Annotated in this window: 47 protein-coding genes and 1 pseudogene (2 of these 48 cut by a window edge); 23 read left to right on the top strand and 25 right to left on the bottom strand. The window is 61.3% G+C overall.

Annotated features, from left to right (window positions below):
* The 5 genes from CAG25_RS11000 to CAG25_RS10980 all read left to right on the top strand — a co-directional run.
* On the top strand, positions 1-980 hold the 3' portion of the coding sequence (locus tag CAG25_RS11000; protein WP_085611403.1) for a mannuronate-specific alginate lyase. The gene continues 145 nt to the left of window position 1, outside the view; the window shows 980 of its 1,125 coding nt (coding positions 146-1,125); the start codon falls outside the window, past its left edge; it ends in the stop codon at positions 978-980.
* 193 nt (positions 981-1,173) lie between these two features.
* Positions 1,174-2,739 carry an MBOAT family protein gene (locus tag CAG25_RS10995; RefSeq protein WP_085611402.1) on the top strand — a complete coding sequence of 522 codons (1,566 nt, stop codon included), beginning with the start codon at positions 1,174-1,176 and terminating at the stop codon, positions 2,737-2,739.
* 10 nt (positions 2,740-2,749) lie between these two features.
* Positions 2,750-3,922: an alginate O-acetyltransferase gene (locus CAG25_RS10990; protein WP_085611401.1), complete on the top strand. Its 1,173-nt coding sequence runs from the start codon at positions 2,750-2,752 to the stop codon at positions 3,920-3,922.
* A 14-nt stretch (positions 3,923-3,936) separates the two neighbouring features.
* Complete coding sequence (locus CAG25_RS10985) at positions 3,937-4,593, top strand: alginate O-acetyltransferase AlgF (RefSeq protein WP_064593524.1); 657 nt, start codon at positions 3,937-3,939, stop codon at positions 4,591-4,593.
* 216 nt (positions 4,594-4,809) lie between these two features.
* Positions 4,810-6,261 (top strand): mannose-1-phosphate guanylyltransferase/mannose-6-phosphate isomerase, encoded by a 1,452-nt coding sequence (locus tag CAG25_RS10980; protein WP_064382465.1) that lies wholly within the window; start codon positions 4,810-4,812, stop codon positions 6,259-6,261.
* 77 nt (positions 6,262-6,338) lie between these two features.
* On the opposite strand, the gene CAG25_RS10975 is transcribed toward CAG25_RS10980, so the two are convergent.
* A complete protein-coding gene (locus CAG25_RS10975; protein WP_085611400.1) occupies positions 6,339-9,167 on the bottom strand; it encodes an RHS repeat domain-containing protein in 2,829 nt (942 codons plus the stop codon).
* Positions 9,168-9,348: 181 nt separating this feature from the next.
* Here CAG25_RS10975 and CAG25_RS10970 point away from each other — a divergent pair, with 181 nt between their 5' ends.
* Both CAG25_RS10970 and CAG25_RS10965 read left to right on the top strand, forming a co-directional pair.
* A complete protein-coding gene (locus CAG25_RS10970) occupies positions 9,349-9,813 on the top strand; it encodes a multidrug transporter (protein ID WP_085611399.1) in 465 nt (154 codons plus the stop codon).
* Positions 9,814-9,848: 35 nt separating this feature from the next.
* Entirely contained in the window at positions 9,849-10,673 is an 825-nt protein-coding gene (locus tag CAG25_RS10965; RefSeq protein WP_085611398.1) for an SDR family oxidoreductase, read from the top strand.
* A 100-nt stretch (positions 10,674-10,773) separates the two neighbouring features.
* Here the strand turns inward: CAG25_RS10965 and CAG25_RS10960 are convergent, their stop codons facing one another.
* Complete coding sequence (locus CAG25_RS10960; protein ID WP_085611397.1) at positions 10,774-11,655, bottom strand: LysR family transcriptional regulator; 882 nt, start codon at positions 11,653-11,655, stop codon at positions 10,774-10,776.
* Between the two features lie 109 nt (positions 11,656-11,764).
* On the opposite strand from CAG25_RS10960, the gene CAG25_RS10955 reads away from it, so the two are divergent.
* Both CAG25_RS10955 and CAG25_RS10950 read left to right on the top strand, forming a co-directional pair.
* Positions 11,765-13,135, top strand: a complete 1,371-nt coding sequence (locus CAG25_RS10955; RefSeq protein ID WP_085611396.1) for an MFS transporter — start codon at positions 11,765-11,767, stop codon at positions 13,133-13,135.
* Positions 13,132-13,530 (top strand): DUF4440 domain-containing protein, encoded by a 399-nt coding sequence (locus CAG25_RS10950; protein ID WP_085611395.1) that lies wholly within the window; start codon positions 13,132-13,134, stop codon positions 13,528-13,530. The genes CAG25_RS10955 and CAG25_RS10950 overlap by 4 nt, the downstream gene beginning before the upstream one ends.
* 143 nt (positions 13,531-13,673) lie before the next feature.
* On the opposite strand, the gene CAG25_RS10945 is transcribed toward CAG25_RS10950, so the two are convergent.
* From CAG25_RS10945 to CAG25_RS10930, 4 genes are all read right to left on the bottom strand, one after another.
* Complete coding sequence (locus CAG25_RS10945) at positions 13,674-14,540, bottom strand: HlyD family secretion protein (protein WP_085611394.1); 867 nt, start codon at positions 14,538-14,540, stop codon at positions 13,674-13,676.
* A 10-nt stretch (positions 14,541-14,550) separates the two neighbouring features.
* Complete coding sequence (locus tag CAG25_RS10940; protein WP_003221811.1) at positions 14,551-14,751, bottom strand: DUF1656 domain-containing protein; 201 nt, start codon at positions 14,749-14,751, stop codon at positions 14,551-14,553.
* Positions 14,741-16,933, bottom strand: coding sequence for an FUSC family protein (locus CAG25_RS10935; protein WP_085611393.1), 2,193 nt, complete (start codon positions 16,931-16,933; stop codon positions 14,741-14,743). The genes CAG25_RS10940 and CAG25_RS10935 overlap by 11 nt, the downstream gene beginning before the upstream one ends.
* Positions 16,934-17,071: 138 nt before the next feature.
* Positions 17,072-18,571 carry an efflux transporter outer membrane subunit gene (locus CAG25_RS10930; RefSeq protein WP_085611392.1) on the bottom strand — a complete coding sequence of 500 codons (1,500 nt, stop codon included), beginning with the start codon at positions 18,569-18,571 and terminating at the stop codon, positions 17,072-17,074.
* A 182-nt stretch (positions 18,572-18,753) separates the two neighbouring features.
* Here CAG25_RS10930 and CAG25_RS10925 point away from each other — a divergent pair, with 182 nt between their 5' ends.
* The 4 genes from CAG25_RS10925 (at position 18,754) to CAG25_RS10910 (ending at position 22,628) form a co-directional block, all read left to right on the top strand.
* Positions 18,754-19,722, top strand: coding sequence for a LysR family transcriptional regulator (locus CAG25_RS10925; RefSeq protein ID WP_039769420.1), 969 nt, complete (start codon positions 18,754-18,756; stop codon positions 19,720-19,722).
* A 329-nt stretch (positions 19,723-20,051) separates the two neighbouring features.
* Positions 20,052-20,426 carry a DUF6124 family protein gene (locus CAG25_RS10920; protein ID WP_085611391.1) on the top strand — a complete coding sequence of 125 codons (375 nt, stop codon included), beginning with the start codon at positions 20,052-20,054 and terminating at the stop codon, positions 20,424-20,426.
* A gap of 565 nt (positions 20,427-20,991) precedes the next feature.
* Positions 20,992-21,966, top strand: a complete 975-nt coding sequence (locus CAG25_RS10915; RefSeq protein WP_085611390.1) for a D-glycerate dehydrogenase — start codon at positions 20,992-20,994, stop codon at positions 21,964-21,966.
* Between the two features lie 152 nt (positions 21,967-22,118).
* Positions 22,119-22,628, top strand: a complete 510-nt coding sequence (locus CAG25_RS10910) for a DUF2165 family protein (RefSeq protein ID WP_082934356.1) — start codon at positions 22,119-22,121, stop codon at positions 22,626-22,628.
* A gap of 28 nt (positions 22,629-22,656) precedes the next feature.
* On the opposite strand, the gene CAG25_RS10905 is transcribed toward CAG25_RS10910, so the two are convergent.
* Positions 22,657-23,559, bottom strand: a complete 903-nt coding sequence (locus CAG25_RS10905; protein ID WP_064593500.1) for a DMT family transporter — start codon at positions 23,557-23,559, stop codon at positions 22,657-22,659.
* Between the two features lie 139 nt (positions 23,560-23,698).
* Between CAG25_RS10905 and CAG25_RS10900 the strand changes: the two genes are divergently transcribed.
* Positions 23,699-24,574 (top strand): helix-turn-helix domain-containing protein, encoded by an 876-nt coding sequence (locus CAG25_RS10900; protein WP_064593498.1) that lies wholly within the window; start codon positions 23,699-23,701, stop codon positions 24,572-24,574.
* Here CAG25_RS10900 and CAG25_RS10895 read toward each other — a convergent pair whose 3' ends face one another.
* From CAG25_RS10895 to CAG25_RS10870, 6 genes are all read right to left on the bottom strand, one after another.
* The gene (locus CAG25_RS10895; protein ID WP_085611389.1) at positions 24,575-27,004 is read right to left on the bottom strand and encodes a TonB-dependent receptor; all 2,430 of its coding nucleotides are present in this window, start codon (positions 27,002-27,004) and stop codon (positions 24,575-24,577) included.
* Between the two features lie 104 nt (positions 27,005-27,108).
* Complete coding sequence (locus CAG25_RS10890) at positions 27,109-28,098, bottom strand: FecR family protein (protein ID WP_085611388.1); 990 nt, start codon at positions 28,096-28,098, stop codon at positions 27,109-27,111.
* Positions 28,095-28,661 (bottom strand): RNA polymerase sigma factor, encoded by a 567-nt coding sequence (locus CAG25_RS10885; protein WP_085611387.1) that lies wholly within the window; start codon positions 28,659-28,661, stop codon positions 28,095-28,097. Before CAG25_RS10885 ends, CAG25_RS10890 begins: the two co-directional genes overlap by 4 nt.
* A 1-nt stretch (position 28,662) precedes the next feature.
* A complete protein-coding gene (locus CAG25_RS10880; RefSeq protein ID WP_085611386.1) occupies positions 28,663-28,989 on the bottom strand; it encodes a DUF3325 domain-containing protein in 327 nt (108 codons plus the stop codon).
* Entirely contained in the window at positions 28,990-30,579 is a 1,590-nt protein-coding gene (locus CAG25_RS10875; protein WP_085611385.1) for a PepSY domain-containing protein, read from the bottom strand.
* Entirely contained in the window at positions 30,576-30,881 is a 306-nt protein-coding gene (locus CAG25_RS10870; RefSeq protein ID WP_039769401.1) for a DUF3649 domain-containing protein, read from the bottom strand. Before CAG25_RS10870 ends, CAG25_RS10875 begins: the two co-directional genes overlap by 4 nt.
* A gap of 175 nt (positions 30,882-31,056) precedes the next feature.
* On the opposite strand from CAG25_RS10870, the gene CAG25_RS10865 reads away from it, so the two are divergent.
* The 3 genes from CAG25_RS10865 to fecA all read left to right on the top strand — a co-directional run bounded on the left by CAG25_RS10865 (position 31,057) and on the right by fecA (position 34,956).
* Positions 31,057-31,545 (top strand): sigma-70 family RNA polymerase sigma factor, encoded by a 489-nt coding sequence (locus CAG25_RS10865; RefSeq protein WP_085611464.1) that lies wholly within the window; start codon positions 31,057-31,059, stop codon positions 31,543-31,545.
* A complete protein-coding gene (locus CAG25_RS10860) occupies positions 31,542-32,471 on the top strand; it encodes a DUF4880 domain-containing protein (RefSeq protein ID WP_085611384.1) in 930 nt (309 codons plus the stop codon). Before CAG25_RS10865 ends, CAG25_RS10860 begins: the two co-directional genes overlap by 4 nt.
* Positions 32,472-32,622: 151 nt before the next feature.
* Positions 32,623-34,956, top strand: a complete 2,334-nt coding sequence (gene fecA, locus CAG25_RS10855; RefSeq protein ID WP_085611383.1) for a TonB-dependent Fe(3+) dicitrate receptor FecA — start codon at positions 32,623-32,625, stop codon at positions 34,954-34,956.
* Between the two features lie 71 nt (positions 34,957-35,027).
* On the opposite strand, the gene CAG25_RS10850 is transcribed toward fecA, so the two are convergent.
* Both CAG25_RS10850 and CAG25_RS10845 read right to left on the bottom strand, forming a co-directional pair.
* Positions 35,028-35,435, bottom strand: coding sequence for an HPF/RaiA family ribosome-associated protein (locus CAG25_RS10850; protein ID WP_011332524.1), 408 nt, complete (start codon positions 35,433-35,435; stop codon positions 35,028-35,030).
* 200 nt (positions 35,436-35,635) lie between these two features.
* Positions 35,636-36,583 carry a LysR substrate-binding domain-containing protein gene (locus CAG25_RS10845; protein ID WP_011332523.1) on the bottom strand — a complete coding sequence of 316 codons (948 nt, stop codon included), beginning with the start codon at positions 36,581-36,583 and terminating at the stop codon, positions 35,636-35,638.
* Positions 36,584-36,718: 135 nt separating this feature from the next.
* On the opposite strand from CAG25_RS10845, the gene CAG25_RS10840 reads away from it, so the two are divergent.
* From CAG25_RS10840 to CAG25_RS10830, 3 genes are all read left to right on the top strand, one after another.
* Positions 36,719-38,095: an L-serine ammonia-lyase gene (locus CAG25_RS10840; RefSeq protein WP_085611382.1), complete on the top strand. Its 1,377-nt coding sequence runs from the start codon at positions 36,719-36,721 to the stop codon at positions 38,093-38,095.
* 63 nt (positions 38,096-38,158) lie between these two features.
* Positions 38,159-39,460: an HAAAP family serine/threonine permease gene (locus CAG25_RS10835; protein ID WP_085611381.1), complete on the top strand. Its 1,302-nt coding sequence runs from the start codon at positions 38,159-38,161 to the stop codon at positions 39,458-39,460.
* A 199-nt stretch (positions 39,461-39,659) separates the two neighbouring features.
* Positions 39,660-39,977, top strand: coding sequence for a DUF3509 domain-containing protein (locus CAG25_RS10830; protein WP_085611380.1), 318 nt, complete (start codon positions 39,660-39,662; stop codon positions 39,975-39,977).
* Here CAG25_RS10830 and CAG25_RS10825 read toward each other — a convergent pair.
* A complete protein-coding gene (locus CAG25_RS10825) occupies positions 39,974-40,474 on the bottom strand; it encodes a phosphate-starvation-inducible protein PsiE (protein ID WP_007957255.1) in 501 nt (166 codons plus the stop codon). The two genes, CAG25_RS10830 and CAG25_RS10825, sit on opposite strands and share 4 nt — an antisense overlap.
* A gap of 293 nt (positions 40,475-40,767) precedes the next feature.
* Here CAG25_RS10825 and CAG25_RS10820 point away from each other — a divergent pair.
* Positions 40,768-41,025 (top strand): annotated as a pseudogene (locus CAG25_RS10820) (YebG family protein); the annotation flags it as partial.
* A gap of 167 nt (positions 41,026-41,192) precedes the next feature.
* On the opposite strand, the gene CAG25_RS10815 reads toward CAG25_RS10820, so the two are convergent.
* Positions 41,193-42,212 (bottom strand): Glu/Leu/Phe/Val dehydrogenase dimerization domain-containing protein, encoded by a 1,020-nt coding sequence (locus CAG25_RS10815; protein WP_085611379.1) that lies wholly within the window; start codon positions 42,210-42,212, stop codon positions 41,193-41,195.
* 184 nt (positions 42,213-42,396) lie between these two features.
* Between CAG25_RS10815 and CAG25_RS10810 the strand changes: the two genes are divergently transcribed.
* A complete protein-coding gene (locus tag CAG25_RS10810) occupies positions 42,397-43,200 on the top strand; it encodes a SirB1 family protein (RefSeq protein WP_085611378.1) in 804 nt (267 codons plus the stop codon).
* A gap of 50 nt (positions 43,201-43,250) precedes the next feature.
* Here the strand turns inward: CAG25_RS10810 and CAG25_RS10805 are convergent, their stop codons facing one another.
* The 4 genes from CAG25_RS10805 to hmgA form a co-directional block, all read right to left on the bottom strand.
* Entirely contained in the window at positions 43,251-44,621 is a 1,371-nt protein-coding gene (locus CAG25_RS10805; protein ID WP_085611377.1) for an aromatic acid/H+ symport family MFS transporter, read from the bottom strand.
* Positions 44,622-44,702: 81 nt separating this feature from the next.
* A complete protein-coding gene (gene maiA / locus CAG25_RS10800) occupies positions 44,703-45,341 on the bottom strand; it encodes a maleylacetoacetate isomerase (RefSeq protein ID WP_064593466.1) in 639 nt (212 codons plus the stop codon).
* 12 nt (positions 45,342-45,353) lie between these two features.
* The gene (fahA, locus tag CAG25_RS10795) at positions 45,354-46,658 is read right to left on the bottom strand and encodes a fumarylacetoacetase (protein ID WP_085611376.1); all 1,305 of its coding nucleotides are present in this window, start codon (positions 46,656-46,658) and stop codon (positions 45,354-45,356) included.
* 3 nt (positions 46,659-46,661) lie between these two features.
* The gene (gene hmgA / locus CAG25_RS10790) at positions 46,662-47,957 is read right to left on the bottom strand and encodes a homogentisate 1,2-dioxygenase (RefSeq protein ID WP_085611375.1); all 1,296 of its coding nucleotides are present in this window, start codon (positions 47,955-47,957) and stop codon (positions 46,662-46,664) included.
* Between the two features lie 163 nt (positions 47,958-48,120).
* On the opposite strand from hmgA, the gene CAG25_RS10785 reads away from it, so the two are divergent.
* The gene (locus CAG25_RS10785) at positions 48,121-48,906 is read left to right on the top strand and encodes an IclR family transcriptional regulator (RefSeq protein ID WP_085611374.1); all 786 of its coding nucleotides are present in this window, start codon (positions 48,121-48,123) and stop codon (positions 48,904-48,906) included.
* A gap of 24 nt (positions 48,907-48,930) precedes the next feature.
* Here the strand turns inward: CAG25_RS10785 and CAG25_RS10780 are convergent, their stop codons facing one another.
* The 4 genes from CAG25_RS10780 to CAG25_RS10765 form a co-directional block, all read right to left on the bottom strand.
* A complete protein-coding gene (locus CAG25_RS10780) occupies positions 48,931-52,362 on the bottom strand; it encodes a dermonecrotic toxin domain-containing protein (protein ID WP_143492895.1) in 3,432 nt (1,143 codons plus the stop codon).
* A 143-nt stretch (positions 52,363-52,505) separates the two neighbouring features.
* The gene (locus CAG25_RS10775) at positions 52,506-55,058 is read right to left on the bottom strand and encodes a LuxR C-terminal-related transcriptional regulator (protein WP_085611372.1); all 2,553 of its coding nucleotides are present in this window, start codon (positions 55,056-55,058) and stop codon (positions 52,506-52,508) included.
* 139 nt (positions 55,059-55,197) lie between these two features.
* A complete protein-coding gene (locus CAG25_RS10770; RefSeq protein WP_085611371.1) occupies positions 55,198-56,565 on the bottom strand; it encodes a DUF1329 domain-containing protein in 1,368 nt (455 codons plus the stop codon).
* 23 nt (positions 56,566-56,588) lie between these two features.
* Positions 56,589-57,671, bottom strand: partial view of a DUF1302 domain-containing protein gene (locus CAG25_RS10765; protein WP_085611370.1) — the 3' portion only. Its footprint extends 711 nt past the window's final position; only the last 1,083 of its 1,794 coding nucleotides appear in the window; the start codon falls outside the window, past its right edge; its stop codon occupies positions 56,589-56,591.

Genomic DNA, 57,671 nt, shown 5'->3' with positions numbered 1-57,671 from the left:
GCGAAGGCTGCGATGCGATGCCGACGCCCTACACCGGCCCGCTGCAATTTCGCAGCAAGTACGAAGGCTCGGACAAGGCTCGCGCGACGCTGAACGTGCAGTCGGAAAAGGCCTTCCGCGACACCACCAAAGACATCACCACACTTGAGCGCGGCACTGCTAAGCGGGTGATGCAGTTCATGCGCGACGGCCGTCCGGAACAACTGGATTGCACGCTGAATTGGTTGACAGCTTGGGCCAAGGCCGATGCGTTGATGTCCAAGGACTTCAACCACACCGGCAAGTCGATGCGCAAATGGGCGCTGGGCAGCATGGCGTCTTCGTACATTCGCCTGAAGTTCTCCGACTCCCATCCGCTGGCCCAGCATCAGCAGGAAGCCCAGGTGATCGAAGCCTGGTTCAGCAAAATGGCTGATCAGGTGGTCAGCGATTGGGACAACCTGCCGCTGGAAAAAACCAATAACCACTCGTACTGGGCCGCGTGGTCGGTGATGGCGACATCGGTCGCGACCAACCGCCGCGACCTGTTCGATTGGGCAGTCAAGGAATACAAGGTCGGCGTCAATCAAGTCGATGCCGACGGTTTCCTGCCGAACGAACTCAAGCGTCAGCAACGCGCCCTCGCCTATCACAACTACGCCCTGCCGCCACTGGCGATGATCGCCAGTTTCGCCCAGGTCAACGGTGTGGATCTGCGTCAGGAAAACAACGGCGCGCTGAAACGTCTGGGTGATCGGGTACTGGCCGGGGTGAAAGACCCGGATCAGTTCGAGAAGAAGAACGGCAAAGAGCAGGACATGACCGACCTGAAAGAGGACATGAAATTCGCCTGGCTCGAACCGTTCTGCACCCTATACACCTGTTCGCCGGATGTGATCGAGAAAAAACACGGCATGCAGCCGTTCAAGACCTTCCGCCTCGGCGGCGACCTGACCAAGGTCTACGACCCGTCCCACGAAAAGGGCAACAAAGGTTCTTGAGTACACCGATAAACCCTGTGGGAGCGGGCTTGCTCGCGAATGCGGTCTGACATTCAAAAAATATGTCGACTGACACTCCGCTTTCGCGAGCAAGCCCGCTCCCACAGTGAAGTGATGTCGCCCTCTGAATTTTTGTGGGGGGTTTGGGGGGGCTTTGGCCCTTGACTGTTGGTTCAAACATGGAGAGATCGGGATGGTATTTTCATCCAACGTGTTCCTGTTTCTGTTCTTGCCGATCTTTCTCGGCTTGTACTACCTGAGCGGGCAACGCTATCGCAACCTGCTGCTGCTGATCGCCAGCTACGTGTTCTACGCGTGGTGGCGGGTGGACTTCCTGGCGCTGTTCGCCGGCGTCACCCTGTGGAACTACTGGATCGGCCTGAAAGTCGGCGCCGCCGGCGTGCGCACCAAACCGGCCCAGCGCTGGCTGCTGCTCGGCGTGGCGGTGGACCTGTGCATCCTCGGCTACTTCAAGTACGCCAACTTCGGGGTCGACAGCATCAACGCGATCATGACCTCGATGGGACTTGAGCCGTTCATCCTGACCCACGTGCTGCTGCCGATCGGTATCTCGTTCTACATCTTCGAGTCGATCAGCTACATCATCGACGTCTACCGCGGCGACACCCCGGCCACCCGCAACCTGATCGACTTCGCGGCGTTCGTGGCGATCTTCCCGCACCTGATTGCCGGTCCCGTGCTGCGTTTCCGTGACCTGGCCGACCAGTTCAACAACCGCACCCACACCCTCGACAAGTTCTCCGAGGGCTGCACGCGGTTCATGCAGGGTTTCATCAAGAAGGTGTTCATCGCCGACACCCTCGCCGTGGTAGCCGACCATTGCTTCGCCCTGCAAAACCCGACTACTGGCGATGCATGGCTCGGCGCACTGGCCTACACCGCGCAGCTGTATTTCGACTTCTCCGGCTACAGCGACATGGCCATCGGCCTGGGCTTGATGATGGGCTTCCGCTTCATGGAAAACTTCAAGCAGCCGTACATCAGCCAGTCGATCACCGAGTTCTGGCGCCGCTGGCACATCAGCCTGTCGACTTGGCTGCGTGACTACCTGTACATCACCCTCGGCGGTAACCGCAAAGGGACGCTGATGACCTATCGCAACCTGTTCCTGACCATGCTGCTCGGTGGTCTGTGGCACGGCGCGAACATCACCTACATCGTCTGGGGTGCGTGGCACGGCATGTGGCTGGCGATCGAAAAAATGCTCGGCCTCAACACCGCGCCGCGCAGCCTCAACCCGATCCGCTGGGCGCTGACGTTCCTGCTGGTGGTCATGGGCTGGGTGATCTTCCGTGCCGAAAACCTGCACGTTGCCGGCCGTATGTACGGCGCGATGTTCAGCTTCGGCGACTGGTCGCTGTCGGAACTCAACCAGGCCAGCCTCACCGGCCTGCAAGTGGCGACCCTGGTGGTGGCTTACGTGACCCTGGCGTTCTTCGGCCTGCGCGATCTGTACACCAACCAGCCGCCGGCCAAGAGCAAGCCTGAAGTCAACGTCGAGGCCAATGGCCCGGCCACGGCGACTCCGGGAATGATCAAGGCAGCCCCGGGCGAAAACCCGGCGAGCATCCACGAGCCTGGCTACACCGTCGGCGTCGAAGCCCAGGTGCAACCGGCCTACTGGACCGCGGACTGGTCGCGCTACGTGATGCGCGGGCTGATCCTGCTGCTGTTCATCGCCTCGATTCTCAAACTCTCGGCGCAAAGCTTCTCGCCGTTCCTTTACTTCCAGTTCTGAGGGATCTGACATGACCCGCTCATTACGCATCTTCTACATCGCGCTGTTTCTGGTGACCCTGCTGGTGCTCGGTCTGTGTTCGGTGCGCAGCTTCTTCGGCTTCAGCACCAACGCCGATGCGACGGTGCTCAACGGTCGCTGGACCAAAGCCGTGGAAACCCACTACGACGACGAATTCCCGATCAAGCGCCTGGGCACCAACCTCTGGGCCGCGCTGGATTTCAAACTGTTCAACGAAGGTCGTCCGGGCGTGGTGCTCGGTCGCGATCAGTGGTTGTACAGCGATGAGGAATTCAACCCGATCGTCAACGAAGAGCTGAACCTGCAAGGCAACTACGCGCTGGTCGAAGGCGTGCGCCAGACCCTGAAAGAGAAAGGCGTGAAACTGGTGATGGCGATCGTGCCGGCCAAGGCTCGCCTGTACCCGGAACACCTGGGTGAAGTGAAACCGGCAAGCATCCACGCCAACCTCTATCAGGACTTCCACGCCCGTGTCGCGGCGGACAAGATCCTCGCCCCCGACCTGCTCGGCCCGCTGCAAGCGGCCAAGCAGAACGGTCAGCAAGTGTTCCTGCGCACCGACACCCACTGGACCCCTGAAGGCGCGGAAATCGCCGCCAACACCCTGGCCAGGACCATCGCCGACAAGTTCCCGCTCAGCGGCGAGCCACAGCGCTTCGTCACCACCCCGGCGGAGAAGGTCACGCACAAGGGCGACCTGCGTCTGTTCCTGCCGCTGGATCCGCTGTTCGAAAACCTGATGCCGGCCAAGGAACCGCTGCAAAAGCGCAACACCGTGGCCGTCGAGCAACCTGCCGGGGACGACGCCCTGTTCGCCAACAGCGAAGTGCCGGTGGCCCTGATCGGCACCAGCTACAGCGCCAACCCGAACTGGAACTTTGTCGGTGCGCTCAAGCAAGCGCTGCACAGCGACGTGGTCAATTACGCCGAAGACGGTCACGGCCCGATCCTGCCGATGCTCAGCTACCTGAAAAGCGATGACTTCAAGAACAGCCCGCCACAGGTGCTGATCTGGGAGTTTCCTGAACGATATCTGCCTGTGAACAACGAAATCGGCGACGCCGACCCACAGTGGGTCGCAGAGCTCAAACAAGCCGGTGCTCGCCAACAAAACGTAGCCATCAACACTAAATCCGAGACGCCCGATCGGGCGCAAAACTGAAAGAGAGGTACACCATGACTTTCACTACAACTCCTCGTCGTCTCGCCAAACGCTTCGCTCTGGTTGCGGGTCTGAGCGTGCTGTCGGTCCAGGCCTTCGCCGGTGGCGACGCTGCGCTGTACGGCCCGACTGCACCGAAAGGCTCGACCTTCGTACGCGTCTACAACGCCAGCAACGCTGAAGTCAGCGCCACCGTCGGCAGCACCAATCTGAGCGACGTCGCGCCGCTGGCCAGCAGCGATTTCAGCTTCATGCCGGGCGGCGACTACAGTGCCAAGGTCGGCAGCCAGACCCTGCCGGTCAAACTCGCCGGTGACCACTACTACACCCTGGTCAACAACGCTTCCGGCGCGCCGCAACTGATCGAAGAACCGCCGTTCAAGAACAAGCAGAAATCCCTGGTTCGCGTGCAGAACCTCAGCGACAAGTCGCTGACCCTGAAGACCGCCGACGGCAAGACCGACGTGGTGCCGAACGTGGCCGCCAAGGGCCGTGGCGAGCGTGAAATCAACCCGGTGAAAGTCAGCCTGGCGCTGTACGAAGGTGACAAGAAAGTCGGCGACGTCAAACCAGTCGCCCTGGAGCGCGGTGAAGCAGCCGTGCTGTACGTCACCGGCAACGGCAGCAACCTGTCGCCAGTCTGGGTGAAACGCCCGGTGTCGACCCGCTAATCCTTTTCTGAACTGACGCCGTTCCCCCCCTGTGGGAGCGGGCTTGCTCGCGAAAGCGGTCCGACATTCAACAGATATGTCGACTGATGCACCGCCTTCGGGAGCAAGCCCCCTCCCACCCTTGACCGGGTTGTCAGTTCGGCTACGAGACAACAACAAGAGTGAAACGACACAGGTTCGTGGCTCTAACCCAATCGAATTAATGGAGTAAACAATATGATTCCGGTGATCTTGTCAGGTGGTAGCGGCTCACGTCTTTGGCCGCTTTCGCGCAAGCAGTTTCCCAAGCAGTTCCTCGCCCTGACCGGCGAACACACACTGTTCCAGCAAACCCTCGAGCGTCTGGTGTTCGAAGGCATGGACACCCCGATCGTGGTCTGCAACAAGGATCACCGCTTCATCGTCAACGAGCAGTTGGCCAGCCGCAATCTGGAATGCCAGCGCATCCTGATGGAACCCTTCGGTCGCAACACCGCGCCGGCCGTGGCCCTGACCGCGATGATGCTGGTCAATGAAGGTCGCGACGAATTGATGCTGGTACTGCCGGCCGACCACGTTCTGGAAGACCAGAAAGCCCTGCAACGCGCCCTCGCTCTGGCCACCGTCGCCGCCGAAAACGGCGAGATGGTGCTGTTCGGCGTGCCGGCCACCAAACCGGAAACCGGTTACGGCTACATCAAGTCCACCGGTGATTCGCTGCTGCCGGAAGGCGTCAGCCGCGTCTCGCACTTCGTGGAAAAACCCGACGTCAAACGCGCCACCGAGTACGTAGAGTCCGGCGGTTACTACTGGAACAGCGGCATGTTCCTGTTCCGCGCCAGCCGCTTCCTCGAAGAACTGAAAAAGCATGATCCGGACATCTACGACACCTGCCTGCTGACCCTCGAGCGCAGCCAGCAGGATGCCGACACCGTCACCCTGGACGAAGCCACCTTCGCCTGCTGCCCGGACAACTCCATCGACTATTCCGTGATGGAAAAAACCCAGCGCGCCTGCGTGGTGCCGCTGACCGCCGGCTGGAGCGATGTCGGCTGCTGGTCGTCGCTGTGGGAAGTCAACGAGAAGGACGCCAACGGCAACGTCAGCAAGGGCGACGTGGTGATCCAGGACAGCAAGAACTGCATGATCCACGGCAACGGCAAACTGGTGTCGGTGATCGGTCTGGAAAACATCGTCGTGGTCGAAACCAAGGACGCCATGATGATCGCCCACAAGGACAAGGTCCAGGGCGTCAAGCAGATGGTCAACACCCTCAACGCCCAGGGCCGCAGCGAAACCCAGAACCACTGCGAGGTGTACCGTCCGTGGGGCTCGTACGACTCGGTGGACATGGGTGGCCGCTTCCAGGTCAAGCACATCTCGGTCAAGCCGGGCGCGTGCCTGTCGCTGCAGATGCACCACCACCGCGCAGAACACTGGATCGTGGTCAGCGGAACCGCCGAAGTGACCTGCGACGAGAACGTGTTTCTGCTCACTGAAAACCAGTCGACCTACATCCCGATCGCCTCGGTGCATCGCCTGCGCAACCCGGGCAAGATCCCGCTGGAAATCATCGAAGTGCAGTCGGGCTCATACCTGGGCGAAGACGATATCGAGCGCTTCGAAGATATCTACGGTCGCTCCACCCCGGTCGAACGCGGCGTGTCGGTGAAAACCATCGCGCAGTAAGCGTTCCGTAACAAGAAGCCCCCGTCCAGCCCGCTGCGTCCCCTATCCGCAGCGGGTTGGGCGGGGGCTTTTTCAATTCAGGCAGACGAATGCTGCCGGGGTGCGTGAGACTTCGCCAGTGCCCCTCGTTTGAGCGACTGCCGCTTGCCGGCATAGGGCGTCGGTGCAACAAGCTCGATGAAGTCCTGATTCCGGTTCAGCGCGTGAACAACGACCGGAGTTTGCGCCGACAACTCGGAAACCTTTTCGAAGACCTCCGCCGTTGCATCATTGGATACCGCCAGTTCGTCCTTGATCGCCTGCATTCTGAATTCCAGCATGTCGATCACCACTGGCGTTTGTTCGTAGGCTTCACTCAGTGTCGCTGCATCCAATCCTTGCGAGGCATGGTAAAACTCAATCCCCGTTCTTATAAGGCCCGGCACCTCCGAACCCAGCTCGCCACCCACCTTGTCAATCGCTTTATCGACCACCACTCTGGTGAGCCGGGCGCGTCCTTCGGGTGTACGTGGATCCGATGCCGCGAGCTCGAATCCCAGCGTTGCCAGGCCCGGTCTCTTTTTCGGCTCGACGCTTTCGATGAAAGCCTTGGGATTCATTTCATTGCCTTTGAAATTGATCGCGCGATCCAGTTGATAGGCGTCCACCACTTTAGACACAAGGCGGTCTGCTGCCATTGACGCAGCCTTTTCCCCGGCAGCGGCACCCAATTTCGCACCACCCGGACCCAACAACCCGCCAATGGCGCCCCCTGCTGCGGAGCCTGCCGCGCTGGCGCCGGCGCTGAATGCGGAACTGCCCAACTGCGTGATGATGCGCCTGCCCAGCGCCTGAAAACGTTGACGGGCATACAGGTGATTCATGATGGAGTTGCGGGTGTTCGCAGCGGCCGATGAGACTGCTGACAACAAGGCCTGCTGTTTGTCCACACTATTGTTCAATTCAGCGGCTTCGGTTTTGCCGCCACCGTCGCTGTCGAAAAATGTGACCGGTGAATTGGCGACCATACAGTACAGATTGAGCCCGTCGATCATGCCTTTGGGGTCCGGATTCAACCAATGCTGTAACCACGGGATGTAGTAGCGCAGACCAAAGTAGTCGAGCCCGGTCGCATCACGCTCCTTGCCCGAGTAACGGATGTATTTGTAACTGAATTCGCCGTCCTGCCAGGCGCTGGTACCGAAAGGGTGAAACGTTTCGCGACTGATCATCGTACCGTCATCGGCGGTTTCCAGACTGACCGAGCCCAGGTGATCGACATGCTGGTATCGATACTGATTGTTGATGCCCGAGGACGGTGAGCTCTCCCAATGCAGTACCCGGACACCGCCGGCGACGATGACCTGTAGCCGTTCGCCGGTGCCGTTGTCGGTGCGCAATTCCAGTCCAGGCAAATAGCGCACATCGGCAACCAGGGTTCGGGCATTGGTTAAAAAGGAGCGGATCTTGCGTACCCGCTGACTGCTGCCATCGTAGAGATAGGTCTCGTTGTCATTGATACCGGAAGCACGCTCGACTGGGCTGACCGATTGCAGTTGATTACGCAGGTTCCAGCTCAACATCCGCCCCGGTTCCAGCTGCAGCAAGTTGCCTCTTCGATCGTATGCAGCTTGGATTTGTGCATCGGTAGGCGGCGTGACTTCGTATGGCAGACTGCGGTTGCTGTAGCTCGCCGGTTGCAGTTTGCGTCCGTGGCTTTGTGGTCCGACATGAATCAGCTTGAGCAGGTTGCCGCTCCAATCATATTTGTAATCCTGCTGAAACTTGCTGACCGCCGCCGGATCGACGCGGCCCATCGATTGCGGGCCCTGACTGGCACGCCCGGCTTCCCACCCGAACGCCATGATCAATTGGTAAAGACTGTCGTAGACCAGGCAACTGACCGGCTCTATGCACTGGTTGGCGAAGTAACGGATCGGCATTGCCTTGTCTTCAATCCGCAGGACATTGCCCATCCTGTCGTATCCATAAATCAGGTGTTGCAGCACGAGACCGCGGGCGTCTTCGGTCCGCAGGCACAACAGACGATCGTCCTCGGGACGATAGGTCCGGGTGGTGTGCACACCGTTGCCGGCAGTTTGCTGCGTGACATTGCCTTGCGCGTTGTAACGAATGTCAGTGACCAGGATCTGCTCACGCTCCCCCTTCAACTGAAGGCGGCGTTCGCGCAAACGGCCATCAACGGTCAGCTCGAATGTATGCCGGTTGTCTCGGGCATCCGTCTGTTCCAGCACATCCCCCAATGCACCATGGCGCCACCGCGACAGCTCACCGGCGCCTGGCTCCAGCAGCCGCGCACGCTCCGCCTCCTGCTCCGGCCAGTCGGGTGTCAGCGGATCCAGCGTGAAGTGCCGGGTGTCCTCGGTGCATGCACCGCTGATTGCAAACGCGTTGAACAGTACGCTGCCGGCCGGATGGTCATGGCGGATCAGCTGACCGAACTGGTTGCGCGACGGGTCCCCGCTGCCGGGATGACCGTAGGTCAGGCGCTCGACACAACGCCGAGGCACGCCTGTTCCTTCTTCGAATATCGCGACGGGGCGCAGCAAATTGTCGTGCTCGATCTCGCGCCGCGTCTGACGGCTGTCCCAACTGAACATCGTTTGCGTGGCGAGTCCCTTGAGCTCGATTTGCGTGCCGGCATCGACGCTGTCCGAGCGAATCACCGTGGCGTCCAGAGCAAACACCTGCATCAGATTGGCCGGCGTCAGCGGGTCGTCGGCTTGCGACAGCCAAAGTCGCGGGTCCCACTGTTTCAGCGCACGCCCCGCAGCGTCATGCAGGGTGCGGTTGATCCGGGACTCGACCGGTCCGTTCTCGATGTCTCGACAATAGTCGACCGAGCGAACCGGCAAGCCGCGCGGGTCGATCACAGACATCCTCGGCGTATTGACGTGCAAGCTCATGGAGCGCGCTTCCCTGCAATCGGCATTCGGTGTGCCTCTGGCATCAGAGCAAGCTCAGCGCTGTTTCGGCTACTGTCGGAAATGACAGTCCCGACCAACGGCACGTGCGCGCAATCCGCGAATGTCCATTCCCGCGCCCCTTCGGTAGGATGGCAGGCACAAGTTCAAGGAGTGTTCGAACATGTTCATCGGCGTCTTGCTGGTCATCACCTGGCTGATCCTGCTGTTGCGCTACCCGGCCAAGGCCCTGCCGGTGTCGATGGCCGCCGCTGTGGGCCTGGGGCTGGTGGCGATGTGGGTGGTGTGGCTGGACAACCGCGAGGTCAAGCAACTGGCGCGCCTTGAACTGCGCATTGTCTATGCCCCCAAACACTGCCCCGCCGACCGTCCGCTGCTGCTCAAGTTGAACAATGGTAACGACGTGCCGCTGACCGAACTGCGCTGGCGCATTGCCGCGTATGCGCCGGGCGACACCGTGAACCTGGCCGACAATCAATACGCCGCCCCGCGCTATCGCGGCCCCGGCGAATTGCAGCCCGGCGGTAACTGGGAAGACTGCTTGCCGATGCCGCCGTTGCGTCCTGGTTATCGCCCGCAAACCCTGGAGTTTCGCGCCGAGCGATTGCAGGGTAGTTTCTCCGACTGATCCCCTCTCCCACTGTTTTGCACAAGGAATGCGCCATGCCCGTTGCGTTGATTACCGGTTGTTCCAGCGGCATCGGCCGCGCCCTCGCCGATGCATTCAAAGGCGCCGGCTACGAGGTCTGGGCCAGTGCCCGCAAGGCTGAAGATGTCGCGGCGCTCAGCGCGGCCGGGTTCACGGCCGTGCAGCTCGACGTCAATGACAACGCAGCGCTGGAACAACTCGCCGAGCGGATCAACCAGCAACACGGCGGCCTCGACGTGCTGATCAACAATGCCGGTTACGGCGCCATGGGGCCGCTGCTCGACGGCGGTGTGGCGGCCATGCAGCGCCAGTTCGAGACCAACGTGTTCTCGATTGTCGGCGTAACCCGTGCACTGTTCCCGGTGCTGCGCCGGGCCAAGGGCCTGGTGGTGAATGTCGGCAGTGTTTCCGGGGTTTTGGTCACGCCATTTGCCGGCGCCTATTGCGCGTCTAAAGCGGCGGTGCACGCACTGAGCGATGCATTGCGCATGGAGCTGGCGCCGTTCGGGATTCGCGTCATGGAAGTGCAGCCGGGGGCGATTCAATCGAGCTTCGCCAAGAATGCCGGGCATGAGGCCGAACAACTGATTAACGAACAATCGCCGTGGTTTCCGTTGCGTGAAGGCATCCGGGCGCGGGCCAAGGCGTCCCAGGACAAACCGACCCCGGCCAGCGAATTTGCCGCCGAATTGTTCAAGGCTGTGCAGCAGAGCAAACCGCCACGCCTGATCCGCATCGGCAATGGCAGCCGGGCGTTGCCGTTGCTCGCGACGTTGCTGCCGAAAGGCTTGCTGGAATCGACGTTGATGAAGCGGTTCGGCTTGCGCGCAAAGCTCTGAGACCGAGTTGACGCTTTCGCGAGCAAGCCCGCTCCCACAGGGGAATGCATTCCAAATGTGGGAGCGGGCTTGCTCGCGAAGAAGCCAGGCCAGCCAACACTCAGCCCCAGCCTTTCATGAAATCAATGAACGCCCGCACCTTCAGTGGCAGGTGCCGGGTGTCCGGGTACAGCGCGTAAACCCCTTGCTGGGCGAAGCGGTAATCCGGCAGCAAACGCTGTAATCGCCCGGCATCCAGGTCTTCCTGAATCAGCCACTGCGGCAGAATCGCCACGCCTTGCCCGGTCAGTGCAAAGGCACGCAGAGTCGCGGAGTTGTCCGCGACGATGGCGGTGGTTCCCGGTTTTGGCTGATAGATATGCTCGGTGCCGGCGGGGTCGCTGACCGTCATTTCCGGCACTCGCCCATGCCCCAGCGTCGGCATCGACTCCAGCACCGCCAGCGTATCGACCGGCACAAATCGCTCGACCAGCCCCGGCGCCGCGACGGCAAACACCTCGAACGTCGACAACTGCACGGCCCGCAGATTGGAGTCGTGCATGCGGCCCAGGCGGATCGCCATGTCAAACCGTTCGGAGATCAGATCGGCGTGGGTTGAGGACGTGGACAGGTGAATATTCAGTTGCGGCTGCTGCTGTCGAAACACCTCCAGCGCCGGCACCACCTGAGCCAGCGCGAACTCCACGGTCGTGGTGATGCGCAGCGTGCCCTTGAGTTGTGAGTGTTCCGAGCGTGCATCCTCGATGGCCAGCCGTGCTTCGTCCAATGTGCGCAAGCAGCGCCGATAAAAACGTTCGCCGGCATCGGTCAGGGCCAGTTGCCGGGTGTTGCGGGTCAGCAAGGTGACGCCCAACTCTTCCTCAAGACGTTTGAGGTTGAAGCTCACCACCGCCCGCGTTTGCCCCAGCGTATCGGCGGCAGCGGTCAGCGAGCCCGCCTCGACCACGGCTTTGAAGGTATCGAATCGATCCAGGCTGACCATGTTCGCTGCACTCCCTGTCAAAATAATTTTGACAAACTAGCAGCCAAACCAGCGTATTTCTATCGCCGCCAGCGCCCTACCCTGCACGCCTCATCACAGGGAAGCTGCCATGGCCTATCGCTCGAAAGTCGCGCTGGTGTATCTGTTGGGGTTCGCCCTCGACCTGCTGAACATGTTCGCCGCCAGCATTGCCTACCCGGACATCGCCGCGCAGTTGCACGCTTCGGTGACGCAACTGGCCTGGATCACCAACGCCTACATGCTCGGGCTGACGCTGATCATTCCGATGAGCGTGTGGCTGGCTGCACGGGTCGGCGAGCGGCGGCTGATTCTCGGTTCGCTGCTGCTGTTCGGGATCGCCTCCGGGCTCATCGCTCAGGCCGGTTCGATTGAAAGCCTGATCGGTTGGCGACTGCTGCAAGGGCTGGGTGGTGGATTGCTGCTGCCGGTGGGCCAGGCGCTGGCCTATCGAGAGTTTCCGGCGACACAGCGCGCGCATTTCACCGGTGTGGTGTTGCTCGTGGCGCTGATGGTGCCGGCGCTGTCGCCGGCGGCGGGTGGTCTGATCGTCGAGGCGTTGTCGTGGCGCTGGATTTTCTACCTGAACCTGCCGGTGGCGCTTTTCGCTTTCGGCCTGGGCCTGCTCTGGTTGAAAGCGGATCAGGCTGCGAGTGAACGCCCGGCACTGGACGCACGCGGCCTGCTGCTGGCGGCGTCCGCGCTGTGTCTGTTGCTGATCGCCGTCAGTCTGGCGAGCGCCCCGGCCACCCGCCATCTCGCGGGTGGTGTCCTGCTGCTCAGCGTCATGACGGTGTGCATCTACCTGCGCGATGGCTGGAACAAACCGGGTGCGGTGCTTGATCTGCAACTGATCAAGAACCCGTCATTGCGTCTGGCGATGCTGATCTACCTGTGCGTGCCCGGCATCTTTACCGGCACCAATATGATTGCCGTGTTGTACCTGCACGATCTCGGTTTCGGCGCAGCACAAACCGGGGCGCTGATGCTGGCCTGGGCGGCGGCCTCGGGTGTGGCGATCATGCTGGGCAAACGCTGTTTCAACCGGACCGGCCCCAAGCCGCTGCTGATCGCCGGCATGCTGCTGCAATCCCTGGGCATTGTCGTGCTGATGCAGATCGACCAGCCCGCCAGCGGCCCGTTGATCCTCGCCTACGCCTTGATGGGGCTGGGCGGCAGCCTGTGCAGCGTGACTGCGCAGACCCTGGCGTTCGTCGGCATCACGCCGGAGAAAATGGGCCACTCCAGCGCCCTGTGGAACATCAATCGGCAGCTCGGGTTCTGCCTCGGCGCGGCGCTGCTCAGCTCTTTGCTGGGCGCCTTGGGTACCCACGGTTTCCAATACTGCTTTCTCGCCGCCGCGCTGCTCACCCTGTTGCCGATGGCCGCCGTGCTGCGTTTCGACTCGACGACAGTGCTCAGCCTTCTGCGCGCACCTCACCTTCAGGAAAAATCCACATGACTGACTACACCGACTATTTTGACGAAGTGATCCAGGCCCATGAGGCCATCGAGCGATGGTTTGCGGTGGAAGAAGACGAGGCAGCGCTGGAGCGATTGCTGACGCGTTTTTCGCCACGGTTCTCCATGGTGACGCCACTGGGACGCGTGCTGGATTCCGAAGCCTTGCGTGCGTTGTTTCAAATGGCGGGCGGGAAGAAGAGCGGGTTCCGCATCGAACTCGGCGAACTTACGGGGATTGCCTTGCATGAAGGGGGTGCGACGGTGAGTTACCGCGAACAGCAGACCGATGCAGGCGGGTTGCACACGGATCGGCGCTCGACCGTGGTGTTTGAAAAAACCGAATCCGGACGGGTGATCTGGCGGCATCTGCACGAGACGTTTTGCAGCGAATAGAAGCTGAGTATTCCCTCGTAAGACCGAGTCGCCTGCATCGCGGGCAAGCCCGCTCCCACAGGTATCGTGGCGTACTCAGGATACCTGGACGCCGTGATATCTGTGGGAGCGAGCCTGCTCGCAAATGGCTACAACGCGGTCTGTCAGTTATCTACTGCGTCCTGCTTCACCACCACGGTGCAAGTGATCCCCGCCGCCAGCAGCACACCCTCCGGCACTTCATCGATGTGAATCCGCACCGGCACCCGTTGCGCCAGGCGCACCCAGTTGAAGGTCGGGTTCACATCGGCGATCAGCTCGCGGCTTTCCGGGTTGTCGCGGTCGTAGATGCCACGGGAAATACTTTCCACGTGGCCCTTGAGGACTTCGCCGCTCATCAGCTGCATGTCGGCTTTGTCGCCAACGCGCACGTGAGGCAGTTTGGTTTCTTCGAAGAAGCCGTAGACCCAGAACGAGTTCATGTCGACCACGGCCATTTTCGCTTCGCCGATGCGCGCGTAGTCGCCGCGATGGACGTTGAGGTTGGTCACGTAGCCGTCCACCGCCGCCCGCACTTCTGTGCGTTTGAGGTTGAGTTCGGCGGCTTCCAGCTGTGCCTGGGCCTGTTGGTAATCGGCCAGCGCCGAGTCGGCGATGTTGCTGGCGTCGTCGCGGTTTTCCTTGGAGATCACCAGGTTGTCGAGGTCGGCGCGGCGATGGGCGTTGACCTTGCGCATCTCCCACGTGGCCTTGCGCGAAGCCACCAGCGACTGCGCCTGTTTCACCGCCAGGCGGTAGTGCTCGGGGTCGATCTGCATCAGCAGATCACCTTTCTTCACCAATTGGTTGTCGCGTACCGGCACGTCGACCACTTCACCGGTGACGTCGGCGGCGACGTTGATGATGTCGGCGCGCACCCGGCCGTCGCGGGTCCACGGGGTGTTCATGTAGTGCTCCCACAACGTGCGGCCGATCCACAGCGCCAGGGCCAGCACCAGTAGGGTCGCGAGCAGGCTGAAAAACTTTTTCATCAGAGCGTTCTCAACGGTAGACAGTCAGCGCCATCGCGCCGAACAGACAGGTAAACAGGCTCAGGCGCAGCAGCGCCGGGTGCCAGAAGAAGCGGTACAGATCGAACCCCGACAGAAACCGGTCCAGCGCCCAGGCCAGTGCCGCAGCGACGAAAAACATCAGGGTCATGGTCGGCATGTACACGCCGTGGAAGGCGATTTCACGAGGCATGGGCAAGTCCTTCGGGCTTGGCGATGGCGTAGGCAGCAAGGGGCGATTGCGGGTCGAGCAACGAGGTGCGGATGAAGTGCAGATAGCTTTTCACCCGCCGCAGCGCCGAGGTATCGAAGTGCGGGGCGAACGGCTCATCGGTGGCGGCGACACGGCTGATCGCGTGATCGACCGCGACCAGTGCGCGCTCCAGATTGCTCGAATTCGGCTGCAGGAACAGCCGCACCAGCGAGCGCCCCATGACCCGGATTGCCTGGCGCCACGGCTGGGATTCGGCATACGCCGGGTGCACCGGCAGGATCGCCTGTTCCTTGCGCAACTCGATGATCGCGTGGCCGACTTCCAGCACCACGAACATCCAGCGCAGCAGGTTTTTCTGCACCTGCGGCTGACCGGCCGCCAGCCCATAGGCCTGATGCATCAGGTCGCGGGTACGGCTTTCGAAACTCGACGCCAGGCCTTTGAGCTTGCCGCTGATCGCGTACACCACTTGCCCGCGCAGATCCTGCTCCAGGCGCTGCCACAACCAGCGGCTGTTCGGCGGCAGAATGATCGCGCCCGCCGCTGCGCAGACCAGCATGCCCATGACCATGGCGATGTAGTCGTTGATGAAGGTGTAGGGGTTGTAGATCGTCAGGTTGTCCGGCACCGAACCGGTGCTGAAAAAGATCAGCAGACCGAGGCCGACGCCGGCGTATTGCGGCCGCGATGTGAGGAACGAGCCGAGCACGATCACCGGCGCGAGCATCACGCACAGCAGCGGAAAACCGTCGATCCACGGGAAGATGAAAAACATCTCGACGAAGCCGATCAACGCCCCGAGGAACGTGCCGCAGGCCATCTGGAACGCCATGCGTTTCGGGTTCGGTGTGGCGGCGGACAGACCCACGGTGGCCGCGGCGATCAGGGTCATGGTCGCGCCGCTCGGCCACGCAGTAGCGACCCAGTAACTGCCGAGCACGATCAGGATGAATGACGCACGAATCCCCGAAGCCGCTGCGGCCCACCAACTGGTTTGCGGGGTGAACGGCTCGTCCCAGCGCTCGCGTTCGTGGCGGTGATCGGCGAGCGAGGCGTGGGTCTGTGCATAACTGTGCAGGTCATCGACGAAGCGATAGAGCAACTCATATGCGGTGTGGAAATCCAGCTGCTCGGCGTCGCTCGGTTCACTCTCCTGGAAGATCGCCCGCAGGCTGCGCACCCGCGCCGGCAAGCCTTCCTTGTACGCCGCCAGCGCCAGCACCAGACGCGCCGCATCCGGGCTGGTCAGGGCGCGGCCGCTGAAGCCGTCGAGCACTTCGGCCAAGTCCTGCAGGCCCGGTTTGATCGCCGCTTCCACGTGATTGGCATCGTTGCGGCGCAGGCGTTCGAGCAACTGGTGCAAGGCGTTGAAACGGGTGGTGATGCCCATGAATTCGCTGTTCAGGCGACTGAGCCGACCATTGCGCCGGCGCATGTGCGGGTCTTCGAACACGGTCACGCTGCGCAGCCCTTCCAGCCCCACCGCTTCGGCGATGAAGCGCACGTTGCTGGCCTCGAACGCCTCCGGTTTGCTGCGCCCGCGCAGGCCGTCGGTGACGAACAGGGCGAACACACCGAAGCGCTGATACAAGGCGTTGCGCATCGCGGCACTGGCGGTCTGCGGCAGGATCGCGGCGCTGACCAGGGTCGAGCAGAGAATCCCAAGGGAGATTTCCAGCACTCGCCACACCGCCGCCATGAACGCGCCGTCAGGATGAGCGAGCGCCGGCAGGCCGACCATCGCCGCCGTGTAGCCGGCCAGCACGAAACCGTAGGCGCGGAAGTTACGGCAACGGGCGGCCCCGGCCGAGCAGATGCCGACCCAGATCGCCAGCGAGCCGAGGAACAGTTCGGTGTTCTGGGCGAACAGCGAAATCAGCGTGACCATCATCGCCGACCCGGCCAGGGTGCCGAGAAAACGGTAGAAACTCTTGGCGAACACCTGGCCGCTCTGCGGCTGCATGACGATGAACACGGTGATCATCGCCGTGCGCGGCTGCGGCAGTTCCAGACGCATCGCCAGCCACAGGGTCAGGAATGCGGCGATCAACACCTTGAAGATGTAGACCCAGGTCACGCCGTCGCTGCGCGCCCAGTCGAATAAGCCCCGGCGCCATTCCAGGGAGTAGAGCCAGCGTAAAGGTGCGGGCAAGGGAGTCATTTGGTCGTGCTCAAAAATTCAGTCGAACCGGAGAAACTGTGGGAGCGGGCTTGCTCGCGAATGCGCTGTGTCAGACAACACATGGGCTGCCTGACACCCCTCTTCGCGAGCAAGCCCGCTCCCACAGGGGTTGTGTGTTCAACGCAGGAGGGCCGGGGTTTTCGGTGCCTGGGTTTGTTGTGCCGTCGGCACGTCTTTACCCGCGCCAAGGCCACCGCCCAATGCCGTCACCAGTTCCGCATGCGCACTCAACCGCGCCGCCTGCACTTGCTGCTGAACCTGCTGCTGTTTGAACAGCAGGGTTTGCGCATTGAGCACGTTGAGGTAATCGGTGAGCCCGCGCTGGTAGGCGATCATCGCGATGTCGTAGGTCTTCTGCGCCGTGGCCACGGATTCGGCGGCGAATGTCTGCTGCTTGTCCATCGACTCGCGGCGGATCAACTGATCCGAGATGTTCTTCAGCGCATTGACCAGGGTCTGGTTGTAATGCGCGACGGCGATGTCATAACCCGCCGACGCTTCGCCGAGCTCCGCACGCAGTCGCCCGCCGTCAAAGATCGGCAGCGAGATCGCCGGGCCGACGTTGTAGTTGAGCTTCTTGCCGGTCAGGAACTCCAGCGCCCCGCCGCCGGTGGCCATGTAGCCGAGGCTGCCGACCAGATCGACGTTGGGGTAGAACCCGGCATGCGCGACATCGATTCCGCGCGCCTGCGCCGCCACTTGCCAGCGACTGGCGACCACGTCCGGACGCTGGCCGAGCAGTTCGGCGGGCAGCGCCGACGGCAGTTTGAGCGCTGCGCCAAGGGACAGGGTCGGCCGCTGCAATTGCGTCCCGGCGCCCGGCCCCTTGCCGGCCAGTGCGGCGATCTGGTTGCGGCTCAGGGCGATTTCTTCGTCCAGCGCATCCAGTTGCCGATGGGTTTCCGGCAGCGGGGTTTCGGCCTGGCTGACTTCGAAGTGGGTGCCGATCCCGCCGTCCAGGCGTTTCTGCGCCAGCTCGAGAATCTGCTGTTGCTGTTTGAGCGTCGCCGCCACGATGTCGCGCTGGGCGTAATGCAGCGACAGCTCGATGTAGGCGCGCACGATGTTGTTCTGCAATTCGAGCTGCGCCTGACGCGCCTCGGCCGCGCTCATGTGCGCCAGATCCACCGCACGCTCGGTGCTGTTGCTTTCACGCCCCCAGAGGTCGAGGGCGTAACTGAAACCCAGCGCGGCGTTGTTGTCCCAGGTGGTGCTGTTGGCCAGCTCACCGGGGCCGTAGAACTGATCGGTCGGCCAGTTGTGGCGCTTGAGGGTCGACTCGCCATTGATCTGCAACGACTCGGCGGCCTCGGCGACACCGGCCATGGACCGGGCCTGACGCACGCGCGCGGCGGCCATGGCCAGGGTCGGGCTGCCCTGCACGGCGAGGTCGATCCAATGGCTGAGTTGCGGGTCACCGTAGGCTTGCCACCATTGGGCGGTGGGCCAGTTTGCGTCACGGGCGGCGTGGGCGATGGCCTCGTCGGTGGCCAGTTCATTAGCCTCCAGAGCCTTGCCCTGTGGGGCAATTCCTCCGGTTCCAATGCAGCCGCCGAGACCTAACGAAAGAGCCAGAACACTGAGCGGCAAAAGCGCTCTGTTGATGCGACGCGGCACTGCTGCGAATTCCTGAGGTGGGGGATGTTTCGAGGTGGGCGCAATTCTAGGGGGGCGCAATAACGGCGATAAGCTGGGATTCCTGTGAATCTTTGTTACCGTTAACGAGATAATCCCTTGGTCGGGGGTCTCAGACCCTGAAACTTCGTGTCACAATTTGCCATCTCCCTTGAGAGCACCCCATGGACACTTTGCAAAACATGCGCGCCTTCAGTTGTGTGGCCGAAGCCGGCAGCTTCACCGCCGCCGCCGTGCAGCTCGATACCACCACCGCCAACGTCTCGCGCGCGGTCTCCAACCTTGAGGCCCACCTGCAAACCCGCCTGCTCAATCGCACGACCCGCCGCATCGCGCTCACCGAAGCCGGCAAGCGCTACCTGCTGCGCTGCGAGCAGATCCTCGCCTACGTCGAAGAGGCCGAAGCCGAAGCCAGCGAAGCCCACGCCCGCCCGGCCGGACAATTGAAAGTGCACACCATGACCGGCATCGGCCAGCACTTCGTGATCGACGCCATCGCCCGCTACCGCAAGACCCACCCGGACGTGACCTTCGACCTGACCATGGCCAACCGCGTGCCGGACCTGCTCGACGAAGGCTACGACGTGTCCATCGTCCTCGCTCGCGAACTGCCGGACTCGGGCTTCGTCTCGCAACGCCTGGGCATCACCTACAGCATCGTCTGCGCCTCGCCGGCCTATGTGAAAGCCAACGGCTGCGCACAGAAACCCAGCGACCTGCTGAACCACGCCTGCCTGCGCCTGGTGAGCCCGGTGATCCCCCTGGAAAAATGGGCCTTCGACGGCCCGGACGGTCAGGAAGTGGTCACTATCAACAGCTCCCCTTTCCTGGTGAACTCCGCCGACGCGATGAAAAGCGCGATCACCAGTGGGATGGGAGTCGGCGTGTTACCGGTGTACGCCGCGATTGAAGGCTTGCGCAACGGCTCGTTGGTGAGGGTGATGCCCAACTACCGCTCGCAGGAACTGAACCTGTACGCGATCTACCCGTCCCGGCAGTATCTGGATGCGAAGATCAAGACCTGGGTCGAGTACTTGCGCGGTTCGCTGCCGGAGATATTGGCGGGGCATCAGGCGGAATTGGCGGCTTATGAGATGAGTGGGAGTCTGGGTGGAGCCAGGCTCGCGAACTGAGTTTACCGTCCTACAGACGGGGTGATTTGGGGGGACGTTTCCGACAAGTCGCGTCGGTTGTCCCTCGGAAACGAGGTGGATAGGCTTTTGGGGGTCGCTGACGCATCAGCGGCCGGGTCTGGAAAACTCGATTTCTACCATCAATGCTCATGGCATACTGCGGCGCTTTTTGAATCGCAATGTTATGGCGGCTGTGCGCGGGAGGCCCTTGGGCCTGCCGGGTTTGGATGGTTTGACCGGTTTTTCCAGTCCGTGCACAGCTGCCACCCTCTCGCCTGGAAAACGAAAGCTGGCAGCTTCAACCCAACAAGCCATCGAGTAATGTTTCCATGAAGAAACCAACGCCGAATCCCCCTGAAACCAACGACACCTCGCCCTACGAATCCGCCGATTCAAACAAACTCCACGACGCCGCCGAACGCGCGCTCGACCACTACCTGAACCCTCTCCCGAAAAAATGCCCCGGCCGCAAACCGAGCGAAATGTTCCAGATTTCACCGGACATGGACGACGAAAGCCTGCTGGCCCACGCCTGCGAATCCCTGGCCTCGGCCAGCGTCATGGCCAGTGACGTGGCAGCCTATGTCGACTCACCACAGCGACACCGGATTCTGGGCATTCAACAAGTCATCATGCTCGCCGAACTCGCCGTGAACCGCGTGCTGGATAACGTCGAAGTACAACGTCATCCCACACACAACTAAACCGCTCTGACCAAACCGACCTGCCAGCGACAACTGCATTCGCTGGCAGCTCGGATGGGACGCAGAGCGTCCCGGGCTGCATTCCCACGCGGAGCGTGGGAACGATCAAGCCAACCCGCATTCGCTGTTCGCTGTTCGCTTCCCACCACTCAAAACGATGAGCGTTAGCTCAAGTATCGCTCTTGACGTGCCGGCCCCATCGGCAGGCTGAGTGGAGGGATTTATCCGGGGGTGGGAGCGCAGCGACCGTGCGGCGCAGCCGCATGCATCGAGAGGAGGTGCAGCGAAGCAAACCGTAGGCGATGCCCCCGGATGAATCCCGGAACGAAGGAACACCGAGCCAAAGCGAGGTGCCGAACGCCGGGGCCAAGCCTTTTGCTTACTTTTTGGCGTTTGAAAAAGTGAGCCGCTGTAAGAGCGGAACCGCCAGCAGCAACCCCCTAAGCAACGGATATTCACCCAAAACCCCAAGAACCTGGTCGGCCCAGAGGCCGCCAAGGACAAGCCAAACCTGGCGAAGAATGTTAGCTTGCTTGGCAACCCAGAACAGCCGAGCCCAATGCCAATGAAAAAAACAGTCCTGGCCTTCAGCCGCATCACCCCCCCAATGATCGAACGCCTGCAACAAGAGTTCGACGTCATCGTCCCCAACCCGAAAAACGGCGACATCAACGCCCAGTTCAACGAAGCCCTGCCCCACGCCCACGGCCTGATCGGCGTCGGTCGCAAACTCGGCAAGGCCCAACTGGAAAACGCCGCCAAACTCGAGGTGGTCTCCAGCGTCTCCGTCGGCTACGACAACTACGACCTCGCCTATTTCAACGAACGCGGGATCATGCTCACCAACACCCCTGACGTGCTCACCGAAAGCACCGCCGACCTGGCCTTCGCGCTGATCATGAGCAGCGCCCGCCGCGTCGCCGAACTCGACGCCTGGACCAAGGCCGGCCAATGGCAGGCCAGCGTCGGCGCACCGCTGTTCGGTTGCGACGTGCACGGCAAGACCCTGGGCATCGTCGGCATGGGCAACATCGGCGCTGCCGTCGCCCGTCGCGGCCGCTTCGGCTTCAACATGCCGATCCTCTACAGCGGCAACAGCCGCAAGACCGAACTCGAACAGCAACTCGGTGCACAATTTCGCAGCCTTGACCAACTGCTGGCCGAGGCCGACTTCGTTTGTCTGGTGGTGCCGCTCAGCGACAAGACCCGCCACCTGATCAGCCATCGCGAACTGGCGCTGATGAAGCCGGATGCGATTCTGGTGAACATCTCCCGTGGCCCGGTCGTCGACGAGCCGGCATTGATCGAGGCATTGCAGAACAACTGGATTCGCGGTGCCGGTCTGGACGTTTACGAGAAGGAACCGCTGGCCGAATCACCGCTGTTTCAGCTGAAAAACGCCGTGACCCTGCCGCACATCGGCTCGGCCACTCACGAAACCCGCGAAGCCATGGCCAATCGTGCCTTGGCCAACCTGCGCAGTGCCCTGCTCGGCGAGCGTCCGCAGGATCTGGTGAACCCGCAGGTCTGGCGCGGATAAACAAATCGGGCAAGTACTGTAAAGTGCTTGCCCGTTCAACTTTCAGCCAATACATACTTTGCAAATCAACACGCCAACGAAATAAACCATCCCGCTATAAACTTTCCCGGCTTTATCCAATACAAAGATAAACACACCGGAGAATAGTAACCGTGAGAATTTCCAATACCGATCAATTAATCCGTTACAGCAAAGTCTGCCTAATGGCTTACATCAGCTTCTTTGGACTACTGGTGATGTACGGAAACGTGACCGACTACTCGGCAAACTATGAGTACGTCGGACACATCCTGAGCATGGATACAACACAGATCAACGAGAACATACGTTACAGGGCGATTGAATCGCCGATGATGCACCACCGGATCTATTGGTTCATCATCACCACGGAAGCGATCTACACCGCTTATTGCCTGCTCGGTACTTATTATCTCTACCGCAAAGTCAACGAGTCCGCGGCTGTCTTTCACGAGGCAAAAAGGTTCTCGATCATTGGCTTGCTGATTGCGATCTTCACCTATTATGTTTGCCTGCAAACCATCGGTGTTGAATGGTTCGACATGGACACTTCACAAGTATGGAATGCGAAAGACTGGGCACGGCACATTGTCGATTTCATGTTACCGGTACTGATTTTCATAACATTGAAAAACGAGCGTTGAATAATCAACGCTCAAGATTCAATCAATCTCAGGCCAACTTTCCATGCTTCGCCACAACCGCAACTTCGGGTTTTCGAAACACCAGCACATTCCCCAGCATCACCAATACCAGCCCCGCCAATGCCGGTGCCGTCCATTGATAGCCTTCGGCGAAGGCCGAGACATTCAGCGCCACCACCGGGAACAGCACCGTGCAGTAGGCGGCGCGCTCCGGGCCCATGCGGCCGACCAACGTCAAGTAGGCGGTGAAGCCGATCACCGATCCCGGAATAACCAGATATAGAAGCGCGCCAATGTAGCGCGACGTCCACTCCATCTCGAATGGAATGCCCTTGACCAAGCACCACACCGAGAGCATCGCCGCACCGTAGGCCATGCCCCAGGCATTGGTGGTCAGCGGCTTGAGACCGGCCTTCTGTTGCAGGCTCGAGAGCATGTTGCCCGCCGAGAAACACAACGTGCCGCAGAGCGCCAGGCCAAGGCCGAGCAGGGTTTGCGGACTGGCGTGATGCCCGGCCAGCTCCGGCCAGAACAACAGGCCCAGGCCCGACAGCCCCAGCGCCCCGCCCATCAATACATTGCGCGCGATCCGCTGGCCGAAGAACACCCGTGCATTCAGCGCGTTCCACAACGTTGCCGTGGAAAACACCACCGCCACCAGACCGCTGGGAATCCATTGGCTGGCGGTCAGGAAACACATGAAATTGACACAGAACAGGCACAAGCCCTGCGCCACACAGATCAGATGCCCGCGCCGGTTCATCGGTTGCAGGCGACGGCTGAGCAGCAACAGCGCAAACAACACCAGCGCCGCGAGACCGAAGCGATAGACGATCGACACCGGAATCGCCACCACGCCCAGTTGCCACTTCAAGGCTATCCACGTGGTGCCCCAGATCAGCACGGTCAACAAATACAACGACAGGTTCATGGCAGACACTCCTCGATTGGGTTTCAGTGTCCGCCTGCGCCTTCACCCCTCGCTTGCATAAACTTGCGCTTTTGTCGGCGTGCAGGCTGGCAGCGCAACATCTACGGAGTAGGATGCAAGGCGTTGAAGAGAACCGACCATGGCCGCCATCGATACCCTGCAAGTCTTTCAAGCCTTGAACAGCTCGCCCAACGCATGCCTTGTGCGCAGCGCCGAGCTGGGGGACGGCCTGTCCGCAGCCTTGTGGACCAACCACCACGACGCCCGCGACTATGACGCGCCGAGCCATCACACGCTCTCCTGCTACATCGCTGGCGGCACCGGCACGTTCCGCCGTGGCGCCCCCGGAAACAAAGGCAGTCCGGACAAGTTGTGCATCCTGCCAGCCGACCACGAGTCGGGGTGGGTGATCAATGGCGACATTCGCCTGGCCCACCTGTATTTCAGCGCCGAACAATTTGCCTTGGGTTGCGTCACGCTGCTGGATCGCGAGCCCCGGGAAATGCAGCTGCGCGAACAGACTTTTCTGGAAGATCCGCAACAGGCCCGACGGTTTCGCCAGTTACTCACTCTCAATTGGGACGAGCCTGGCGAGCGTCTGCTGACCAGCAGCCTGGCCCACGAACTGATCAGCCAAACCTTGTTGAGCCAGGTCGGCGTACGCCACGGCTTGCGCCTCAAGGGCGGGCTGGCGCCGCATCAACGCCGGCAACTGGTGGAGTTCATCGACAGCCAACTGGCCGAGCCGATCAGTCTCGGGCAACTGGCGGGGTTGTGTGCGTTGTCGGAATACCACTTCGCGCGGATGTTCCGGGTGAGCTTCGGACTGCCGCCACATCAGTATGTGCTGGCGCGGCGTTTGAGTCGGGCGCGGGAGTTGTTGCGGGGCACGGCGTTGCCGCTGGGGGAGATTGCCCTGGCGTGCGGATTTGCCAGTGCCAGCCACTTCACCAACCGCTTTCGCCAGGTGCTGGGTGGAACGCCCGGCGAGTATCGCCAGGCGTTTTTGCGCTGATCAGAACTCCAGCGTACTCGACAACGAAATCTGCCGCGAATCGCCCATCGACACGAAGAAACGGCTCGCCGCCGAGGTGTAGTAGGTGCGATCGAACAGGTTCTTCACGTTGAGCTGGAACTTGACCTTCTGCCCCTCGACCCGGGTGTCGTACGTGGCGAACGCATCGGCCACGGTGTAGCTCGGCAGATCGAAATCGTTGACCGCGTTACCCGCTCGTTCACCGACATAGCGCGCGCCGGCGCCGACCCGAAGTTGATCACCACCGATCACGCTGCCGAAGTCGTAGACCGCCGACAGCGAGCCGGTATTTTTCGCCACGTTCTGCAGCCTGTTGCCTTTGTAGTCCGGATCTTCCGTAACCTCGGCGTCGGTATAGGCGTAGCTGCCGATCATGCTCCAGCGGTCGCTGAGCTGGCCGGTCAGGTCCACTTCCAGGCCCCGGGAACGCACTTCGCCGGCGGCGCTGTAAATCGTCGTCGGGCCTTCGGAGTTAGCCACCAGTACGTTGCGTTTCTTGATGTCGAACAAGGCGATGTTGCCGGTGATGCGCCCCGGCATATCCAGACGTGCGCCCAGCTCCCAGGACTTGGCCTCTTCCGGCGCAATGCTGCCGTCGAGCACGGTGCTGCTGCCGCTCAGCGGCGCGATGGTCGAGTTGGGTTTGAACGATTCGGTGTAGCTGCCGTAGAACGACAACGCGTCGGTATAGCGATACACCAGACCCGCGCGCGGCACCCACTTCTGGCCGTTGCTGTCGGTGTTGGCCTTGAACGGCACGCCTTTGCCGGAGTACTGGTCGTACTCCTGGAAGCGCCCGCCGGCCACCAGAATCCACTGGTCGTTGAGGTGGATGGAGTCCTGCAGGAACACCGAGTCGCTGCGCAGCAGATCGGTTTGCGCACTGTCCGCCGGGCTGACGGTGGTGCCTTCAACTTCGCGGCCGTAGACCGGGTTGACGTAACTGAAGGTGCTCAGGCTTTTCTGGCGGATCAGGTCGGCGCGGTAGATCTTGCGGTACTCGTCGTCGACGCCGAACACCAGATCATGCTGCATGCCCAGCACATTGACCTTGCCTTCGAGGCTGGCCGTGGTGAAGCGGTCGGTGCTGATCGCGCCCTGGGTGCCGTCCATGCTGCGGGTCAGGGTGCCTTTTTTGGTGTCGATCGCGGTTACGCGGACCTGGCTGGCGTCGTAAGTTTCGCGATTCCAGCTGTAGCCGAAATGGGCTTTCCAGTCGTCGTTGAGTTCGTGATCGGCCTCAAAGTGATAGAGATCGGAACGCCCTTCCATGTCGTTGAATTTCTCGTCGAGCCGCTCGTTGCGCGAGATATCCAGCGGATGGTTGGTGCGTGGATCGATCAGGGTTCCACGATCAAACGGGGTCAGGAATTCACGGTGCTCGTAAGCGAACAACAGCTTGGTGCGCTCGCCGTACCAGGCCAGCGACGGTGCGATCAGGGTTTCGCGGTGGGTGCCGAAATTGCGCCAGTAATCTTCGTCTTCGTGGTCCAGCACCATGCGATACGCGAGGCCGGAATCCCCCAGCGCACCGGTGCTGTCGAAGGAACCGCCGCTGCCATTCTTGCCGTCGCCGTAGGTCGAGCCGCGCAGGGTCAGCGCGTTGTACTGGGTCAGTTCGGGCTTCTTGCTGACCATGTTGACCACGCCGCCCGGGTCCTGAATCCCGTAGAGCAGCGAGGCCGGGCCCTTGAGCACCTCGACGCGATCCACGGTGGCGTTCATGCCACGGCCCTGCACCACCGGCATGCCGTCGCGCATGATCGAGCCGTTGCGGTTGTCGCCGAAACCGCGGGTCATCACCGAATCCTGGGTGCTGCCCAAGGTGTTGCCCTGGGTGATGCCGCTGACGTTGGCCAGTGCATCATCGAGATTGCGCGGTGCCTGATCACGAATGACCTGGGCCGCAATCACGTTGACGGTCTGCGGGATTTCCTGAAGCGAAGCGGAAGAGCGCATCACCGAACTGGTTTCCGGTGGCTGGTAGCTCATCGGCTGGTCGACCACTGAGGTGATGTTCGTCGCGCCGAGGTTCAACGCGCCTGCGGTCGGTTGCGGTTCGAGCGCCAGGGTATGGCTGTCGGTGCGGCGGAAGGCCAGGCCGGAGCCGGTGAGCAGACGTTGCAGCGCCTGTTCGGCACTCATCTGGCCGTTGATCGCCGGAGCGGTCAGACCATATGGCGCTTCATCGGTATAGACCACGCTCTGCCCGGTGACACGACTGAAATCACTCAGGGCCTGAGGCAACGGCTTGGCAGCCAGGGAAAAACTGAATTGCTTTTGCGGCTGGCTGCTGACGGATTCAGCGGCCAGCGCCACGCTCAGCGGCAACAGGGCCAATGCCGAAAAACTCAAGGCTGAAACGCCCAACCACTGTTTGACCGAACCCGATTTTGCCCTGGACTTCATTGCTCATGACCTGTGTAGAACCGCAACGGATGCGAATGACTCGCAGTTTCAGTCACTACACGGATGGCGGTCGGGTTTACCTCACCACAAAGTTGAAAATATTTTCAGCGCAGGATGATCAGCTTGCCCAACACTTGATGCTGCTCGAATCCCAGAACCCCTTGCAGCGAATTCAGCACGGCTTGCGGGTCCTTGCTGGGAAAGCTGCCGCTGACCTTGCGCGCGCCCAGTTCGTCATTGAGCAACACGATCCGTCCGGGGTAATAGCGCCGCAGATCCTGCACCACATCGGCCAGTGTCGACTTGTAGTAAGTCAGCCAGCCCTGGCGCCACGCCAGTTGCGCTTCGCTGTCCACGGCGTGCAGTTTTTCTGCGGTGCCTGCGCCGTATGCCACTTGCTGACCGGCGGTGAGAATCTGCTGTTGGCCGTCACGGGACGCCGTCACGCCGACGCGTCCGGACAGCACCGTCACCTGGGCTCGTTGAGGTTGCAGGCGCACTTCGAACTGAGTGCCGAGCACCCGCGCCTGGCCCTTTTCGGCCTCGACCACAAAGGGATCCCCCGTGTGAGTCACGCTGAAAAATCCGGCCCCTCGGCGCAATTGCACATGCCGCTCGCCGTGACTGAAATCCACGGCGATGGCACTGTCCGCATCCAGCGTGACCTGCGACTGATCGGCCAAGGTCACGGTGCGAATCTCGCCCGGTGCCGACACGTAATCAGCGCCCAGATCATCGATCCAGCGCTGCGGCTGCCAGCCGCTGCCGAGGCTGATCATCAACAACAGGCAGGCCGCCATGGCCAGCGCGCCGGCCCAACGCCGGACCTGCGGACGGCGCGGTCGATCCATCGCATTGAGCAAACCCTGCAACGCCAGCGCGTCTTCGTCGGCCAAGGTGCGCGCCGGCCCTTCGCTCAATTCCCAAATCACCTGCGCCTGGGCGTAGGCCTCGGCGTGGGCCGGGTCAGCGTGCAGCCATTGACTGAAGGTCAGTTGATCGCCGGTGCTGGGGCGGTCGTGCAACAGGCTCAACCAGGCAAAAGCGGCCTGTTCCTGCGCGGGCGTCGGGATGACGCGGTCGGAGTTGTTCACGGTGCTTTCCCTGGCGTGCGTGGCGCGGGTTCGCGCAGGCTGGCCTTGCAGGCCTCGAGGGCGCGCATCATATGTTTTTCCACAGCGCTTTGGGACAGGCCCATGGCCTTGGCGATCTCGGCGTACTTGCGCCCGTGGATGCGATTGAGCAAAAAGATCTGCCGCGTGCGCTCGGGCAGCGCGCGCAACGCCGCTTCGACATGGCGCAAATCGTTGCCCGCTTCGAGCGCCGCCTGCGGTTCGCTGGCGCTGCTGTCCGGCTCGTCCGGTTGCCAGCCTTCGTTGACCCGCACCCGCGCGCCTTCGCTGCGCAAATGATCGATGGCGATATTGCCGGCGCAGCGCAACAGATAAGTGCTGAGCTCTTCGACCTGCACCAGCGGCCGACGCCAGAAACGCAGAAACAGATCCTGCACCAGATCCGCTGCCGTCGCCCGGCAACCGACGCGCCGGCTCACCAGCGCTTCCATCTGCGAACGCTGGGACAGGAACACCTGAAGAAAATGCGCACGGGCGCCGTGGGGTTCGTCGTCGCGGTGCTCGGGAGGATGGCCGATCAGCATGTCAGTTCAAGGCCCATGCAGCGACCGGGCTGGCGAGCAGGCTAAGTCCGGCCATGGTCAAGGCCAGGCGTGGGCGATAGGGCAACAAAAGCACCAGAGTCAGCGCGCTGAGCATCAGCACCGCGCACCAGTCGACCAGGCCAAAACTCCAGCCCTTCATGGAAACCGCTGCCCACAGCGATAGCCCCAGAAACAGCCAGCCCACGAGTTTCAAACCTTGCCGACGGCGAGTCGAAGATTTGTGGCCCAGCAGTTCTTCATGATGCCGAGGCATCGCCAGGCACAGCGCCGTGAAAGCGCAATAACAGAGCAACAGCGGCAACAGCATTCAGTTCGTCCCATGCTCAAGGGTGATCGGCCGGGCCGTTTCGCGGGCTGGCTTTTGCACGCTGACGGTGTGTCCAGCGCGCTGCATTTTCCGCGCGGCCCAGGCGAGAAAGAGGCCACTGCCCAGACACGTCAGGTCGAAACCGGCCAAGGCCCAGTCGCCTTCAGGCACTGTCACGCCGAGGTGGTAAGGGGAGGTCAAACCGTTAAGAAGCGGAACCGCGATAAACAGTGCAGCCCCCAGCGACAGCTGTTCGACCCAGGCCTTGCGTCCCGGCCGCAACATCGCGTGCACCACGCTCAAGCCCCAGGCGATGAAAAACGCGTTCACTTCCCAATCGGCACGCCCGGCCAGACTCACCGGCAGCAGACGATTGGCCCAGAAGAACACCGCGACCGCTGCCACCAGCCCTGCCATGCTGGCAATGTTCAGCACTTCCACCAGCCGCAACTCGTAAGGCATCACTCCGGTCTTGGCATGTTTGAGCTGACGCTTGCCGAGCCAGATCACCAGCCCGGTGCCGATCATCGCCGTGCCTGCCAGACCGCAGATGAAATACAGCCAACGCAACACCGGCCCGGCAAAGTGGCCCATGTGCAAACCGTAGAAACTGCCGGCAACCGCCATCGCCATCGGCTGATCGGGCGTTGTGCCGATGACTTGTCCGCTGACACCGCTGAAGGTCACGGCGCTACCGGAATCATTTACCACACGGTCGGAGCCCGCACGGGACATCACCACTGCGGCGTTGGAGTCGCCCGGATTGTTCACGCTGATACGCCCGACATGTCCACCCGACCATTGCTCGCTGGCCGCCAGCAACAGGGGCGCCAGCGGTGCCAGTGTCGCCGGTTGATTGGCCCGTTCAGGAATGCTGGATTCGGGAAAAAACTCGTCGTAAAACGCTCGAACGTTGTTGCCGTACGAAGCCAGGATGCTCGCCGGCATCACCATCGACATGAAGATCACCAGACTGCTGTAGGTGATCATCAGATGAAACGGCAACACCAGCACAGCCACCGCGTTGTGTCCGTCGAGCCACGAGCGCTGGCCCTTGCGCGGGCGGAAGGTGAAGAAGTCCTTGAAGATTTTCTTGTGGGTGATGATCCCGGTGATCAGCGCGACAAACATCACCATCGCGGCGATGGTCGAGAGCCAGCGACCCCACGGATAAGGCATTTGCAGCTGGAAGTGGAAGCGGTAGAAAAACTCGCCGCCCATGCTTTCCCGGACCTGCACTTCGGCACCGGTTTGCGCGTCGAGCGTCTTGCGAGTGAATGCGCCGCGTTCGCCGGGCTTGGCTGGCGTCTGCTGCCAGCCCACGCTCAGACCGGGATCTCGGGCGTCGGGCTGGCCAATGATCCAGCGCGAAGCGTCGGGGGCATTTTGTTGCAGATAGTGCTGGGCCAGCGTCAGGCTTTTTTCGGCATTCAATGGATGGGCCGTGATCTCCGGCTGCATCCAGTGACTGATTTCGTCTTTGAAATAGGCCAGGGTTCCGGTCAAAAAAATCGCAAACAATAGCCAGCCGAAAACCAGCCCGGTCCAGGTGTGCAGCCAGGCCATCGCCTGCCGGAAGCCCTCTTTCATGCCAGACCCAAACCGCGCGCTGCCCCGGAAACGGTCGCCAGGATCACGCTTGGCACCAGCAGACCAACCCACGCCGACCACGCCGTGCGACAGGCGAAACACCAGAGCACCGCCACCAGATAGACCAGGAACGAAACGGTCATGCCGGTCACCACCGCCTCGGCGCGGTTCAGCGGCAGCCACAACGTCAGCGTAACGCTGGCCAATGCCGCGACCAGATAGCCGCCGAACACCGCCGCGAGCACCCGCGAAGTGACGGCCAGACGATAGGACAGGGGAAGTGTGGCGAGTTTGGCTTTCATGTTTCGCCCCTGAAACGATTAACGTCCGACCAAGACGCCGAACGACAGGCGAGCAATATTAATGATAAATATTCTCATACGCAAAAGAGTCTGATTGCCGGGCATCCCTGACAGCCCTACAATGCGAACCATTCTTGTTCTCTAACGCATCCTGCATGCGCCCGGAGTGATGCCGTTGCCGTCCGCCCATCCTGTCGAATCGCTCTATCAGGCCCACCACAGTTGGCTCATCGGCTGGCTGCGGCGCAAACTCGGCTGCCCGGACAGCGCCGCCGATCTGGCTCAGGACACCTTCATCCGGGTGCTGACCGCCCGCGAGCCGCCAGTGATTATCGAACCGCGCGCATTCCTCACCACCCTGGCCAAGCGCGTGCTGTTCAACCATTACCGCCGCCAGGACCTGGAGCGCGCCTACCTCGACACCCTCGCGCAGATGCCGGAGATGGTCGCGCCTTCGGAAGAAGAGAAAGCCATCATCCTGCAAACCCTGATGGAGCTCGATCAGTTGCTTGATGGCCTGCCGCGCGTCGTCAAACGCGCATTTCTGCTGGCGCAGGTCGATGGCCTGACTTATCCGCAGATCGCCGCCGAACTGGGCATTTCCGTGGCCACGGTCAAACGTCATCTGAACAAGGCAGCGATGCGCTGCTACTTCGCCCTGTGAACCCGTCGATGGATTTTTCCGCGCAGGTCGCCGAACAGGCGGTGCACTGGTTGCTGGAAATGCAGCAAGGCCCGTTGAACCCGCGCCAGCAACAAGCCTGGCAGCAATGGATCGATGCCCACAGCGAACACCGCCGCGCGTGGGAGCACATTCAGCGGGTCAATTCGCGGTTGCGCGGGTTGTCGTCGCCACTGGCCCACGCCGCACTGAATGCGCCGAAGTCCGGCAGCCGTCGTCAGGCGCTGAAGTTGTTGCTGATTCTCGGCGCCGGTTCGGCGGTCACCTGGGGCATGCGCGAGCACAATCCGTTGCCATCGCTGCTGGCCGATTACCGCAGCCCGATTGGTCAGCGGCGCAAGATCTCGCTCGGCGCCGACGGCCAGTTGCAACTCAACACCGCCAGCGCGGCGGATGTCCGGGGCGATGGTTTGATCCGTCTGCTCGAAGGCGAGATGCTGCTGACCGCCACGCAATCCTTCGACGTGCAAACCGCCCAAGGCGTGCTGAAAACCCAGGGCGCGCGAATAAACGTACGGCAGTTTGCCGACCGCACGCAGATTGCACTGTTTGAAGGTCGGGTCGAATTGAACGCACAAGGTCGCGCGCCGATGCTGCTGCCGGTCGCCCGACAACTGAGTTTCAGCACCACCGGCGTCAGCGTGGCAAAACCGCTGGACGCCAACAGCGGCGCCTGGGCCGACGGCATGCTGGTGGCCGCGCACATGCGTCTGGGCGACTTCCTCGATGAACTCGGTCGCTACCGTCGCGGGCAGCTCCATTGCGATGCGAAAGTGGCTGACCTGCTGATTTCCGGGACTTATCCACTGGACGACAGCGAGCGGATTCTCGACCTGCTGGAAATCAGCCTGCCGGTAAAAGTGAGGCGCTTTACCCGTTACTGGGTGACGGTCGAAGCTAAAGCCTGATCGTTCCCACGTCGAGGCGTCGAACCGTCCGCGTGGGAATGCAGCCCCGGGACGCTCCGCGTCCCCTGCAAAAATAAATGAGCCGTTTTTCAGATCTGGCGTGACAGAGAAGGAAAGCCCCCTTGATTCAACCTTCTCAGGACCGTCCTCCATGCACCCCACCCACGTCACGCCGCTGGCCCGAACCCTGCGCAACCTCGTTCTCGGCGCCAGCCTGAGCTTCAGCGCCCTGCCCCTTGCGCAAGCCGCCGATACCAAGGCTTATCACATCGCCCCGTCGACGCTGGAAAACGCCCTCAACCAGTTCGGCCGTGAAGCCGGCGTGCTGATCTCGTTCGGCTCGCAAGTCACCAGCGGTGTGCAAAGCCGTGGTCTGGAAGGCAACTACACAGCGGAACAAGGTCTGAATGCGCTGCTCGAAGGCACCGGCCTGCAAGCCCGCGCCGAGGGTGGCAACGCCTTCAGCCTGCAACCGTCGAACGACAACGCCCTGGAGCTGGACACCTCGAAAGTGGTCGGCGACTGGCTGGGTGAGGCTGCGCAGGTCAACGTCTTCGAACATCCCGGCGCCCGTGACGTGATCCGCCGCGAAGAATTCGAACGCCAGGGCGCGACCCAGGCACGTGACGTGCTCAACCGCATTCCCGGCGTGAACGCCCCGGAAAACAACGGCACCGGCAGCCACGACATGGCGCTGAACTTCGGCATTCGCGGCCTCAACCCGCGCCTGGCCGCACGCTCGACGGTGTTGATGGATGGCGTCCCGGTACCGTTCGCCCCTTATGGCCAGCCGCAGTTGTCGTTCGCGCCGATCAGCATGGGCAACATGGATGCGGTGGACGTGGTGCGCGGTGGCGGCGCCGTGCGTTACGGCCCGCAGAACGTCGGCGGCGTGGTCAACTTCGTGACCCGGGCGATTCCGGACGAGCCGACCGTGAAAGGCGGTTTCCAGACCGAAACCAGCCCATCGTCCAGCCATGACGGCTTCAAGACCAGCGCCAACCTGCTGGCCGGCGGCACCAATGCCAACGGTCTGGGCGGCGCGCTGTTGTACTCCGGCACTCGCGGTGGCGACTGGCGTGAGCACAGCGATACAGAAATCGACGACCTGATCCTCAAGGGCAAATACCAGCTCGACGAGGCCAACAGTTTCAACGCCATGGCCCAGTATTACGAAGGCAAGGCGGACATGCCCGGCGGCCTGAATGTCGCCGATTACGATGCCGATCCGTACCAGTCGACCCGGCCAAAAGACCAGTTCTGGGGCCGTCGCACGATGTTCAATTTCGGCTATCGCTATCAGGAAGATCGCCGCGAGTTCACCGCCAATACCTTCTTCACCAAGACCCTGCGCAGCGGTTACCTGGATCAGGGCACGTTCCTGTCGCTGTCGCCGCGCGAGTATTGGGTGCGCGGTCTGGAAACCCGCTTCGCCCAGGGCTTTGACCTTGGCGCCACCAGCCATGAAGTCGGCGTCGGCTATCGCTACATCAACGAAGCCGGCCACGAACTGCGCTATCGCACGCCGATCAGCAGCAACGAATACCCGACCACCAACAGCCGCAATGACCGCGACACCCGTGGCGGCACGGAAGCCAATGCATTTTTCGTCGATGACCGGATCGACATCGGCAAGTGGACCATTACCCCGGGCGTGCGCTACGAGATGATCGAGTCGCAGCAGACAAACAATCTGACCAACGTCAAATACAAGGGTGACTACAACACCGCGCTGCCGGCGCTGAACGTGCTGTATCACCTGTCCGACAGCTGGAACCTGTACGCCAACACCGAAGGTTCGTTCGGTAGCGTGCAATACAGCCAGATGCCCAACCGCGTCAGCAGCGGCGAAGTGAAACCGGAGAAGGCCCGCACCTGGGAAGTCGGCACCCGCTACGACAACGGCGCGCTGCGAGCGGAGATCGGCGCATTCCTGATCAACTTCGACAACCAGTACGAAAGCAACCAGACCAACGATTCGGTGATCGCCCGTGGCGAAACCCGGCATCAGGGCATCGAAACCAGCGTCAATTACGCTCTCGACGACTTGAGCCCGGCGCTGGCCGGCTTCGACGTCTACGCCACTTACGCCTATGTCGACGCGACCATCCGCGAAGACGGGCCAAACAAGGGCAATCGTGTGCCGTTCTCGTCGAAACACAAAGGCACGATTGGCGTCGGTTACACCGAAGGGCCGTGGAAACTCAACCTGGACAGCAGCTTCCAGAGCGACCAGTTCGCCGACAACGCCAACACCTCGAAAGAAAGCGCCGACGGCAGTACCGGCAAGATCCCGGGCTACATGCTGTTCAGCAGCCGCGCCGGTTATGACTTCGGGCCGCAGCTGTCGGACCTGAACGTAGCGGTGGGGGTGAAGAACATCTTCAACACCCAGTACTTCACCCGCTCGTTCGATGACAACAACAAGGGCAAGTATGTGGGTGAACCGCGCACGGTGTACGTGCAGACCTCCGTTGCTTTCTGATCCCTGCTGAAAACAGAAAGGGCCTGCAATTGCAGGCCCTTTCTCTTTGGGTGGCTTGGAAAATCAGCGTATCAACTGTTGATCGCTGCCTGTTCGTTCTCGTCAAACTCTTCCGCCAACAGCTTGTCATTGGCTTTGCTTGTGAATGGCACCACTGCGGCTCGCGGTTTGCCGCGCAGTTTGCCAAACAGGTGCTCCAGCGCGTGCTCCAGTTTTTCGGCTGCACCATCGATCGCCTGTTCCAGCGAATCGGCTTTGTGGGTGACGGAAATCGGTTGATGGCCTTTTGGCCGCGCTTCCAGTTGGCAGCGCAAATCATGAGGACCTGGTTTGTCACCGTTCTCGTCGCTCAGATGGACTTCGACACGGGTCAGGTCTTCCTCATAACGGTCGAGCGTGCTCTCAATTGTGGTTCGTACCCACTCCTCCAGTCGTTTGCTGCTTTGAATATGGTTGTCGCTGTTGACTTGGATTTGCATAGTTCATCCCTTATTTCAGCTAGCTCGCAAGAGGCCTGGAACAGGATTTCGTGACCTCTTGATTACAACAATCGGCCCGCCGGACGAACATTTCAACCCCTTAAAAAAGATAAATATTCATTCGCAAAAAAAGCCGGACAACCGAGTAAAGCGCTGGTAAGGTCGGGAGTTGGGTCGCCCCACCACCCCGAAAAATCTGCTCACAATTGGCCATCACCCAACGGGTGCAGGCTGCGAAAAATCCCCGCCTCTTCCACCAGCCAGTCATGCACCGCCCGCACGCCCGGATGGCTCAGGGCCCCCGGCGCATAAAGCAATACATAGCGCTTGTGATTGGGCACCGAAATCCCGAACGGCACGATCAACGTCCCCCGCTCCAGCTCGTCGTTGAGCAGCGTGCGCCGGGCAATCGCCACGCCCATGCCGGCAATCGCCGCTTCGATGGTCAGGTGGTTGCGATTGAACGTGTGCCCGCGCCGCACATCCGCGCCCTCGAAACCGATGGCATTGAGATAAAACTCCCACTCCGCGTATTCATAGCTGCCGCGCCAGGCGGTGATGTCGTGCAGCAGCGGAAAATGCACCAGATCCGCCGGCCCGTGCAGCGGCGGCCGTCCGCGCAACAGGCCCGGTGCGCACACCGGAAAAATCTGCTCATCGAGCAAGGCTGTGGATAACAATCCCGGATAGCTGCCGTCGTTCAGGTCGATGGCCAGGTCGAAATCCCCTTCATGCAACGGCACGCTGCTGTCCTCGGCCACCAGCCGCAACTGGATGTCCGGGTAACGCTGTTGCAGGCGTGGCAAGCGCGGGGTCAGCCATTTGCTGAGGAACGACGGAATCGAGCGCACTCGCAGAATCCCGCTGATCATCCCCGCGTCGAGGCGACGCAATTCCGCGTCGATGCTGCCGTAAGCCTCGTTGACCGTGATCGCCAGTCGCTGCCCTTCCGCGCTCAACTCCACGCCCCGCGCACGGCGATGAAACAGGCGAAACCCCAGTCGCTCTTCCAGCTGTCGGATTTGCTGACTCACAGCCCCCGGCGTGATGTGCAGTTCCTCGGCACAGCGGGTGAATGACAGGTGCCGCGCGGCACAGGAAAACACCTGTAGCCAGACGTAAGTCTGGGCATGCAATTGACGACTCATGGTTTAGTCCTGCTAAAGGCTTACTTAGGAAGTTTCGTTAGTCACGTTGAAGCGAGGTAGGCAGTATCGCCGACATTGCGCTTGTCCTACAAAAAATGGCAGCGATTCCTACTCCATTGCTTGTAAGGGTTTAGCATGGCTATCAGTGTTTTCGATCTATTCAAAGTCGGCATCGGTCCGTCCAGTTCCCACACCGTCGGCCCGATGCGCGCCGCCGCGACCTTCGCCCAGGCCCTGATCGACCAGCATTTGCTGAACGATGTGCAGCGGGTGGAAATCCGCTTATATGGCTCGCTTTCGGCCACCGGCGTCGGCCATGCCACCGACCGCGCAACGGTCATGGGCTTGATGGGCGAATGGCCGGACAGCATCGATCCGTCGACCATCGAGCCGCGCATCCAGCAAGTGCGCGAGACCGGCCAACTGTCTCTGGCCGGTAAACGCTCGATCACCTTCAACTGGCAGCACGATCTCCTGCTGATGGACGAGAGTCTGCCCTACCACCCCAACGCCATGTCGCTGACAGCCTTCGGTGCATCCGGCCAATTGTTCGAGCAGACGTACTACTCGGTCGGCGGCGGTTTCATCATCGAAGCGGCCGAAGCCGAATCCGGTGTAGCGCCGGCCGGCGACGTCGAGTTGCCTTACGAATTCTCCAGCGCCGTCGAACTGCTGGCGCTGTGCAAGCAGCACAACCTGCGGGTGTCCGAACTGATGATGGCCAACGAACGGGCCTGGCGCAGCGACGCCGAGATCCGCCAGGGCCTGCTGCACATCTGGTCGGTGATGCGCGAATGCGTCGAGCAAGGCTTGCGCCACGAGGGCATCCTGCCCGGCGGTCTGAATGTGCCGCGTCGTGCGGCGAAATTGCACCGCAGCCTGCTGGAAATCGGCAAGCCGAACGTCATCAGTTCGACCCTGTCAGCGATGGAGTGGGTCAACCTGTTCGCCCTCGCCGTCAACGAAGAGAACGCCGCCGGCGGGCGCATGGTCACCGCGCCGACCAATGGCGCTGCCGGGATCATCCCGGCCGTTCTGCACTACTACATGAAATTCAATCCGGACGCGTCGGACGACGACGTGGTCGCGTTCTTTCTGGGCGCGGCAGCGGTCGGCATCCTGTGCAAGAAAAACGCTTCGATCTCCGGCGCCGAAGTCGGCTGTCAGGGCGAAGTCGGCTCTGCATGTGCCATGGCCGCTGCGGGTCTGGCCGATGTGCTCGGCGCTACTCCGGAGCAACTGGAAAACGCCGCCGAAATCGGCCTGGAACACAACCTCGGTCTGACCTGCGACCCGGTCGGCGGCCTCGTGCAAGTGCCGTGCATCGAGCGCAATGCCATCGCTGCGGTGAAGGCGATCAACGCTACACAAATGGCCCTGCGCGGCGACGGCAAACACTTCATTTCTCTCGACCGGGTGATCCGCACCATGCGCGATACCGGCGCCGACATGCATGACAAATACAAAGAGACTTCACGGGGCGGCCTGGCCGTGAGCTGGGTGGAGTGCTGAGGAGCACTCCCTGACCGCCCGTAACACGTGAGCCCGAGCAAGAATAATAACGAGGCAAAAACGATGACCGATGTACGCACACCCGCTGCCGAAAATCCCGCTGTAGACCGCACACGCAATACCGAAACCGCCCACAAGGGCTGGAGCAAATTCGACACCACCTGGATGCTCGGCCTGTACGGCACCGCCATCGGTGCCGGCACCTTGTTTCTGCCGATCAACGCCGGTGTCGGCGGCTTCTGGCCGTTGCTGATCCTGGCGTTGCTGGCGTTCCCGATGACCTTCTTCGCGCACCGGGGCCTGACCCGCTTCGTGCTGTCGGGCCGCTCCGGTGACATCACCGAAGTGGTGGAAGAACACTTCGGCATCGGCGCCGGCAAACTGATCACGCTGCTGTATTTCTTCGCGATCTTCCCGATCCTGCTGGTGTACAGCGTGGCGCTGACCAACACCCTCAGCAGCTTCCTCGAACATCAATTGCACATCGCCCCGCCACCGCGAGCGGTACTGTCGCTGGCGTTGATCCTCGGTCTGATGGCCATCGTCCGCTGCGGTCAGAGCGTGATCGTCAAAGCCATGAGCGTGCTGGTCTATCCGTTCGTCGCCGCGCTGCTGTTGCTCGGCATCAGCCTGATTCCGAACTGGAACGGCGCGTTCTTCGCCAGTGCTCAAGAACCGATGGAACTGTCGGTGTTCCTCAAGACCCTGTGGCTGGCGATCCCGGTGATGGTGTTCTCGTTCAACCATTCGCCGATCATTTCCGCGTTCGCCGTCGAGCAGAAACAGCGCTACGGCGAGCAGTCCGAACGCAAGAGCAGCGGCATCCTCGCCATGGCTCACGGCATGATGGTGGTGACGGTGATGTTCTTCTGCTTCAGCTGCGTGCTGGCGCTGTCGCCGGCGGATCTGGCAGCGGCCAAGGCGCAGAACATCTCGATCCTGTCGTACCTGGCCAACCACTTCCAGACCCCGGTCATCGCTTACGCTGCGCCGCTGATTGCGTTGGTGGCGATCACCAAGTCCTTCCTCGGCCATTACATCGGCGCCAGCGAAGGCTTCCAGGGCATGATCGTCAAAAGCCTGCGCAGTCGTGGCCGGGTGATGTCGGCGAGCTGGCTGAACCGTGCGACCGCACTGTTCATGATCCTCAGTTGCTGGGCCGTGGCGACCTTCAACCCGAGCATCCTCGGCATGATCGAAACCCTCGGTGGGCCGGTGATTGCCTGCCTGCTGTTCCTGATGCCGATGTACGCCATCCGCCGCGTGCCAGCTTTGCGCCAGTATTCGGGCCAGGCGTCCAACGTGTTCGTTGTGTTGATCGGCCTGATTGCACTGTCTGCGATCATCTACTCGGTTCTGCCCTGAAACGGGCCGCAAACGAAGAAGGCGAGCCAGGGGCTCGCCTTCTTTTTGGCCGGTTTCATTGTTCGACAATATTCCCGGCATGTCCCTTGCTACATCACTGAAGGAGACAGGACCACGGAAAGGCCGATGGTCAGGTTTGGCGAACCAACCCGATCAAGGCCGGTCAACAACTGCACGTTCAATCAGGCGGTGACGCATCATGGACAATCCTTTTCAGATCATTACCGATGCCTTCGCGCCGGACTATCAGATCAATCTGAGCATTCAGGGCCTCGACGGCAGCATCATGCTGACCCTCTCCAAAAGCGGACGGATCGTCGCCAAGCGGATGATCAGCGCCGAACAGCGCAATGACCCCAAGCGCCTCAAACGCCTGGTGCAAAGCATTCAGTTCGGCATTGCCATCGAACAGGGCCACAGCGCCATGGCGGTACTCGACGCCATGACACGCGGCGACGGAATCGCTCCGCCACCGCGTCAGGCCAAACATCAGCCCCGGCCAACGGCCGGCCTTTAGAGTTCGCCCTTCTCCACTTCCGGATGTTCACTGGAACCCGTGCCGATCTTGCGGTGCGGATTCTCGATTTTCACCGAAGGGAATTGCGACGAGGCGTAACGCACCACCAGGATCGAGAACGCCAGCAGCAGAATCCCGCCGCACAGGTAAATGATCCCCATGTCCGGCGGATTGTGGTGCGAGACGTTGGAGATCAGCAGGCGCGTCAGTGCCGTGATCGCCACGTAGATCAGGAAGCGCACCGGCATGTGGTTGGTCTTGAAGTAAATCCCGACCATCGCCCCCAGTTCCAGATAGATGAACAGCAACAGAATGTCATCGATCTTGATGTGCCCTTCCTCGAGCATTCCGAGAAACTCCATCACCGCCGCCCATGCGGTTACCGCACCAATGGCGAACAGCGCCAGATAGTGGAAGGTCTCGACGAACAGGTTGCCCAGGGACTCGGCCAGTTGATGCACGTTTTGCCGCAGTTTCTCGGCCCAGTTGATTTTCACGATGAAGGTTCCTTAGCCCGGTTCGAGCGGATGTTGCTTGCTGGACGTGACGGTTATTGCGCACGTACGCAGATGCATGCAGAAAAGAGGCCACGCCATCATGGCGAGCCGCCGCGAAACCTGCGCCGTGGCGTTTGGTCGCACCTGTGCGCAGGCGTCGGGCTGACAAAATCCGAATCCGGTCTACATTGAAAAGCCACTACCCAAAGCGCAGGGATTCGCTTATCCTTTTCGCTGTATATAGATACAGTAGTCGCAAAGACAACTTAATGTGAAGGCATGTGAGGTGGTGAATGGCCGTCGAAGTGGTATACCGCAGCAGCCGAGATCTGGAGCGCTTGTTCATGGATAAAGCCGAAGCTGACCGTCATGACAAAATGCTCGAACTGGCCGAACTGTTGGCCGAAGTGCTGGAAAAAGCCGTTCCTTCGTTGAGCGAGCAGCAAGTGGAAGAAGTCGGGATCTTCATGGCGAAGAACCGCGATGTGTTCGCCCGGGCGTTCAAGAGCCAACCTGATGCCCTGTCGGAGCTGATCAACGCACCGGCGGCACCGGTTGTGGCGACCGAAACGGCCGAAGTGGCCGAACCGGCAGAAGCGCCAGCCAAACCTGCAAAAGCGGCGAAGGCTGCGAAGTAATCGGCATCTGAATCGAAGCCTCTGAATTGAATAGCCCCTGAGTTGAAAGACTCAGGGGCTTTTTCATGTCCGGACAAACCTCAGCGGTACAACACCTTTTCCGCCAGCTCGTCCGCCACCCGCGCGGGTGAACGTTTTTCCGCCTGGGCGTGGGCGAAGACTTCGGTCAGGCGCGAACTGATCTTCGACAGGTGCGCGGTGATGGTCGTCAGTTCTTCGCCGCGATGCTTGAGGGAAACGTAGATCAGCCCGCCGGCATTGATCACGTAATCCGGCGCATACAGGATGCCCCGCCGCTCCAGTTGATCGGCGACGTCCAGGTGCGTCAGCTGATTGTTGGCCGAGCCCGCCACCGCCGAGCAGCGCAACTGGGTGACCGTGTGGCTGTTGAGCACCCCGCCGAGGCCGCACGGCGCGAGGATGTCGCACGGCGTACTGAGCAAAGCGTCGTTGGCAATCGGATGAGCGTTGAGCTGCTCCATCGCCAGTTGCACCTTGCCGTGGTCGATGTCGCTGACCAGCAGTTCGGCCCCCGCTGCGTGCAGCTGCTCGGCGAGCGCAAACCCGACATTACCCAGCCCCTGAATCGCCACGCGCAAGCCTTCTAGGTTGTCGCTGCCCAGCCGCGCCATGGCCGTGGCGCGAATTCCGGTGAACACGCCCATCGCCGCATGCGGCGCCGGGTCGCCGGCGGAGGTGGTGCTGGTGACATGCTGGGTCTGCTGGGCGATGCAATCCATGTCCGCCACCGAAGTGCCGCTGTCGATGGCGGTGATGTAGCGCCCGTCGAGCTGATCGATGCAACGTCCGAAGGCTTCGAACAATGCAGCGCGGTTTTCCACATGGGCCGGCCGCACGATCACGGCCACCCCGCCACCCTGAGCGAGCCCGGCCAGCGCAGCCTTGTAGCTCATGCCCTGGGCCAGGCGTATGGCGTCCTCGACTGCGGATTCGTCGTTCGGGTAGGCAAGATAACGACACCCGCCCAGGGCAGGCCCGAGGCGACTGTTATGAATGGCAATGACCGCCTTCAATCCGGACACCGGATCAACGCTAAGGTGCAGCGATTCCAGGCGAGTGCTTTGCATGAGAGCGAACATCGGCAGGCTCCCGAATCACTTCTGGTAGACGCCAGTATAGGCTTGCGCCTGAAAATTGCTGAAGCGCGCCGGAATAAGCGCCGCCACTGATCGGAGGCTTGTGGCATAACCCGATGGCAGAGCGGCCCGGCACTGGACGAATGGCAAAGACGGGGCTAAAACGAGGCATGCCCCGGAGATTGAGATGAGTCCGCGCCAACGTTTTTTCGAATGTCTGCACCGTTCACCGCCCGCGCTGTTCGAAGCTGCGTTGTGGATGGCCGCCGAACACGACAAACAAGTCGATCCCGAAGCACTGCTGCAGGACTTCAAGGAGCTGCAACAGCGGGTCAGCTATGGATTGCCGTTGCTGCCGGTCAGCGAGCTGGCGCAACCGTTGTTGCGGCGGATGACCGATCTGGGCTTCGCGCAAGATGATTTCATACCGCTGCGCCCACAGGCCGCAATGGTGCACAAAGTCATGCAGACCAAACGCGGCCAGCCGCTGGCGCTGGCACTGATCGCTCTGGAACTGGCCCGTGGCCTGGAGATTCCGCTGGTCGGGGTGAACTTCCCCGGGCATTTCCTGCTCAAGGTGCCCGGGGCCGATCACCTGCTCGATCCGTGCGGCGGACGACGTCTGTATCCAAACGACTGCCGCGAACTGCTGCACCGCCAGTACGGCCACCAGATGAAACTCAGCGCCGACCATCTGCTGACTGCCGAACCGGTGCAGATGCTTCAGCGCCTGTCACGCAACCTGCGCCAGTTGCACCTGACCCACGACGACTTCATCGCCGCGTTGATCGATGCCGAGCGCGTGCTCGAACTGGGTAACGCCAGCGCCGCCGACTATCTGGCCCGGGCCAGTCTGTACCAGCGCCTCGATTGCCCGAACGCCGAGCGTTTCGATCTGGAGCACGCGCTATTGCTCAGTGACGACCCGATTCAGCGACTTCGCCTGACGGAACGGCTGGGGCATCTGCCGCCGAACTCAGTCGTCCACTGATCCCTTGTGGGAGCGAGCTTGCTCGCGAATCAGGCGACACGGTCGATCAGTCAAACCGCGTTATCGTTCTTCGCGAGCAAGCCCGCTCCCACTGGATTTTGCGCAAGCTGCGAAGGCGAACGCACCTGAATGATCAGCAACGCCGCAATCACCGCCGGGATCGCGCAGAAGAAGAAAATCTGCTCCACCGGAATGTGCATTGCCAGCAACAGGCTGCCGAACAGCGGCCCGAGAATCGAGCCGAAGCGCCCTACCCCCAGCGCCCAACCGGTGCCGGTGGCGCGCACGTGGGCCGGATAGAAATTGCTGGCGAACGCATTGAGCGTCAGTTGCCCGCCGATGATGCAGAACCCTGCCGCGAACACACAGGCCACCAGATAGCGCGGGTTGTCGTGATTCAGGCCCAGCAGGATCGTGCACAGCGCCGCGCCGGCCAACACGCCGGACAGCAGTCGCACCTTGCTTTTCAATCGGTCGGCGAACCACGCCATGCAGATCGCCCCCAGCGTGCCGGCGAACAGAAACATCGACGTCACCAGGTTCGCTTCGTTGAGTTTCAGGCCACTTTCCAGCAGCAGCGACGGCAGCCAGCTGATCATGAAATACAGCAGGATCAGGCTGACGAAAAACGTGGCCCAGATCAGCAAGGTCGGGCGGGCGTAACCGTTGCGGAACAACTCCACCACAGTGAGTTTGCTGCCCTGCTCGCGCTCGTTCTGCTCGACCGATGCGGCGGGCGGGTGCCAGTCCGGGAGCATCCGTGCGGTGACCTTGCGCAGGCGCGCATACGGTGGAGCGTCACGCAGCAGCCGAGGCAAGGATTCCGGCAGCATCCACCAGAGAAACGGAAACAACAGCAGCGGCGTGACACCACCGGCAAGGAACACCGCTTGCCAGCCGAAACGGTCGATAAAACCCGCCGCGACAAAACCACCCGCCGCCCCGCCGAAGGAAAAACCGCAGGCCGCCAGCGTCACCATCAGCGTGCGCAGGCGTGGCGGCGAATATTCCGACATCAACGCCATGGCGCTGGGCATCGCACCGCCCATGCCGATGCCGCAGATGAAGCGCGCGATCATCAGGGTATTCAGGGAATCGGCGAACACCATCAGCACGGTGAGACTGGCATAGATCAGCACACAGGCGAGCAAAATCCGTCGAACGCCGAAGCGGTCGGCCAGCGGCGTCACAGCAAGGGAGCCGAGGGTCAGCCCCAGCAGGTTGGCGCTGAACACCGGGCCGAATGCGGATTTTTCCAGGCCCCAGTCCTGCGCCAGCGCCGGCACCACGTAACCGAGCACCTGGGCGTCATAGCCGTCGGTAACCAGCAGCAAGGCGAGAAGCATCAGGAGCAACCACTGAAAGCGGGACACAGGACGGGCGTCGAGTGCCGCCCGGAAGCTGGCAATCTGGTTGTGCATCGCAAGGTACCTGTTTTGTTTTTATGATTTTTTGCGGGTAACCGGAATGGCTCCCGTGCGCTGCACGGGAGCCATCAAATGCTACTTCGGCGTGTCCGGCTGATTCGCCGGATGCGCTGCAATGAACGCCGGATGCTCAGCGGCCAATGCGGCCACCCGACGAATCCGTGGATACGCCTCCAGCGATACGTTGAACCGCTCGGCCGCGTACAACTGCGGAATCAGGTAAACGTCCGCCACGCACGGCCACTCGCCGAAACAGAAGCCGCTGTCGCCGATCAACTGCTCCACCGTCGCCAGCCCCTGACTGATCCAGTGGCCGATCCACTCGTTGACCTGCGGCTCGTCATGCCCCAGACCGCGCAGGCGATTGAGCACGCTGACGTTGTGCAGCGGATGCACGTCGCAGCCGATCACCGCCGCAACGCCGCGCACCTGGGCGCGGGCAACAAGGTCTTCGGGCAGCAACGGCACCTGTGGATAACGTTCCTCCAGATACTCGATGATCGCCGGTGACTGAATCAGCAACTTGCCTTCGTCAGTGCGCAGCGCCGGCACCCGGCCCTGGGGATTGATCGCCAGGTACACCGGTTGCCGATGCTCGCCACCGGGCGGTGCGATCAGGTTGACCGGCAACGCCTGGTAGTCGAGGCCCTTGAGGGCCAGCGCGATCCGCACCCGGTACGACGAGGTGGAACGGTAATAGGTGTAGAGGTCCATGAGCCGCTCCTGTCAGCGCGCCGCCAGCACGGTGCCACGGCATTCGCCGAAGCCGATCGAGGCAAAACCTTCGCGGGCGCAGCGGGCGCGCAGGATGATTTCGTCGCCGTCTTCAAGGAATTTGCGCACTTCGCCGGACGCCAGTTCGATCGGCTTTTTGCCGCCCTCGGTGATTTCCAGCAGGCTGCCGAACTGACCGGTTTCCGGCCCGGACAAGGTGCCCGAACCGAACAGGTCACCGGCTTGCAACTGGCAGCCGTTGACGCTGTGGTGCGCGACCATTTGCGCGACGGTCCAGTACATATAGCGGGTGTTGCTCAGGGTCAGGCGATGGGCCGGCAGGTTCTGTTCGCGCATTTTCTCGGTGAGCAGCAGCACTTCCAGCTCGATGTCGAAACCACCACCCTCCTGATCACGTTTGTCGAGCAGGTACGGCAGCGGCTGCGGATCACCTTGCGGACGCGCCGGTTGCGCAGTGCGGAATGGCGCCAGCGCTTCGGCAGTCACCACCCATGGCGAAACACTGGTGATGAAGCTCTTGGACAGAAACGGACCGAGCGGCTGGTATTCCCAGGCCTGGATGTCACGGGCCGACCAGTCGTTGAGCAGGCAGAAACCGACGATGTGTTCAGCGGCGTCACCAATGGCGATCGGCTCGCCCATCTCGTTGCCCTGACCGATCCAGATCCCCAGTTCCAGTTCATAGTCCAGACGCGCGCACGGGCCGAAGGTTGGCTCGGTCGCGCCGGCTGGCAGGGTCTGGCCTTTCGGACGGCGCACGTCGGCACCGGAGGCGCGCACGGTGGACGCGCGACCGTGGTAGCCGATCGGCACGTGTTTGTAGTTCGGCAGCAACGGGTTGTCCGGACGGAACAGTTTGCCGACGTTCTGCGCGTGTTCGATGCCGACGTAGAAGTCGGTGTAGTCGCTGATGCGCGCCGGCAGGTGCAGCTGGCAATCGGCAGCCAGCGGCAGCAGTTTTGCGCCCTGGGCTTCAATGTTGCCGCGATGGGTACTGCCTTCGCTGAACAGTTCCAGCAGACGCTCGCGCAGGGCAACGCGGGCGTCGCGGCCGAGCTCGAAGAAGGCGTTCAACTGGCCGCCGCGCATGGCTTCGACAGCACTGCGCGCGGCGCCGTCGAACAGCCCGGCCTCCAACGCCACTTGCAGATCGAAGATGTGTTCACCAAGCGCCACGCCGGCGCGCGGTGCCGAACCGTGGTTGCTGAACACGCCCAGCGGCAGGTTCTGCAACGGAAAATCCGCGTGACCGTTGGCCGAGGCGACCCAGCTGCGGGTGATGGAATTCTGAGTCATGGGTTATCTCCGGGTCGGGTCGAACGTGGCGGGCAGCGTGGCCCAGCAGGCGTCGTAAGTGGATTGCAGTTGCGGGCAGTCGAGGGCGAAGCGGCTGGGGCGCAGCACCTGGCTGGTCTCGAACATGAAGGCCATGGTGTTGTCGATCTTGGCCGGTTTGAGGTCCGCGTTGATGGCTTTGGTGCAAGTCTCGCCGTCCGGGCCGTGAGCGCTCATGCAGCTATGCAGGGACGCACCGCCGGGCACGAAACCTTCGGCCTTGGCGTCGTACTCGCCCTGGATCAGGCCCATGAATTCGTTCATCAGGTTGCGGTGGAACCACGGCGGACGGAAGGTGTTCTCGGCCACCATCCAGCGCGGCGGGAAGATCACGAAGTCGAGGTTGGCCAGACCGTGGACGCTGGTCGGCGAGGTCAGCACGGTGAAGATCGACGGATCCGGGTGATCGAAACTGACGGTGCCGATGGTGTTGAAGCGGCGCAGGTCATATTTGTATGGCACGTTGTTGCCGTGCCAGGCGACCACGTTCAGCGGCGAGTGATTGAGTTCAGTGCCCCACAACTGGCCGAGGAATTTCTGCACCAGGGTGGTCGGCTGTTGCAGGTTTTCGTAGGCGGCGACCGGGGTCAGGAAGTCCCGTGGATTGGCCAGGCCGTTGCTGCCGATCGGCCCCAGATCCGGCAGGCGCAGCGGAGCGCCATGGTTCTCGGCGACGTAACCGCGTGCTTGCGGATCGAGCAGTTCGACACGGAATTTCAGGCCCCGTGGCAGCACGGCGATTTCCAATGACGCCACTTCCAGCACACCCAGTTCGGTGGCGATGCGCAGGCGCCCCAGTTGCGGCACCAGCAGCAGCTCGCCATCGGCATTAAAAAAAACACGCTCCATCGAACGGTTGGCGCAGTAGTGATAAATGCTGATGCCGGCCGGTTTTTCGGCGGCGGAATTGGCCGCCATGCTGACCAGACCGTCGATGAAATCGGTCGGCTCGGTCGGGAGGTCCAGCGGGTTCCAGCGCAGGCGATTGGGGGTCACTTCGCCCAACGGGCCGCCCGCCAGTTGCCGCTCCAGCTTGACGAATGCCGGGTGATTGGCCGACGGCTGGATCCGGTACATCCAGGTGCGCCGCGCTTCGCTGCGGGTCATGGTGAACGCGGTGCCGGAGAACAGTTCGGTGTACAGACCGTACGGGGCTTTCTGCGGGGAGTTCTGGCCGACGGGCAGCGCGCCGGGCAACGCTTCGGAGCTGAATTCGTTGCCGAAACCGGACTGGTAAGCCAGGGCTGAATCGAGGTTCATGGAGCCTCCTGAACAGGGAGTCGGCATGGCCGGACGCTCTGGATCGGAGGTCTTGGCACGCCGGGGTTATTTTTATCGTAATTCAATTACGCATAACGTAATTTGCTCGCTATCGAGCGTCAAGCTATAAAGACGCCCATTCGTTCCGGGACACGGCAGCACCATGGAAAAAACCAGCGACAGCAACGGCAAACAGAAAGTCCGCTCCGCCGAAGTCGGCACCGACATCCTCAAGGCCCTGGCCGAGTTGTCGCCGTCCACTTCGCTGTCGCGTCTGGCCGAACACGTGCAGATGCCGGCGAGCAAGGTGCACCGTTATCTGCAGGCGTTGATCGCCAGCGGTTTCGCCGAACAGAACACCGCCACCAACCACTACGGCCTCGGCCGTGAAGCGCTGCGCGTGGGCCTGGCCGCCCTCAACAGTATGGACGTGCTGAAAGTCGCTGCCCTGCCGCTGGCCGAGTTGCGCGACGAACTCAACGAAACCTGTTTCCTGGCGGTGTGGGGCAATCAGGGCGCGACCGTGGTGCACATCGAACCGGCGGTGCGCGCGGTGACGGTGGTGACGCAACTGGGCTCGGTATTGCCGTTGCTCAGTTCCTCCACCGGCCTGGTCTTCGGCGCTTACCTGCCGCACCGGGAAACCGATGAATTGCGCGAACAGGAAATCGCCGTCGGCGGCCATCCGCTAACAGACGAAAAAACCTATGCGGCGTTGTGCGAGCAGATCCGCGAACGCGGTCTGCATCATGTTCACGGCTTGCTGATGCCCGGCGTCGATGCCTTGTCGGCACCGGTGTTCAACGCCCTTGGTCAGGTCGCCGCTGTGTTGACCATCGTCGGCCCGACCTCGCTGTTTCACGCCGATGAACACGGCCCGGCGGCGCAGCGGTTGCTAGCGGCGACGCGGGCCGTGAGTTGGCGGATGGGGCACGAGCCACAAGCCTGAAACGCTTGCGGCGTGATCCGTGTATCAGCGCACGGAGGTCTGACTCCTGCGGTTTTGATGATCCTCCATCATTTGCTCGATGACTTCGATCAGGCGATTTTCTCCCAGCTCCTGTCCGGTGGCCTGAGACATCCAGCCCACCACGGTCCGGGCGTCCTTGCCCAGGTCAAACAAGGTCTTTTGAGCAGACGTGACCTTGACCGGTTTGCCGGCTGCAGCGGCCTTACCAAGACTCACCAATCCAATCAGTGCGGATTTACCATGTCCAAGGGCCGTCGAGTAATCGCCCAGCTCATAGGCTCTGGCACCGTCGTAAAGACTCTTGAACACTTCCACGGCGGTCACGACCACCCCGACCGGGGGAATTACCAGACTGATGAGATTGGCGGCAAAAATCACGTTGTCGTACACCAGGCCGGCAATGACCTCGTTCAGGCTCGTGGTCTGTGCGTCGATGTCGCTCAGAACGCGATAGATACGGTCGTCATGGAGCATATTCAGGCCCAACAACCGCATCGCGCCCTCCGGCTCGGGCGGTGCGACGGCGTTGACGGTGGCAACCAGATTGTCGAAGTAATCGTTCACCACCTTCTGATCGTCAATCTTCACCCGTGCCGCGTAGTAATCCCGCAATGGCCCGAAGCGCAAACGAATGGAACCGACAAACTCGTCGATCGAGCGCACAGCCAAACTGTCCGGCGCATTGGGTGTGTAAAGGTAGTCATGGAATTTCCCATAAATCGAGATCCGGAAAATATAAACACCTTCAACGACTCGCCGGTTCGGCAAGCAGAACTTGTAGATCCCCTCTTTATTATTCGACGGAAACGGAGAATTCTCATTGCCCGCGGTCTCCACGAGGTTGTCGAGCAGGCGTTGAATCCCCCTGAAAACCTCCAGAGAAAGTTGACCTGAGTAATGCTGGTGACAGGTGTCGTATCGCATCTCGCAACGTATTTTTCTGGCATGCACGGCTCGCTTGAACTCATAGCCCGGATGCTTGCGATCCAGGTAATCGCTTTTCAGAAACCGGGTGTAATGGTCGCCGGGACGCAAGGTTTTCGACCAGTTCGAAAGATCCCTTATATCCAGTTTTTCAATCGAAGGATGACCACCGGTCACATAGAACCTGGGGTTTTCATCAATCGTTCGGCCAGGTGTGGCGGGGACTTCAAAGTGGCGCTCCTCGATCAGGACAGTGGTCAGATCCAGATGAAAGTCGTCGGTCTGGATCATGATTTTGTCAGGATCGACTTGAACCTTCTGACCACGCGACAGCAGCACCTCTTCAATCCGCCCCTTGATCAGATCACGGGAAAACTGTTCGAAAGTCGGATAGCCGTTCTCCCGGGAATCCACCATCGACAATGCCCGGAGTTCAGTGCTGAGGCGAGCATAAGTTTGCCACGCCTGCGGTCCGGCATATGTATAGGCCGCCGGCGCCAACGCTCGAACACGGGCGGCCTCACTCGCGTACGCCACTTCACCATGACTGAATAATGGCTCACTGGCATGCAGTCCAATGAGTCCCGGCACCGGATCCAGTTCATACATGTAGTACAGGGGTGTTTTCCCGCCCCCCATCAACTGGCCGGCAGCAACCAGCTCGTCCGGCGCTATCAACGATTCGGCATAGGCACGATTATCAGACAACATGGATTCCAGCCAGCGTATGAACTGGTAGATGTCGGCGAACTTCACCCATTCAAACTGGCCGTGAGGCATTTTTATCAGTGCGTAACGGGTCCTCGCTGTGCGCGGCACGAACAGCAGCACGTTCTGCAAAATCGAAGGCCGGTATTTCAGTTTTACTCCGCGAATTTCCACCGCAGGATCACCCTGCAAGGTGCGCGTGATCAACTCAACGTCGGCTTCATTGAAACGTGCAGAGTGTCGGGCGAAGTAGAGCGCGAACTCCGCCTGACTGTGCAAGTAGTTATAGTAGGCCTCGCGGAACGCCTGCGGGGTATCGCGGGGCAGGGACCTGCTGAACTCCACGCGCAGATCCCGGTTGGACAGCCAGCCTTCGAGTCTGGCGACGGTCAACCCGCTGTCCGCCGGAGCGCCTTCGATACGCAAGGTCGAACGGTTGGCGGGATCATGCAGGCCGATGACGATAAACTCGGTCAACGTGCGAGTATCCTCCTGCTCGATCGTGCGTCCGCCGACGCTGATCCGGTACAGACTGTGGACATTGATCGCATCCGGATCGAGACGCATGCCCAATGCGCTTTCACACCAGCCGGCAAAACTGTTCACGGCGAAATCACGTAGCGAAAACAGCCCATTGAATACTTGGGCATACTCGAACTCATATCCCGCTTTCGAAACCTCGAGAGCTTCGTAGGTATGGCGTACCGTTTCGCTGGCCGACTTCACCCAGTCTGGCCACTCCTGGCGCTTAACCAGTATTCGCAACGCGCTGATCCGCCGGAACAGATCGGCATGCATCGCAAAAACCTGTTGAATATTTTCCAGTTCGCGGACAAATCCCTCTTCGCGCTGTTCACTGGATCTGAGGCGCGCGGCAAACTGCGCTTCCTGATCCTTCAGCCGGCTGTCCACACAGTGCGAGGACACGCTCACCGACAATGCAGGATACGTAATCGCATCAGGCGCCACGGCCAGTCGGCCGCAGACTGCGGCATGCAGATCGGAACTGCTGGAGAAATACTCAAAACCGTTGTCCGGCGTATAAAGAAACCAGCCATAAGCGTCGCTGGACAGCTTGATCTCGGAAGACGCGATGGCGGAATAGGACATGACGAAGCCAGAGACCAGATCCTGCGCACGTCCGGACGTCGAACGGATACTGATCTTGAATGCACCGGGTGGCCGGGCCTTCAGCAACTCGGCGGCGCGCAGCGCCTGGTAGTCCCGGAGCGAACCGGCTACTTGGGTCAAGGCCAACTCGGCCTGCAAGGCTTCGGCAAACGCCGTCTCCAGCGATATCTTTCGAGATGTCGACGCTTCGGACTGGCTGTGAACCGGGCTGTTCCAATACTCTCGAAGTGCATTCGCCTGATAACTTGCCAATTGCTGCAAAGCCTGCAACAGAACGGTCTCGACTTGCGTGATCTTGATGGATTCGACTCTCAATCGTGCATCAGTCGTCCCCGGACTGAAATAAACAAAGTCATTTCCCTGAATATAATTCAGGTCAACTCCGCGCTCCAGACACTGCATAAACACATCGAGTATCGAACCCGACGGCCGGCTCTCGATCCCATCCTGAATGTTGCCGGCATTGATATATAACTTCTCCACATCAAGAGACGTGCCGAGCAAGCTGAACTGTTCCGAGAGATGGGCTCGTACAATTTCCCTCAAGGAAGAAGAACTTTCCAGAAGTCCCCTCAGCTTATCCCCGGCATGCCTGGCATTATCCAATGCCACTTGACCATCCGGATTTCTCAAGACCGGATCAACAAATAAATTCTTAGCGATCGCACCCATTTAAAACACTCCGTTGCTTTATAAAATAGAAAGTAACTTGATGCCACTTTCACAACAGGAGCGAAGATCACCCATCCAATTAAAAAACGAAAGCCACCACCTATTTCAATATATACAAAACGCAATATCCAGAATCAAACAGCTCAACATAAATTCAGCAACTTTGCCTTTGCAACCGCCTGAGTTCGGCGCTCGACGCCCAACTTTCCATGTATACGTCGAACATGCGTTTTTACTGTATGCAATGAGATGAACAACTTCTCGGCTATCTGTTGATTGGAATCGCCAAAGGCAATCAGCTCCAGGACTTTGAGTTCTCGCTGGCTGAGTGGATTGAGCGACATGCATTGTTCGTCCGCCTGCTCCGCCGTTCCTGCGACGCGCCAGTGCAAGGGAATCTCCGCGCACCGGCCATATAGCCCGGTCAGCAGTTGCTGCAGGTTGCAGCGTTGAATGATCTGAATGCCCTGTTCGAAGAACTTCCTGGCCTGATCCGGCTCTGCAAGGATCAGCGCCGCCTCGCTCAGCGTCATCAGCAACTCGGCCTCCAGCCTGACCATCCCGCGTGCCTGCGCCGACTCCAGCAGTGCAAGCAGCCGGACCAGCGGCTGTTGGGCGTGCCCCAAGCGGACTTCGGCCAAAACCAGCAAACACTCGATGCGTGGAATCAGCTCCAGTGTCGCCGGTGGCGCCTGTCGCGCACGCGGTCCACGAAAGTGCCTGAGCACGCGACTCAATGCCTCGCGAGCCAGTTCCGGCCGCCCTTGTTGTAGCCAGAATTCGCTGCTGGCCTGCAGCAAGGCCCCGCGATAAACCGTGTCCGGAATCTGTCGCTGCTGCATCAACCGTTCGGCATCGCGCAAACGCATGAATGCCTGTGGGAAATCACCTTGATCGGCAGCCAGCTGTGCCTGTCCGAGAAAGCCAAAGAGCACACGTTTATCAAAACTGCGCAGACAATCGTCGAGCCCTTGCTGAAAGAAACCGGCAGCCTGCGCCTGCTGCCCCATGCTCAGCGCCAGCCGCCCACGGCGCAGAGCGATCCGGCCGAGCAACGGCGTCGGCCGTTCGGCTGACGGATCCAGCATCTCAAAGAAACCGGCCAGCACCGCTTCGGCGCGGGCCGGTGCACCGCGCTGTTCCAGCAGTTGGGCGTGGTCGAGTTCCAGCAAGCCTTCGAACAACAGTGAATTGTGTGCACGGGCCAGGCACAGCGCCTCGCGATTGATCGAGTGGGCCAGTTCCAGCTCACCGAGCAACAGCGCCTGTTGTGTGCGCCCCGACAGACACAGAAGCCGCACGGTCCAGGCGTCCGGAGCCAGATCCTGCAACGCTTGCTCAAAATGCTCGCGTGCCGCATCCATCCATCCTTGCAAGTGCAACAACCACCCTTGCTGGGCCTGCCATCGGGCGATCAACTGGCGCTGCTCATCCGCCGACCGTGGCGGCAGGAAGCGGGACAGTTGCGCGATGCACTCACCGGCCTGTTCGAAACGCCCGGCGAACAGCAGCGCCGCCGTGATCAACCCGACCAGTTGCGCAGACCCCACTAACAGTTCCTCGCCGCGTTGCTCGTAAAGACGCAACAACAGCACGACCGTCTGCTCCTCGAACAGTTGCTCGAAACTGAAGTGCTGCAACAGGCTCACCGCGACTTCGTACTCTTCAGCCAGCAGCGCCTGTTCAAAGGCGCATTTCCAATGGCGTCCGGCGGTGAACCACTGACACGCCCGGCGATGCCAGGAACGCCCGGCAGGCCACGGCTCGCTGCGCATCAGGCGCGACAGCGGGGAACAGACTTGCAACCATTCAGACGAGGCCCGCCAGGGTTCGATAAAGCATCCCAGCGTTTGCAGATCGCGCATCCATTGCGCCCCTTCGCCGGCGCCGAACAAGTGGTCGCACAGGCTGGCATTGAACCGCGGCAAATGCGCCAGCACTCTCCAGGCCTCGGCCAGTTCCGGACTCAGACCGCTGAACAGTTCGTGTTGCAGGTAGTCCAGCAAGGTGTCCATGCGTTGCTGCGGCAAGGTCTTTTGCGACCAGTCGCATTTTTGCATCAACAACATCCGCACCCCGGCGCACCAACCGCCGCTGCGCCGAAAGATGCGTCCGGCCACGCTATCGGCCTGGGCCGGGGACAAGTGGCGCAACACCTGTGCGATCTCGTCACGGGTCAGCGCCAACGCCGCGGCTTCACATTCGTACAACGCATCATCGAGCAACAGGCGCGGCCAGTTGCAGGGCGGACGCCGCCGAGTACCGATCCACCACGTCAGGGCCGGGCTGCTGACCGCCAGCATTCGGTCGAGAAATGCATCCAGCGCAGGCTCCGGGTATCGGCAGTAATCGTCGAGCAACACCCAGGTCGACGAAGTCCGTCGCGACAGTTCATGCAGCAGTGACGCCTCGTCCGATGCGGCCAGCCCCATAGCGTGTGCAATCCGCTCGCAAAACTCGCCAGTGCCAAGGGACGCACCTGCCAGCGGCAACCAGCACACGGTGCAATTGACCGGCGCCTGCAGCAGGCATTCGGTGAGCAGCGCGGTCTTGCCGCTGCCGGCTGGCGCGCAGATCAGTTTGACCCGCGCCGCGGACTCGAGCAGAGCCGCGCAAAGGCGAGGCCGCGCAAGGTGATGGGAAGACAGTCTCGGGAGAAAATCCGCTCGATCCGGAGCGTGGGTCATGGCGGTCATCGGGTACGCCTTTTTATCGTTGTGCGCTCACCCTAGTCCTCTCCCTGCTGCTTGTTGACGAGTATTCAGTACGCTGATTGGCGCCCATAAAAAAGGCGACCGTGCGGTCGCCTTTTGCCTTGCCAATGTATCGAAACCCTTACCGTACGCCCTCGGCGCGCAAGGCCGACGGGGTATAGTCGGCAGCCTTGGCTTCGAAGCCGAATTCGAAGCTGTGCTTCTCTTCGTTCTTCATCCCCAGGGCAATGTAGCGGCCGGCGATGATGTCGTAGAGCGCTTCGAGGGTATAGGCCTGGGCCTGGTGATCGTAGTAGTACTGCGCGTGTCCTTCAGCCACTCGCCACAACTGCCCGCGACCGTCGTAGTGATCGGCCAGCGCCACTTGCCAACTGTCCTCGTCGATGTACATGTGGCGCTTGGCGTAGATGTGCCGCTCGTTCGGTTTCACCGTGCCGACCACTTCCCACACCCGATGCAGCTCATAACGCGTCAGGTCCTGGTTGATGTGCCCGGCCTTGACGATGTCGTCGTACTTGAGGCTCGGCGAATCGAGCTTGTAGCTGTTGTACGGAATGTACATTTCCTTCTTGCCGATCAGTTTCCAGTCGTAGCGGTCCGGTGCGCCGGAGAACATGTCGAAGTTGTCCGAGGTGCGCAGGCCGTCGGCGGCGGTGCCCGGCCCGTCATAGGCGACTTGCGGTGCACGACGGACCCGACGCTGACCGGCGTTGTAGATCCACGCCAGACGCGGTTCCTTCACCTGATCGAGGGTCTCGTGCACCAGCAGCACGTTACCGGCCAGACGCGCCGGAGCCGTCACCGACTGCTTGAAGAAGGTCAGCACGTTGGCGGCTTTTTCCGGATCGAGATCCTTCATCAATTGCGGCACGGCGATCTCTTCTTCGAAGCGGATCGGCGTGTAACTGCCATTGGTCTGCGGCGTCACCTGCGTGATGATCCGCCGCAGGTTGCCGCCGTGATAACGGGTGATGTGGTTCCACAACACCTCGACGCCATTTTTGGGAATGGGGAACGCGTAGTAGCGGTTACCGGTGAAATTGGCCAGGCCGTTGCCGTCGTTGATGCTGGTGACGTTGAGTGCGCTGCGTTTGGCCGACTCGTAGATTTCCGGCGGTGCGGCCACGGTGCGATGGGTCGGGTAGACCGGGATTCTGTAGGTTTCGGGGTAGCGTTTAAACATCGCCACCTGACCGTCGGACAGCTTGTCCTTGTACTTGTCGACGTTGGCGGCGGTGATGGTGAACAGCGGTTTTTCGCTGGCGAACGGGTCAGCCAGAAAGCCCTTGCTGTCGACTGCCCCGGCGTTTTTCGGGATACCGCCGGTCCAGGCCGGAATCGAGCCGTCGGCGTTGCCGGCCTTTTCGGCGCCCAGCGGCGTCAGGCTGGTGCCGAGCTTGTTGGCTTCGTCCGGCGACACCGCCGCGATCACGTTGGCGGCCAGCAGGCTCAGGGCCAGGACACCGCATTGCAGAATCATCTTGCGCATTGCATTCATCCTTCTCGGGCAGATCAGAAGTTCACACCGAAGCTCAGGGCCACGAAGTCACGGTCTTCGAGGGTGTTGTAGTCACCGCCGAAAAAGTCGGTGTAACTGAGGCTCGCGGTATAGGTGTTGCGATAGTCGGCATCGACTCCGACGCTGACAGCCTTGGCGCCTTCGTTGAACAGACCGTTGGGGCCATAACCGGCGACGTCGTGGGACCAGGACAGGTTGGGCTTGAGGTTGATCCCGCCGATCACGTTGGCGTAGTCGAGGATCGCCCGGGCGCGATAGCCCCAGGAGGTGGAGGTGACGAAACCGTCGGTGTCGCCGCCGAAACCGTACTGGCCGTACACCGAGTCGCGGCCGTAACGCAGCTTGCTGCGCGACTCCAGTCCGCCGACCCGCACCACGGCGGCCTCGCCCACCAGGGTCAGGCGCTCAGCGCCCCAGACCTGATCGAAAAAGTGCGTCAGCGTGCTCTGGATCTGCGTCACTTCCTTGCGTCGGTAGCCCTTGTTGTCGGCCCCCGGCGAGGTAACCAGCGGCGACGCCGTACCGCCGGCAATCGGATTGACCAGCGCCAGGGTCAGGTCGTTGGTGTTGACCTGCACCGGCGCATTAGGGCGATAGCTGATCTCGCCGGTCCAGGCGGTGCCGGTCGGCAACGTTGTGGAGAAACTCGCGCCGTACAGGCGAATGTCTTCCGGGTATTCGAGGTAGTACTGACCGCGCCCGAGCATCACGCTTTGCGCCAGTCCCGAACCGCTGCCGGGGGCCAGGCGGTTGGCGACCCCGACCATGCCCGGCAGCGCCGCGAGGGTCGACAGACCGGCGGTACTGGTGCCGACGGTCGGCGTGCGGCTGTGGTAGTTCATGAAGTAGAGGCCGTACTCAGTGTCGTCGCCGAGCCAGCGCAGCGCCGTACCCCACTGCCCGGAATCCCGCGCATCGCGGTCGCCGCCACGGGGCACGATCACACCTTCGCGGGTCACCTGGATCGGCTGGCCGAAGGCTGCCGCCAGCGGCGCCAACGGGGCGATCGCCGGGCTACCGACGGTGTAGCCGTTGTTGCAGCCGTCCGCCGCCACGTCGACCCCGAAAAAGGTCCC

It is taken from the genome of Pseudomonas sp. B16(2017) (genome assembly GCF_002113205.1).
Taxonomy (GTDB): Bacteria; Pseudomonadota; Gammaproteobacteria; order Pseudomonadales; family Pseudomonadaceae; genus Aquipseudomonas; species Aquipseudomonas pharyngis.
The sequence above is the reverse complement of the archived record's forward strand: the minus strand, read 5'-3'. Positions and strand labels throughout refer to the sequence as shown.

Coding starts and splice junctions, on each gene's coding strand:
- CAG25_RS10870 (WP_039769401.1), bottom strand. CDS start 30,881: ATGAAAGCCAAACTCGCCACACTTCCCCTGTCCTATCGTCTGGCCGTC.
- CAG25_RS10970 (WP_085611399.1), top strand. CDS start 9,349: ATGTTCATCGGCGTCTTGCTGGTCATCACCTGGCTGATCCTGCTGTTG.
- CAG25_RS10785 (WP_085611374.1), top strand. CDS start 48,121: ATGGAAAAAACCAGCGACAGCAACGGCAAACAGAAAGTCCGCTCCGCC.
- CAG25_RS10995 (WP_085611402.1), top strand. CDS start 1,174: ATGGTATTTTCATCCAACGTGTTCCTGTTTCTGTTCTTGCCGATCTTT.
- CAG25_RS10830 (WP_085611380.1), top strand. CDS start 39,660: ATGGACAATCCTTTTCAGATCATTACCGATGCCTTCGCGCCGGACTAT.
- CAG25_RS10775 (WP_085611372.1), bottom strand. CDS start 55,058: ATGACCGCCATGACCCACGCTCCGGATCGAGCGGATTTTCTCCCGAGA.
- CAG25_RS10780 (WP_143492895.1), bottom strand. CDS start 52,362: ATGGGTGCGATCGCTAAGAATTTATTTGTTGATCCGGTCTTGAGAAAT.
- fecA (WP_085611383.1), top strand. CDS start 32,623: ATGCACCCCACCCACGTCACGCCGCTGGCCCGAACCCTGCGCAACCTC.
- CAG25_RS10895 (WP_085611389.1), bottom strand. CDS start 27,004: ATGAAGTCCAGGGCAAAATCGGGTTCGGTCAAACAGTGGTTGGGCGTT.
- CAG25_RS10900 (WP_064593498.1), top strand. CDS start 23,699: ATGGCCGCCATCGATACCCTGCAAGTCTTTCAAGCCTTGAACAGCTCG.
- hmgA (WP_085611375.1), bottom strand. CDS start 47,957: ATGAACCTCGATTCAGCCCTGGCTTACCAGTCCGGTTTCGGCAACGAA.
- CAG25_RS10905 (WP_064593500.1), bottom strand. CDS start 23,559: ATGAACCTGTCGTTGTATTTGTTGACCGTGCTGATCTGGGGCACCACG.
- CAG25_RS10875 (WP_085611385.1), bottom strand. CDS start 30,579: ATGAAAGAGGGCTTCCGGCAGGCGATGGCCTGGCTGCACACCTGGACC.
- CAG25_RS10985 (WP_064593524.1), top strand. CDS start 3,937: ATGACTTTCACTACAACTCCTCGTCGTCTCGCCAAACGCTTCGCTCTG.
- CAG25_RS10770 (WP_085611371.1), bottom strand. CDS start 56,565: ATGCGCAAGATGATTCTGCAATGCGGTGTCCTGGCCCTGAGCCTGCTG.
- CAG25_RS10915 (WP_085611390.1), top strand. CDS start 20,992: ATGAAAAAAACAGTCCTGGCCTTCAGCCGCATCACCCCCCCAATGATC.
- CAG25_RS10815 (WP_085611379.1), bottom strand. CDS start 42,212: ATGTTCGCTCTCATGCAAAGCACTCGCCTGGAATCGCTGCACCTTAGC.
- CAG25_RS10920 (WP_085611391.1), top strand. CDS start 20,052: ATGAAGAAACCAACGCCGAATCCCCCTGAAACCAACGACACCTCGCCC.
- CAG25_RS10950 (WP_085611395.1), top strand. CDS start 13,132: ATGACTGACTACACCGACTATTTTGACGAAGTGATCCAGGCCCATGAG.
- CAG25_RS10845 (WP_011332523.1), bottom strand. CDS start 36,583: ATGAGTCGTCAATTGCATGCCCAGACTTACGTCTGGCTACAGGTGTTT.
- CAG25_RS10975 (WP_085611400.1), bottom strand. CDS start 9,167: ATGAGCTTGCACGTCAATACGCCGAGGATGTCTGTGATCGACCCGCGC.
- CAG25_RS10940 (WP_003221811.1), bottom strand. CDS start 14,751: ATGCCTCGTGAAATCGCCTTCCACGGCGTGTACATGCCGACCATGACC.
- CAG25_RS10955 (WP_085611396.1), top strand. CDS start 11,765: ATGGCCTATCGCTCGAAAGTCGCGCTGGTGTATCTGTTGGGGTTCGCC.
- fahA (WP_085611376.1), bottom strand. CDS start 46,658: ATGACTCAGAATTCCATCACCCGCAGCTGGGTCGCCTCGGCCAACGGT.
- CAG25_RS10810 (WP_085611378.1), top strand. CDS start 42,397: ATGAGTCCGCGCCAACGTTTTTTCGAATGTCTGCACCGTTCACCGCCC.
- CAG25_RS10945 (WP_085611394.1), bottom strand. CDS start 14,540: ATGAAAAAGTTTTTCAGCCTGCTCGCGACCCTACTGGTGCTGGCCCTG.
- CAG25_RS10960 (WP_085611397.1), bottom strand. CDS start 11,655: ATGGTCAGCCTGGATCGATTCGATACCTTCAAAGCCGTGGTCGAGGCG.
- CAG25_RS10840 (WP_085611382.1), top strand. CDS start 36,719: ATGGCTATCAGTGTTTTCGATCTATTCAAAGTCGGCATCGGTCCGTCC.
- CAG25_RS10880 (WP_085611386.1), bottom strand. CDS start 28,989: ATGCTGTTGCCGCTGTTGCTCTGTTATTGCGCTTTCACGGCGCTGTGC.
- CAG25_RS10965 (WP_085611398.1), top strand. CDS start 9,849: ATGCCCGTTGCGTTGATTACCGGTTGTTCCAGCGGCATCGGCCGCGCC.
- CAG25_RS10805 (WP_085611377.1), bottom strand. CDS start 44,621: ATGCACAACCAGATTGCCAGCTTCCGGGCGGCACTCGACGCCCGTCCT.
- CAG25_RS10925 (WP_039769420.1), top strand. CDS start 18,754: ATGGACACTTTGCAAAACATGCGCGCCTTCAGTTGTGTGGCCGAAGCC.
- CAG25_RS10990 (WP_085611401.1), top strand. CDS start 2,750: ATGACCCGCTCATTACGCATCTTCTACATCGCGCTGTTTCTGGTGACC.
- maiA (WP_064593466.1), bottom strand. CDS start 45,341: ATGGACCTCTACACCTATTACCGTTCCACCTCGTCGTACCGGGTGCGG.
- CAG25_RS10935 (WP_085611393.1), bottom strand. CDS start 16,933: ATGACTCCCTTGCCCGCACCTTTACGCTGGCTCTACTCCCTGGAATGG.
- CAG25_RS10850 (WP_011332524.1), bottom strand. CDS start 35,435: ATGCAAATCCAAGTCAACAGCGACAACCATATTCAAAGCAGCAAACGA.
- CAG25_RS10885 (WP_085611387.1), bottom strand. CDS start 28,661: ATGCTGATCGGCCATCCTCCCGAGCACCGCGACGACGAACCCCACGGC.
- CAG25_RS10835 (WP_085611381.1), top strand. CDS start 38,159: ATGACCGATGTACGCACACCCGCTGCCGAAAATCCCGCTGTAGACCGC.
- CAG25_RS10980 (WP_064382465.1), top strand. CDS start 4,810: ATGATTCCGGTGATCTTGTCAGGTGGTAGCGGCTCACGTCTTTGGCCG.